At 64.6% G+C, this 57,060-nt stretch carries 49 protein-coding genes and 1 pseudogene (1 of these 50 running past the window's edge); 25 read left to right on the top strand and 25 right to left on the bottom strand.

The genetic code is table 11. The features are described 5' to 3' along the window. Positions 1-200: 200 nt before the first annotated feature. The 3 genes from LRK53_RS13355 to LRK53_RS13345 form a co-directional block, all read right to left on the bottom strand. Positions 201-1,748 (bottom strand): phospholipase D family protein, encoded by a 1,548-nt coding sequence (locus LRK53_RS13355; protein WP_051257462.1) that lies wholly within the window; start codon positions 1,746-1,748, stop codon positions 201-203. A 140-nt stretch (positions 1,749-1,888) separates the two neighbouring features. Then, positions 1,889-2,992: a Glu/Leu/Phe/Val dehydrogenase dimerization domain-containing protein gene (locus LRK53_RS13350; protein WP_027491204.1), complete on the bottom strand. Its 1,104-nt coding sequence runs from the start codon at positions 2,990-2,992 to the stop codon at positions 1,889-1,891. Positions 2,993-3,211: 219 nt separating this feature from the next. Next, positions 3,212-4,009 carry a M48 family metallopeptidase gene (locus tag LRK53_RS13345; protein WP_027491203.1) on the bottom strand — a complete coding sequence of 266 codons (798 nt, stop codon included), beginning with the start codon at positions 4,007-4,009 and terminating at the stop codon, positions 3,212-3,214. A gap of 107 nt (positions 4,010-4,116) precedes the next feature. Here LRK53_RS13345 and LRK53_RS13340 point away from each other — a divergent pair, with 107 nt between their 5' ends. The 3 genes from LRK53_RS13340 (at position 4,117) to LRK53_RS13330 (ending at position 9,469) form a co-directional block, all read left to right on the top strand. Continuing rightward, complete coding sequence (locus tag LRK53_RS13340) at positions 4,117-4,719, top strand: TetR/AcrR family transcriptional regulator (RefSeq protein WP_027491202.1); 603 nt, start codon at positions 4,117-4,119, stop codon at positions 4,717-4,719. A 10-nt stretch (positions 4,720-4,729) separates the two neighbouring features. Next, on the top strand, positions 4,730-5,632 hold the full coding sequence (locus LRK53_RS13335; RefSeq protein ID WP_027491201.1) for an alpha/beta fold hydrolase: 903 nt from the start codon (positions 4,730-4,732) through the stop codon (positions 5,630-5,632). A gap of 231 nt (positions 5,633-5,863) precedes the next feature. Continuing rightward, a complete protein-coding gene (locus LRK53_RS13330; protein WP_027491200.1) occupies positions 5,864-9,469 on the top strand; it encodes a methylmalonyl-CoA mutase family protein in 3,606 nt (1,201 codons plus the stop codon). Positions 9,470-9,551: 82 nt separating this feature from the next. On the opposite strand, the gene LRK53_RS13325 is transcribed toward LRK53_RS13330, so the two are convergent. Then, complete coding sequence (locus LRK53_RS13325; protein ID WP_081666507.1) at positions 9,552-12,080, bottom strand: DEAD/DEAH box helicase; 2,529 nt, start codon at positions 12,078-12,080, stop codon at positions 9,552-9,554. 213 nt (positions 12,081-12,293) lie between these two features. Here LRK53_RS13325 and LRK53_RS13320 point away from each other — a divergent pair. Beyond that, a pseudogene (locus tag LRK53_RS13320) lies at positions 12,294-13,680 on the top strand (IS4 family transposase). A 26-nt stretch (positions 13,681-13,706) separates the two neighbouring features. Here LRK53_RS13320 and LRK53_RS13315 read toward each other — a convergent pair. After that, positions 13,707-14,408, bottom strand: coding sequence for a transposase (locus LRK53_RS13315; protein WP_027491199.1), 702 nt, complete (start codon positions 14,406-14,408; stop codon positions 13,707-13,709). Positions 14,409-15,051: 643 nt separating this feature from the next. On the opposite strand from LRK53_RS13315, the gene LRK53_RS13310 reads away from it, so the two are divergent. Next, positions 15,052-16,053 (top strand): protein NO VEIN domain-containing protein, encoded by a 1,002-nt coding sequence (locus tag LRK53_RS13310; RefSeq protein WP_221174160.1) that lies wholly within the window; start codon positions 15,052-15,054, stop codon positions 16,051-16,053. A 209-nt stretch (positions 16,054-16,262) separates the two neighbouring features. On the opposite strand, the gene LRK53_RS13305 is transcribed toward LRK53_RS13310, so the two are convergent. From LRK53_RS13305 to LRK53_RS13290, 4 genes are all read right to left on the bottom strand, one after another. Next, positions 16,263-16,466, bottom strand: coding sequence for a DUF3606 domain-containing protein (locus tag LRK53_RS13305; RefSeq protein WP_027491197.1), 204 nt, complete (start codon positions 16,464-16,466; stop codon positions 16,263-16,265). 85 nt (positions 16,467-16,551) lie between these two features. Continuing rightward, a complete protein-coding gene (locus LRK53_RS13300) occupies positions 16,552-17,577 on the bottom strand; it encodes an IS630 family transposase (protein ID WP_027491196.1) in 1,026 nt (341 codons plus the stop codon). Between the two features lie 471 nt (positions 17,578-18,048). Continuing rightward, a complete protein-coding gene (locus tag LRK53_RS13295; RefSeq protein WP_081666506.1) occupies positions 18,049-18,330 on the bottom strand; it encodes a helix-turn-helix domain-containing protein in 282 nt (93 codons plus the stop codon). Positions 18,331-18,431: 101 nt separating this feature from the next. Continuing rightward, positions 18,432-18,701 (bottom strand): helix-turn-helix domain-containing protein, encoded by a 270-nt coding sequence (locus LRK53_RS13290; RefSeq protein WP_027491195.1) that lies wholly within the window; start codon positions 18,699-18,701, stop codon positions 18,432-18,434. A 226-nt stretch (positions 18,702-18,927) separates the two neighbouring features. Here LRK53_RS13290 and LRK53_RS13285 point away from each other — a divergent pair, with 226 nt between their 5' ends. Together LRK53_RS13285 and LRK53_RS13280 are read left to right on the top strand one after the other, a co-directional pair. Then, positions 18,928-21,699 carry a TonB-dependent receptor gene (locus LRK53_RS13285; protein WP_235642294.1) on the top strand — a complete coding sequence of 924 codons (2,772 nt, stop codon included), beginning with the start codon at positions 18,928-18,930 and terminating at the stop codon, positions 21,697-21,699. Positions 21,700-21,709: 10 nt separating this feature from the next. Next, positions 21,710-23,929, top strand: a complete 2,220-nt coding sequence (locus tag LRK53_RS13280; RefSeq protein WP_027491193.1) for an Atxe2 family lasso peptide isopeptidase — start codon at positions 21,710-21,712, stop codon at positions 23,927-23,929. Here LRK53_RS13280 and LRK53_RS13275 read toward each other — a convergent pair. From LRK53_RS13275 to LRK53_RS13260, 4 genes are all read right to left on the bottom strand, one after another. Further along, positions 23,914-25,662, bottom strand: a complete 1,749-nt coding sequence (locus tag LRK53_RS13275; RefSeq protein WP_027491192.1) for an asparagine synthase-related protein — start codon at positions 25,660-25,662, stop codon at positions 23,914-23,916. The two genes, LRK53_RS13280 and LRK53_RS13275, sit on opposite strands and share 16 nt — an antisense overlap. Further along, on the bottom strand, positions 25,662-26,348 hold the full coding sequence (locus LRK53_RS13270; RefSeq protein WP_027491191.1) for a lasso peptide biosynthesis B2 protein: 687 nt from the start codon (positions 26,346-26,348) through the stop codon (positions 25,662-25,664). The genes LRK53_RS13275 and LRK53_RS13270 overlap by 1 nt, the downstream gene beginning before the upstream one ends. Before the next feature lie 50 nt (positions 26,349-26,398). Then, complete coding sequence (locus LRK53_RS13265; protein ID WP_185754543.1) at positions 26,399-26,548, bottom strand: benenodin family lasso peptide; 150 nt, start codon at positions 26,546-26,548, stop codon at positions 26,399-26,401. Positions 26,549-27,013: 465 nt separating this feature from the next. Further along, complete coding sequence (locus LRK53_RS13260) at positions 27,014-28,027, bottom strand: zinc-dependent alcohol dehydrogenase family protein (RefSeq protein WP_235642293.1); 1,014 nt, start codon at positions 28,025-28,027, stop codon at positions 27,014-27,016. Between the two features lie 317 nt (positions 28,028-28,344). Here LRK53_RS13260 and LRK53_RS13255 point away from each other — a divergent pair, with 317 nt between their 5' ends. Then, positions 28,345-28,698: a hypothetical protein gene (locus tag LRK53_RS13255; protein WP_027491849.1), complete on the top strand. Its 354-nt coding sequence runs from the start codon at positions 28,345-28,347 to the stop codon at positions 28,696-28,698. Positions 28,699-28,801: 103 nt separating this feature from the next. Here LRK53_RS13255 and LRK53_RS13250 read toward each other — a convergent pair whose 3' ends face one another. Beyond that, on the bottom strand, positions 28,802-30,040 hold the full coding sequence (locus tag LRK53_RS13250) for an MFS transporter (protein WP_027491848.1): 1,239 nt from the start codon (positions 30,038-30,040) through the stop codon (positions 28,802-28,804). A gap of 182 nt (positions 30,041-30,222) precedes the next feature. Between LRK53_RS13250 and LRK53_RS13245 the strand changes: the two genes are divergently transcribed. Together LRK53_RS13245 and LRK53_RS13240 are read left to right on the top strand one after the other, a co-directional pair. Next, complete coding sequence (locus LRK53_RS13245; RefSeq protein ID WP_027491847.1) at positions 30,223-31,047, top strand: SGNH/GDSL hydrolase family protein; 825 nt, start codon at positions 30,223-30,225, stop codon at positions 31,045-31,047. 169 nt (positions 31,048-31,216) lie between these two features. Continuing rightward, complete coding sequence (locus LRK53_RS13240; protein WP_027491846.1) at positions 31,217-32,578, top strand: chloride channel protein; 1,362 nt, start codon at positions 31,217-31,219, stop codon at positions 32,576-32,578. 202 nt (positions 32,579-32,780) lie between these two features. Here LRK53_RS13240 and LRK53_RS19245 read toward each other — a convergent pair whose 3' ends face one another. After that, a complete protein-coding gene (locus LRK53_RS19245; protein WP_255324827.1) occupies positions 32,781-32,906 on the bottom strand; it encodes a hypothetical protein in 126 nt (41 codons plus the stop codon). A gap of 854 nt (positions 32,907-33,760) precedes the next feature. Here LRK53_RS19245 and LRK53_RS13235 point away from each other — a divergent pair. The 4 genes from LRK53_RS13235 (at position 33,761) to LRK53_RS13220 (ending at position 39,119) form a co-directional block, all read left to right on the top strand. Further along, positions 33,761-35,242, top strand: a complete 1,482-nt coding sequence (locus tag LRK53_RS13235; RefSeq protein ID WP_027491845.1) for an MFS transporter — start codon at positions 33,761-33,763, stop codon at positions 35,240-35,242. Positions 35,243-35,468: 226 nt separating this feature from the next. Then, positions 35,469-35,807, top strand: coding sequence for an arginase family protein (locus LRK53_RS13230; RefSeq protein ID WP_027491844.1), 339 nt, complete (start codon positions 35,469-35,471; stop codon positions 35,805-35,807). Further along, positions 35,804-36,919: an FUSC family protein gene (locus LRK53_RS13225; protein ID WP_235642292.1), complete on the top strand. Its 1,116-nt coding sequence runs from the start codon at positions 35,804-35,806 to the stop codon at positions 36,917-36,919. The genes LRK53_RS13230 and LRK53_RS13225 overlap by 4 nt, the downstream gene beginning before the upstream one ends. Positions 36,920-37,262: 343 nt before the next feature. After that, the gene (locus LRK53_RS13220; RefSeq protein ID WP_027491843.1) at positions 37,263-39,119 is read left to right on the top strand and encodes a hypothetical protein; all 1,857 of its coding nucleotides are present in this window, start codon (positions 37,263-37,265) and stop codon (positions 39,117-39,119) included. 242 nt (positions 39,120-39,361) lie between these two features. Here LRK53_RS13220 and LRK53_RS13215 read toward each other — a convergent pair whose 3' ends face one another. Continuing rightward, the gene (locus LRK53_RS13215; RefSeq protein WP_027491842.1) at positions 39,362-39,907 is read right to left on the bottom strand and encodes a peroxiredoxin; all 546 of its coding nucleotides are present in this window, start codon (positions 39,905-39,907) and stop codon (positions 39,362-39,364) included. A 157-nt stretch (positions 39,908-40,064) separates the two neighbouring features. On the opposite strand from LRK53_RS13215, the gene LRK53_RS13210 reads away from it, so the two are divergent. Continuing rightward, positions 40,065-40,484 carry a hypothetical protein gene (locus tag LRK53_RS13210; RefSeq protein WP_235642291.1) on the top strand — a complete coding sequence of 140 codons (420 nt, stop codon included), beginning with the start codon at positions 40,065-40,067 and terminating at the stop codon, positions 40,482-40,484. A gap of 57 nt (positions 40,485-40,541) precedes the next feature. Here LRK53_RS13210 and LRK53_RS13205 read toward each other — a convergent pair whose 3' ends face one another. After that, positions 40,542-40,916: a hypothetical protein gene (locus LRK53_RS13205; protein WP_027491840.1), complete on the bottom strand. Its 375-nt coding sequence runs from the start codon at positions 40,914-40,916 to the stop codon at positions 40,542-40,544. A gap of 240 nt (positions 40,917-41,156) precedes the next feature. Then, the gene (locus tag LRK53_RS13200; protein WP_235642290.1) at positions 41,157-41,315 is read right to left on the bottom strand and encodes a hypothetical protein; all 159 of its coding nucleotides are present in this window, start codon (positions 41,313-41,315) and stop codon (positions 41,157-41,159) included. A 173-nt stretch (positions 41,316-41,488) separates the two neighbouring features. Here LRK53_RS13200 and LRK53_RS13195 point away from each other — a divergent pair, with 173 nt between their 5' ends. After that, a complete protein-coding gene (locus LRK53_RS13195; protein ID WP_027491839.1) occupies positions 41,489-43,450 on the top strand; it encodes a M61 family metallopeptidase in 1,962 nt (653 codons plus the stop codon). Positions 43,451-43,493: 43 nt separating this feature from the next. Here the strand turns inward: LRK53_RS13195 and LRK53_RS13190 are convergent, their stop codons facing one another. Further along, complete coding sequence (locus LRK53_RS13190; RefSeq protein ID WP_185754582.1) at positions 43,494-44,393, bottom strand: class I SAM-dependent methyltransferase; 900 nt, start codon at positions 44,391-44,393, stop codon at positions 43,494-43,496. A gap of 109 nt (positions 44,394-44,502) precedes the next feature. Here LRK53_RS13190 and LRK53_RS13185 point away from each other — a divergent pair, with 109 nt between their 5' ends. Together LRK53_RS13185 and LRK53_RS13180 are read left to right on the top strand one after the other, a co-directional pair. Further along, positions 44,503-45,072, top strand: coding sequence for an NADPH-dependent FMN reductase (locus tag LRK53_RS13185; protein WP_027491837.1), 570 nt, complete (start codon positions 44,503-44,505; stop codon positions 45,070-45,072). A gap of 338 nt (positions 45,073-45,410) precedes the next feature. Further along, on the top strand, positions 45,411-45,716 hold the full coding sequence (locus LRK53_RS13180; RefSeq protein WP_235642288.1) for a hypothetical protein: 306 nt from the start codon (positions 45,411-45,413) through the stop codon (positions 45,714-45,716). A 39-nt stretch (positions 45,717-45,755) separates the two neighbouring features. Here the strand turns inward: LRK53_RS13180 and LRK53_RS13175 are convergent, their stop codons facing one another. Beyond that, positions 45,756-46,163 carry a winged helix-turn-helix transcriptional regulator gene (locus LRK53_RS13175; protein WP_027491835.1) on the bottom strand — a complete coding sequence of 136 codons (408 nt, stop codon included), beginning with the start codon at positions 46,161-46,163 and terminating at the stop codon, positions 45,756-45,758. A gap of 118 nt (positions 46,164-46,281) precedes the next feature. Between LRK53_RS13175 and LRK53_RS13170 the strand changes: the two genes are divergently transcribed. Continuing rightward, entirely contained in the window at positions 46,282-46,878 is a 597-nt protein-coding gene (locus tag LRK53_RS13170) for a protoglobin domain-containing protein (protein WP_027491834.1), read from the top strand. Then, entirely contained in the window at positions 46,878-47,453 is a 576-nt protein-coding gene (locus LRK53_RS13165; protein ID WP_027491833.1) for a thioredoxin domain-containing protein, read from the top strand. Before LRK53_RS13170 ends, LRK53_RS13165 begins: the two co-directional genes overlap by 1 nt. A gap of 127 nt (positions 47,454-47,580) precedes the next feature. Here the strand turns inward: LRK53_RS13165 and LRK53_RS13160 are convergent, their stop codons facing one another. Together LRK53_RS13160 and LRK53_RS13155 are read right to left on the bottom strand one after the other, a co-directional pair. Continuing rightward, positions 47,581-48,825: an MFS transporter gene (locus LRK53_RS13160; RefSeq protein WP_027491832.1), complete on the bottom strand. Its 1,245-nt coding sequence runs from the start codon at positions 48,823-48,825 to the stop codon at positions 47,581-47,583. 25 nt (positions 48,826-48,850) lie between these two features. Continuing rightward, positions 48,851-49,324 carry a DUF3224 domain-containing protein gene (locus tag LRK53_RS13155; protein WP_235642286.1) on the bottom strand — a complete coding sequence of 158 codons (474 nt, stop codon included), beginning with the start codon at positions 49,322-49,324 and terminating at the stop codon, positions 48,851-48,853. Between the two features lie 250 nt (positions 49,325-49,574). Here LRK53_RS13155 and LRK53_RS13150 point away from each other — a divergent pair, with 250 nt between their 5' ends. The 3 genes from LRK53_RS13150 (at position 49,575) to cycA (ending at position 53,430) form a co-directional block, all read left to right on the top strand. Beyond that, positions 49,575-50,729 (top strand): GGDEF domain-containing protein, encoded by a 1,155-nt coding sequence (locus LRK53_RS13150; RefSeq protein WP_027491831.1) that lies wholly within the window; start codon positions 49,575-49,577, stop codon positions 50,727-50,729. A 313-nt stretch (positions 50,730-51,042) separates the two neighbouring features. Further along, on the top strand, positions 51,043-51,609 hold the full coding sequence (locus LRK53_RS13145; RefSeq protein WP_185754581.1) for a hypothetical protein: 567 nt from the start codon (positions 51,043-51,045) through the stop codon (positions 51,607-51,609). Between the two features lie 423 nt (positions 51,610-52,032). Next, positions 52,033-53,430, top strand: coding sequence for a D-serine/D-alanine/glycine transporter (gene cycA / locus LRK53_RS13140; RefSeq protein ID WP_235642284.1), 1,398 nt, complete (start codon positions 52,033-52,035; stop codon positions 53,428-53,430). A gap of 162 nt (positions 53,431-53,592) precedes the next feature. Here the strand turns inward: cycA and LRK53_RS13135 are convergent, their stop codons facing one another. Then, positions 53,593-54,252, bottom strand: coding sequence for a glutathione S-transferase family protein (locus LRK53_RS13135; RefSeq protein ID WP_027491828.1), 660 nt, complete (start codon positions 54,250-54,252; stop codon positions 53,593-53,595). 161 nt (positions 54,253-54,413) lie between these two features. On the opposite strand from LRK53_RS13135, the gene LRK53_RS13130 reads away from it, so the two are divergent. Both LRK53_RS13130 and ubiM read left to right on the top strand, forming a co-directional pair. Then, entirely contained in the window at positions 54,414-54,653 is a 240-nt protein-coding gene (locus LRK53_RS13130) for a hypothetical protein (RefSeq protein WP_027491827.1), read from the top strand. A gap of 97 nt (positions 54,654-54,750) precedes the next feature. Beyond that, the gene (ubiM, locus tag LRK53_RS13125) at positions 54,751-55,974 is read left to right on the top strand and encodes a 5-demethoxyubiquinol-8 5-hydroxylase UbiM (protein ID WP_027491826.1); all 1,224 of its coding nucleotides are present in this window, start codon (positions 54,751-54,753) and stop codon (positions 55,972-55,974) included. 3 nt (positions 55,975-55,977) lie between these two features. Here ubiM and LRK53_RS13120 read toward each other — a convergent pair whose 3' ends face one another. Together LRK53_RS13120 and LRK53_RS13115 are read right to left on the bottom strand one after the other, a co-directional pair. Beyond that, a complete protein-coding gene (locus LRK53_RS13120; protein WP_027491825.1) occupies positions 55,978-56,979 on the bottom strand; it encodes an HlyD family secretion protein in 1,002 nt (333 codons plus the stop codon). A 12-nt stretch (positions 56,980-56,991) separates the two neighbouring features. Further along, on the bottom strand, positions 56,992-57,060 hold the 3' end of the coding sequence (locus tag LRK53_RS13115; protein ID WP_027491824.1) for a DUF1656 domain-containing protein. The gene runs 132 nt beyond the window's last position; only the last 69 of its 201 coding nucleotides appear in the window; its start codon lies off the right edge, out of view; its stop codon occupies positions 56,992-56,994.

The following is a 57,060-nucleotide window of genomic DNA, read 5'->3' as shown; positions in this document are numbered from 1 at the left end:
TGTGCATCTACGTCACGGGCTCGAAGCCAAAGGAGCGCATCGGCATCACCCGGTTCCCCCGATGATCAGTCGGGAATGCTCGACCCTGACAGGTCGGACATCAAGACCTAAGGAGCGCACCTTGTCCGCAAGGGACTTCCTTCGGTCGTGCGCGATGCTCTTCGTCACGTGACGGAAAGCATCGCGCACGGGGTGCGCTCCTACAGTTGCGACTCGATCGGCAGCCAGCTGATCGCGCGGGTGACCGTGCGCAGCCACCAGCCGGCGTCGGGCTCGTGTTCGAGCACCTCGGGCGGCTGCACGCTGCGGTCCAGCCACTGCGGCAAGCCGTCCGCGCCGCGGCGCAGCTGGTAGCTCAGCGCCGGTGCGGCCAACCGCAGATATTCCTGGCGCAGGTCGTGGGCCAGGGCGTCGTCGTCGAACAGCACGCCCATCTCGGTGTTGAGGTTGGCCGAGCGCGGGTCGAGGTTGAACGAGCCGACGAAGCCGCGCGCGCCGTCGATCACGAATGCCTTGGTGTGCAGGCTGGCGCCGCTGCTGCCGAACAGGCCGTGGGTGGCGACTGGGCCATGGCGGCGGATCTCGAACAGGCTCACGCCACCGTTCAGCAACTGCCGGCGATAGCGCTCGTAGCCGCTGTGCACGGCCGGCACGTCGTTCGCGGCCAGCGAGTTGGTGATCACGCCGACATGGGTGCCGTCGCGCGCCAGGCCGAGCAGGGTCGCCGCGCCTTGCCTGCCGGGAACGAAGTAGGGCGAAATCAGCAGCACTTCGCTGTGCACGTCATCCAGGTGGGCGACCAGCCGCGGCTGCAGCCAGCCGCGGCGATCGGCGGTTGTCGTCTTCAGCGGCGGGTCGGACGCCACCACGATGTTCGTGCTCCAGTGCGGCGACAGGTCGTGGTTGGCCAGGCGCTGCACCGAGGGCGAGGCGGCGACCCGGTCCAGGTAGACCTGCGCGGCGGCGTCGGTGCACTCGCTGGCGAGCGCCGCCACCAGAGCGTGCAGGCTTTCCGGCGTCTGCGGGTTCAGCGCCTCGATCGGCACGGCGGCGCTGGAGTTCCAGAAATCGTCGAAGATCGCGCTGGCGTCGGCCACCGCCGGGCCGAGCAGCAGCATGTCCAGATCACGGAAATTCACGCTGCGGTTGGCGTCGAAGTATTCGTCGCCGATGTTGCGTCCGCCGACCAGTGCGACCCGACCGTCGGCGATCCACGCCTTGTTGTGCATGCGATGGTTGACGCTGAAGAAGCGGTGCACCATCTCCAGCAATCGCCACACGCCGCTGCGGTTGCGGAACGGGTTGTACAGCCGCACCTCGATGTTCGGGTGTGCGTCCAGCGCCAGCAGCGCCGGGTCCAGTCCCTTGGTGTTGATGTCGTCGAGCAACAGGCGCACACGCACGCCGCGCTCGGCCGCGGCGTACACCTCGCGCGCCAGCAGATGGCCGACCAGATCGTCGTGCCATATGTAGTACTGCAGGTCGAGGCTGCGCCCGGCCAGGCGCGCGGACGCCGCGCGCGCAGCGAACGCGTCCAGTCCGTCGGACAGCAAGGTCGCCGCCGTCTCCCCCGGGTGTCTGGCAAGGTACGGGGTCAGCTCGCGGTCGATCGGGGTCTGTGTGGGCTGCGGCGGCAACGCGGTGCTGGGCACGCCGGTGGCGCGCGGGGTCAGGTGGTCGGCCAGCAGCAACCCGCTGATCACCAGCAGCACCAGCGCGAACAAGCCCCATCCCAGCCAGATCATCATCCTGCGCACCTCTGGCACCCCCTCCCGCAGCTGATTATTCGATTAATGCCCCGCACAAGCAAAGGCCCGCCGCACGGGTGGCGGCAGGCCTTCATGGAACCAGGCAGGCCGGAAGCCGGCAATGCCCGCAACGGTGTGGCTTACTGGCCGCGCATGCGGCCCTGGAAGCGGGTGCCGCCGTTGCCCATGTGCGACAGCTTCAGCTTGCCGATCGCGCTGATGCGCTCCTCGGCCAGGCGGTCGGCCGCCTTGTAGGTCGGGATGTTCTCGGTCTTGGATATCTCGAAGATGCGGCCCAGGTTGTAGTAGATGGTGCGCATCATGCGCATCGCGCGCTCGCGGTTGTAGCCGTCGATCTCCAGCGACACGTTCATCACGCCACCGGCGTTCACCGCGTAGTCCGGTGAGTACAGCACGCCGCGGCGGTTCAATTCGTCGCCGATCGCGTCGGTGGCCAGCTGGTTGTTGGCCGGGCCGCAGATGATCTTGGCCTTGATGCGGTCGATGGTCTGCTCGTTGAGCGTGCCGCCCAGCGCGCACGGCGAGTACACGTCGGCGTCGACGTCGTAGATCTCGTCCAGGCCCACCGCCTCGCAGCCCAGCTCGTCCACGCAGCGCTGCACCGCTTCCTTGTTGATGTCGGTGACGAACACCTTGGCGCCCTGTTCGCGCAGCAGCTTGATGAACTCGCCGCCGACGTGGCCGGCGCCCTGCACGGCGTAGCTGTACTTGCCCACGTCCTCGTTGCCGTGCTTGAACTGCAGCGCGGCCATCAGGCCCTGCAGCGAGCCGTAGGCGGTGAACGGCGACGGGTCGCCCGAGCCGCCGTGCACCTGGTGCACGCCGGTGACGTACTCGGTTTCGCGGAACACGTATTCCATGTCGTTGACGTCGATGCCGACGTCCTCGGCGGTGATGTAGCGGCCGTTCAACGAGTTGACGAAACGGCCGAATGCGCGGAACAGCGCCTCGGACTTGTCCTTGCTCGGGTCGCCGATGATCACCGCCTTGCCGCCGCCCAGGTTCAGGCCGGCCACGGCGTTCTTGAAGGTCATGCCGCGCGACAGGCGCAGCACGTCGTTCACCGCCTCCTGCTCGGTCTTGTACGGCCACATGCGCAGACCACCGAGCGCGGGGCCCAGCACCGTGTTGTGGATCGCGATGATGGCCTTCAGGCCGGCGTCCTTGTTGTGGCAGAAGACGACTTCTTCGTGACCCGTGTTGGCGATGGTTTCAAAGATCATTGGAACGATGACTCCATTGATTTGCGGTGCCGATGGCATCTACAGAGGGCGGCGGGGAGCGAATGGGACCCTGCCTGGGGGTGTGAAAACGCCTGAAACTCATCGCCCCGAGCGGAGTCGGGGCGATGAATCAAAGCGAGAAGTTTAGTACGTCATCCCCGCAGGCGGTGGTGCGACGCAGCAAGCCGCAGGCGCAGGAGTGCGGCGCAGGCTCGTCATCTACATCCGGCAGTTCGGCGCGTGGCCGCTGGCGCGCGCCTGCTGGTACACCGGCAGCAGTTGCTGCGCCTGCCGATCCAGCGCCTGCGCGCGGTTGCCGGAAGAAGGGTGGGTGGACAGGAACGCTGGCGGCTTGCCGCCGCCCTGTGCACCCATCTTGCCCCACAGCGCTGCCGCGGCGCGTGGATCGAAACCGGCCTGCGCCATGTAGCGCTGGCCCAGCGTATCCGCCTCGCTTTCCTGGGTGCGCGAGAACGGCAGCAGGATGCCCACCTCCGCGCCCACGCCGAGCAGGGCCGCGGCGTTGCCGGCGTCGCTGCCGCGCGAGCCGGCATAGATGGTGCCGGCGGCCACCGCCGCCTGCGCCGCCATGTTGTCGGACACGCGCTCGGCGCCATGGCGCGATACCACGTGCGACAACTCGTGGCCCAGCACCACCGCCAGCTGGTCCTGGTTGGTGGCGATCTTGAACATGCCGCGGTTCACGCCGATGCGGCCGCCGGGCAGGGCGAACGCGTTGGCCGTGTCGTCGCCGATGATCTGCACTTCCCACTGCTGGGTGTTCCATGGCGGCGGCAGCACTGCGATCAGCGCGTTGGACACGCAGGTGGCATAGGCGTGCTCGCGCGGGGCGTCGACGAACTTGCCCTGCTTGCGCATGTCATTGAACGCGCTCAGGCCCATCTGGCTCATCTGGCTGTCCGACACCATCATCAGCTGCGAGCGGCCGGTCGGCGAGGTGACGCAGGCGGCCAGCAGGGCGGTGGCCAGCGGGATGGTCAGGTTGCGGAATTTCATGGGGATCCTCCTTGGCGTGCAGTGGCAAAGCATACCCGCAAGGTTTGCCGAGGCCGCGTGAGCTTGCGTTTGATATGGAACGAACGATCGTGCTATTTTTCGTGACCATGAAGACGGCAACCCTTCCGGGCAAGCGTGCGGCCACCCGCGACACCATCCTCGACCACGCCTACGCGCTGGCCCGCCGCGACGGGCTGGAGGGCCTGTCGATCGGCGGCCTGGCAGGCGACGTGGGCATGTCCAAGAGTGGCGTGTTCGCCCATTTCGGCTCGCGCGAAGACCTGCAGCTGGCCGTACTCGATACCGGCCGCCAGCGTTTCGTGGCCCAGGTGCTGCTGCCGGCGCTGCAGCAGCCCAAGGGCCTGCCGCGGTTGCGCGCGATCGTGGCGAACTGGTTCGAATGGAGCCGCGAGCACCAGCGCGGCTGTGTGCTGCTGTCCGCCGTGAGCGAATACGACGGTCGCGACGGCGCGCTGCACGATGGCGTGGTGCGGCAGCAGGCCGGCTGGCGCGACGAGCTGCAGAAGGCGATCACGCAGGCGGTCGGGCTGGGCGAACTGCGCGCCGATACCGACGTCGCCCAGCTCGCTTTCGAGATCTATGCGCTGATGCTCGGCCTGCACCACGACGCCGGGCTGTTCGGCTTCGATGAAGCCGGCCAGCGCACCCGGGCGGCGTTCGAGCGCCTGTGGCGCAGCTGGCAAACCTGAGGCAACGCCCATGTCCACCGTCATCGATCGACTCAAGCTCGCCACCGTGCGCACCAGCTTCGTGCTGGGCGGCCGGCTCGCGCCGCAGCGCACGGTAAACCGTGCCGCGCGCCTGTTCGCCACCCCGTTCGTCAGCAGCCGCAGCCGTGCACGGGCCGCCCGGGGCGACGCGGAGATGCAGCGCGGCCAGCTGCAGGTCAACGGCGAAACCATCGCCACCTACGTCTGGGGCGATCCGTCGACCCAGCCCTACGCGCTGCTGGCGCATGGCTGGTCCAGTTTCGGCCTGCGCTTCCTGCCGTGGGTGGCGCGGCTGCGTGCGCTGGGTTTTGCGGTGGTCACCTTCGACCAGCCCGGCCACGGCCACAGCAGCGGCAAGCTGTGCACGCTGCCGGAATTCATCGCCACGATCCGCGCCGTCGGTATGCATTACGGCAACGCCGCGCTGGCGATCGGCCATTCGCTCGGCGGCGCGGCGCTCACCCTCGCACAGGATGAGGCCTGGCATGCCGAGCGGCTGATCCTGGTGGCGCCAGCCGCCGACATGAAGGCGGCGGCGCGGCGCTTCTTCCGCTTCGTGCACCTGGCAGGCTACCTGCGCCCGCCGTTCTATGCATGGCTGCACCGGCGCACCGGCGTGCACATCGACGAGCTGCGGGTGGATCGCCGGCTGCCGGCGCTGGGCCAGCCCGCGTTGATCGTGCACGATCTGGACGACGAGGACGTGCCGTGGGCCGAAGGTGAACGCTACGCCCGGTTCTGGCCCGGCGCGCGCCTGTATACCACGCAGGGCCTGGGCCATCGCCGCGTGCTGGACGCGCCCGAAGTGATCGACGCCGCGCTCGCCTTCATGCGCGGCGAGCCGGTGGGCGAGCGCGTGGTGGGCAGCCCGGACCTCGCGCTCTGCATGTGACATCCCTTCTCCTTTGGGAGAAGGTGCCCGGAGGGCGGATGAGGGTGCGCGCGGAGCGAAGTGCCGAATCCTGCGCGGTCTTCAACTTCGGTGCCCCCCGTACCCTCACCCCAGCCCCCTCACCGCAAAGGGACTCCCTACGGTCGCCAAAGGGAGAGGGGGCCAATTCCGCGTGACTGCCGTCGATCCACTAGAATTGACTGGTTCAAGCACACGATGTCCGGAGTTGCCATGAGTTCCCCCGCCAAGCATGTTCCCGCCAGCGCCCCGCAGACGGAAACCACCCCACTGCGTTTCGTCACCGCGGCCAGCCTGTTCGATGGCCACGACGCGGCGATCAACATCATGCGACGGATCATCCAGTCGCAGGGCGCGGAGGTGGTCCACCTCGGCCACAACCGCTCGGTCGAGGACGTGGTGCGCGCCGCTCTTCAGGAAGACGCTGACGCGATCGCCCTGTCGTCCTACCAGGGCGGCCACGTCGAGTACTTCAAGTACATGGTCGACATGCTGCGCGAGCGCGGCGCCGGCCACGTGCGCGTGTTCGGCGGCGGCGGCGGCACCATCACGCCGGAGGAGATCCACGAACTGGAAGCCTACGGCGTGGAACGCATCTACCACCCCAACGACGGCATGCACATGGGCCTCGTGCACATGATCGAGGACGTGATGCAACGCGCCAGGAATGCCGCCGCGCAGCGTGCCAGTTCCGAGACCAACGCACTGCCCAAGGTCGACATCGACGACGAGATCTCGGTCGGGCACATGCTCTCGGCCATCGAGGAAGGCAAGCTCCGCGACGGCGAGCTCGAACACCAGCGCAAGCAGTGGAAGCTGGCCGGCAGGCACACACCCGTGCTCGGCCTCACCGGCACCGGCGGCGCCGGCAAGTCGTCGGTGGTCGACGAACTGCTGCTGCGCTTCCTGCACGCGTTCCCGCACATGCGCATCGCCGTGCTCGCGGTCGATCCGACGCGTCGCCGTTCCGGCGGCGCGCTGCTGGGCGACCGCATCCGCATGAACGCGTTGCGCAGTCACCACGTCTACATGCGCTCGATGGCCACCCGCCGCCAGCACGCCGCCACCAGCGTGGTGCTGCATGACTGCATCGATTTCCTGAAGAGCCAGCCGTACGACCTCGTCATCGTCGAAACCGCCGGCATCGGCCAGAGCGATTCGGAGATCGCCGACCTGGTCGACTTCCCGGTCTACGTGATGACCAGCGACTACGGCGCGGCCAGCCAGCTGGAGAAGATCGATATGATCGACTTCGCCGACCTGGTGGTGCTGAACAAATTCGACAAGCGCGGCGCCGAAGACGCGCTGCGCGACGTGCGCAAGCAGTGGAAGCGCAACCACACCGCGTTCAAGGTGGCCGACCAGGACGTGCCGGTCTACCCGACCATCGCCAGCCAGTTCAACGACCCGGGCGTGACCTGGATGTTCAGCAACCTGTGCCGGCTGATGCGCGGGAAGTTGCACCTGCCCGCGGAGAAGTGGACGCCGCAGATCGACACTACCCTGAAAGAACCGCGCGCCACCGTACTCATCCCCGGCAGTCGCGTGCGCTACCTTGCCGAGATCGCCGAGCAGGGCCGCGCCATCAACAAGGGCATCGAGACCCAGGCCGAATACGCCAGCAAGGCGCAGCACTACTACGAGTCGCTGAAGGAACTGGATGACGACAAGCTGCCGCGCCCGCTGGAGCCGTACCGCAACGCCGACTTGCAGCCTGCTTCGCCTCCCTCTCCCTCTGGGAGAGGAACCGAGGGTGAAGATACGGTCGGAGCGAGCAGCTCCACGCAAGCCCTGAACCCTCACCCCCAACCCCTCTCACCGGCAAGGGGACTCCCTGACGGTCGCCGAGGGGAGAGGGGAGAAGGTGTGGACCGCAGCCTCCTGCTGCTGCGCCAGCGCTACAACGCCGCGCTGAAGGAAATCACCCACGAAGCCATCCGCCAGCTGCGCGAATGGCCCGCGCTGTTCGCCTCGGTCACCGCCGACGTCAACGAATACAAGGTGCGCGACAAGGTCATCCGCGTCGACAACTATCGCGAGTCGCTGAGCCACCAGAAGATCCCGAAGGTGGCGCCGCCGAAGTCGAAGGACTGGGGCGAACTGGTCACCTTCCTCGGCAAGGAAAACCTGCCCGGCCACTACCCGTACACCGGCGGCGTCTACCCGTACCGTCGCAGCGGCGAAGACCCCACCCGCATGTTCGCCGGCGAAGGCACGCCCGAGCGCACCAACCGCCGCTTCCATTACCTCAGCCAGGGCGGCGCCGCCACGCGCCTGTCCACCGCGTTCGACTCGGTCACCCTGTACGGCGAAGACCCCGCGCCGCGCCCGGACATCTACGGCAAGATCGGCAACTCCGGCGTCAACATCGCCACGCTGGACGACATGAAGAAGCTGTACTCCGGCTTCGACCTGAGCGCGCCAAGCACGTCCGTCTCCATGACCATCAACGGCCCCGCGCCGATGATCCTGGCGATGTTCATGAACACCGCGATCGACCAGAACGTGGAGAAGTACCTCAGGGAAGACCCCGCGCGCTGGGCCGCGGCGGAAACGAAGATCGCCGCGATGTACCCGAACGGCCGTCCGCAGTATTCCGGCGACTTGCCCAAGGGTAACGATAGCCTGGGGCTGGGCCTGCTCGGCGTCACCGGCGACCAGTTGGTGGATGCCGGGACCTACGCGCGGATCAAGGCCGAGACGCTATCCAGCGTGCGCGGCACCGTGCAGGCCGACATCCTGAAGGAGGACCAGGCGCAGAACACCTGCATCTTCTCCACCGAGTTCGCGCTGCGCATGATGGGCGACATCCAGCAGTACTTCGTCGACCACAAGGTGCGCAACTTCTACTCGGTGAGCATCAGCGGTTATCACATCGCCGAAGCCGGCGCCAACCCGATCAGCCAGCTCGCCTTCACCCTCAGCAACGGCTTCACCATCGTCGAGTACTACCTCGCGCGCGGCATGAAGGTGGACGACTTCGCGCCGAACCTGTCGTTCTTCTTCTCCAACGGCATGGACCCGGAATACACCGTCATCGGCCGCGTCGCCCGCCGCATCTGGGCCCGTGCGATGCGCGAGCGCTATGGCGCCAGCAGCCGCAGCCAGATGATGAAGTACCACATCCAGACCTCCGGCCGCTCGCTGCACGCGCAGGAAATCCAGTTCAATGACATCCGCACCACGCTGCAGGCGCTGTACGCGCTGTTCGACAACTGCAACAGCCTGCACACCAACGCCTACGACGAAGCCATTACCACGCCGACGGAAGAAAGCGTGCGCCGCGCGGTGGCGATCCAGATGATCATCAACAAGGAACTCGGCCTCAACTTCAACGAGAACCCGTGGCAGGGCAGCTATGTGGTCGACACCCTCACCGACCTGGTCGAGGAAGCGGTGTACAAGGAGTTCGAGGCGATCAGCGAGCGCGGCGGGGTGCTCGGCGCGATGGACACCATGTATCAGCGTGGCAAGATTCAGGAAGAATCGATGTATTACGAGCAGAAAAAGCATGATGGGTCGCTGCCGTTGATCGGCGTGAATACCTTCCTGCCGAAGGATCATGGCGGGGAGATTGCTACCGAGATCGAGTTGATCCGCTCGACACCCGAGGAGAAGGGGGCGCAGATTGGCAACGTGAAGACGTATGGTGATTCACGGAATGCGTTGGCGCCGGAGAGTTTGCGGACCTTGCAGAACACGGCCAGGGAGCGGAAGAATGTGTTTGAGCAGTTGATGGAGGCGGTGAAGTACAACTCGTTGGGGCAGATTAGCCATGCGTTGTATGAGGTGGGGGGGGAGTATCGGAGGAATATGTAGCTGTTCCGCGCGCGAGTGCTTCAGGTATTCCGGTGAACATAAATAAATGTCGAGGCGATTGAAAGATCGCCTCGACATTTTATTAAATGGCCACGGACGATGTGAACTCTTCGACGAAGTCTTCCATGATGAGTTTATGTTGAGTGAGAAGCTCGTGAACTTTCTCCTCTGTTAAGTCATTGCGGTCGAATTTGTATATGTCGTCATAAAAAGTGCGAACCGAGTGAATAAATTTATTCAAGTCACGTTTCCGCATTATGCGGACGTCTTTATTAAATCCAGCGCCTGGCCCAAGTTTTACTGTAGGTATGATTAGTACGTTCGTGGATTCACATCCGACATACTCGCGATCAAACCATGCGCATGCGTTATTGAGTTGACCACTCTCATCTTTGTTTATATGCGCACGAGTCAGTTCTACTTCGTTTTTGCACTCAACGAGCAAGTAGTTGCCAGCCTTGAGTGCCCAAAGATTGTCCGGCCCCTCCTTCCACTCCTTGTCGGGTCGCTCAGAAGCGAATCCTAATGCGGCCCCCAGCTCATGCCATGCCCTTTCGAATTGCTCTGCGCGGACCCCGAATTTTAGTGAGTTGGTTATATCGTCTACGGCGAGCCTTAAGTTCTCATTTGATTGAAAATTTTGAACCCACTTGACTATGCTGATAGATCTTTTTTGGGCAATCGCTGACAACTTCAAAATTGGGATGGACTCTGGCTTTAAAAGCAGTCGATTGAGTCGATGTGCTCCAGCCTGCTTAGCTTGTGCCCCCGCGTGACTTTCTAAATATTCGTATCGCGCAGCCTCCTGCAGGTACCATCCTCGCTCGGTAGAAGCCATGTCGGGATATTTGTCAAGAATTGCTTGGATGCGTGCAATGGCTTGCTGATATCTTCCAAGCGAGAAATCGACTTCGGCTAGTCTCTCAGCCGTGAATATGTCGAGCAGGCCCGATATTAGAGCTTGGGGAGAAAGAGAGTCCATTGTTTCTTTGTAGAACTCCTTCCAATCTTCGTTACGTTCTAAACATTGGCGTATTAACGCCATCAATGCGGAATGCGAGGTGCCTGCATTTTGAACATCGGCCTGTGCTTCCTCGGAAATTTCTAGCCCGAGGCGAACTTGGGCCTTTGTTTGATCGGATAGATGATCTTGAATTTCTCTTGAGCGTATGGACCTCACGAGATCCGAGCCAGTGATGAGCACCACACAGTAATCTTTCTCGCCGCGAACGGCTCTGCCTAAGCCCTGTTCGATCGTTCGCGCTATCCTAGCAGCAGAGATTTGACTCTCTGGGCGACATTCCTCTACATATCTTTCCCATAGCGTTTCACCATAAGGTTTGCCGTCGAGTATCAATATGCGGCACGCTTCATCTGGTAGATCAATTCCGTCGTACCGATTTGCAACTGTCAGCGTCGTCTGAATTATACCGTTTCGGAGGGCATCAACTAGTTGATCAATTGTATTTGTGCTTGCGACAACTGCACCAGATGCTTCCCAACCTTTTGAGCTATTAAAACTTGGTGTCAGTACAACTGTATTGTAGCGTCGCTTAGCGTCCGGCTTCCCAAAATTTGCCATGACGTATCCTTCGTCGAGGTCTGTGGAAATTATGGACGGGATCAAAAGCATTCGCTCACCTGACCAAGTTTCCTTTGGATCTCTCAAGGGTGCAGTAACGACGTTTCGATCCAAGCCTAGACCTTTTATCAGGAAGGCGTCATCGGTGACGGTGGCAGACATGAATATACGATGCTTGGCATTAGCATACGACCCAAACATTTCCAGCGGCGGGATATGTGGAATTATTATAATTTGTTCTGAAGAGACTACGCATTGGCAAAGCTTGATCTTATCTCGGAGTATCGGCCAAACAAATTTGAGTTCTTTTGTTTGGTTTGCACGCGCAAGGATTCGAGTGACTTCTTCCTCGCGATCGAGCCACGCCCAATATGGAACTGGCAAGATAGGGCTTGGCCCTCTATCGTTTGCTTGTCTGATTTCCTCGTAAGATCCGACCCCCTGCTTTCTGAGATCGTCTTCAAATAAATTTACAATATGTTGGTAAGCTTCATGTTTACGCGGTAAAGTTATTTGACATGCCGAGCGGATTGAATCAATGCAAGCGTGCGCGTCATCTATAACGATATAGTCTACTTCGGTCGAGCGTGCGCCCAAGTTGAACTTCGTGAGTCCATTGAAAAGTTTCTGAACAGTTACAACTAGTATTGCGCGACCGTCTAAAAATGAAGACGGTAGATTGCCGTCATCGTCCGCATCGGTGCACGTTATTCCAAATTGCTTTGCCTGAATGAGGGTCTGTCTGGCGAGAAAATTATTTGGACAAAGGTAGATTGCTCGGCCGCCGCTCTCATTTATCTTTGATTGGAGCATTAATAAGCCTACAAGAGTCTTTCCTTGACCCGTGTGGAGCTTGAGTATTACATCATTATTTCTTCTGAAATTGAGATGCCAATCCTGTAGAACTCGCTCCTGCGCGGCCCTAAGCGGCCCTTTGTCGCTTGCCCTATCTAGGCGTTCATAGATCTCTGTTGGTTCAACTGGCTTTCCTGCGGGGCCGGCGACGCGCTTTTTCTTGAAGTCGACCATTTACCACTCCTTAGTTTAAGTTCGGTTGTCAACAACAAGTGTCAGCCTACGCTCTACCAGCATGCGAAAGCAAAGAGCGAGAAAAGAAACCCGGGTCAGAGTGGAATGGCACTTACTTAAGCCGTAACTCACTGATCTGACAAGCAGGAAGGGCTGGCTCGAATGATAAGGTGGTGTCGCCAGACATCCACTCACCACCCGAGACCAGCCCTGATGCAGCGTAGCCGTCGTGTCGCTCTCCAGCAACAGCAGATCCGCCGCCAGCTTGGACAAGCGGACATCTTCACGTTCTTCAACATCCTCACCGGTCCGGAACTATTCGATCCTCTGGAAGTACTGTTGCCCGTGCATAGCGAGCGACGGTTTCCGCCCACGGAAACCCTGGCCATGTTCTTGCGCCAGGCGTTGAGCGACGATCGTTCGTGTCAGCGTGCAGTCAACGACACGGCCGTGGCCCGCATCGCGGGTCACCTCCCGCGATGGATGCAGTACACGCACCGGCGCTTATTGCCGTGCGCGCCAGCGCCTGCCCACGCCACTGATCGCATCGCTCACTCGCCATAGCGGACGCCACCTGACCGATCGCGTGCCACCGACGGGGCAATGGCGAGGCCGGGCCGTGCGCTTGGTCGACGGCACGACCGTGTCGATGCCCGATACCGTGGCCAATCAGGTACGTTACCCCCAGCCGCGTACCCAGCAACCGGGATTGGGCTTTCCGCTGTGCCGCATGGCGGCCCTGATCTGTCTGGGTAGCGGTGCCATCCTGGATGCGGCAAGCAGCGGTTACCACGGCAAAGGCAGCGACGAACAAACGCTGCTGCGGTCGATGCTCGACACCTTGAAGCGTGGCGAGGTATTGCTGGGCGATGCGTTCTACGCCACCTATTTCCTGCTGGCGGACTTGTACGAACGGGGCATCGATGCGGTCTTCGAGCAGCACGGCGCGCGTGCAAGGACAACGAATTTCGAGGGCGGCCTGATCGTGGGTACGCGCGATCACCTGCTCGCCCTGCCCAAGCCCAAACTCAAACCCGAATGGATGACTCAGGCGCAGTACGACCGCGCGCCCGCGACGGTGATCGTGCGCGAGTTGCGGGCCGGTGGAAAGACCTTGGTCACGACCCTGCTATGCCCCAAGGAGACACCCAAAGAAGCGCTGAAACTGCTCTATCGCCAGCGCTGGAACGTCGAGCTGGACTTGCGCCATATCAAAACCACCTTGGGCATGGAGACGCTCAGCTGTCGCACGCCGGACATGGCGATCAAGGAAATCTGGGTTTACCTGTTGGCCTACAACCTGATCCGCCTGCTCATGGCGCAAGCGGCATGGTCGATGGGCTGCCTGCCGCGACAACTCAGTTTCAAGCATACGCTGCAACTTTATGACGCTTGGCGGCACCACCCGTTCGATGACACCACGCTCGACCCGCGCCAGGTTCTGTTTGCGCTGATCGGCCAGCAACGTGTTGCCAACCGGCCCGGACGCGTTGAACCCAGGGTCATCAAGCGACGACCCAAACCCTTTTCCTTGATGACCCAACCTCGTGCCGTACTCCGCGAAGCCATCCGGTTGAATGGCCATCCAAAAAGGGCTTAAGTAAGTGCCATTCGGGTCAGGTTCATTTAATCCTGATTTTTTGGCGATTTGGGTGGTCTTCTGCGAGGCCTGAGGCTGACTGAGCGCTGGGTCAGTGCTTCGACTTGCTGCTGAAAGCGTTCGCTGCCCCATACGCGCTGTTGCTGGGTGTGTTGTCGCAGATCGTCGAGATGCTTTTCTTCCACGTGTTCGTGGACCAGGGCGCGGTAGACGGCTTGTCGTGCGGCAGGTGTGGTGGCCAGCAGCATGTATTGCGGGTGTGGCGTGATGAGTGGCGTGGGTTGTCCCATCGCGTTGTGGTGGTAGCTCGACCAGGGGTAGTCCGCGGGATCGTCGGTCATGCGGGCTCTGACGGGATTGAGCTCGATGTAGCGATAGCAGGTCAGCAGGTAGCGCACGGTGTCGACCAGCGCCGCCTTGAAGCGGCCCTCCCACAAGGTGCCGGTGCGCCGGTAGCGTGCATTGAAGCTGCCGACATAGCGGCGGCCAACCGCCTGCATCATGCGCGAGATCGCACCGTTGCCTGCCGGTGTCACCAGGAGATGGACGTGGTTGGTCATCAGTACGTAGGCATGGATGGCGCAATCGTGTTTGCGTGAGGCTTCCTGTAACTCCTGCAGATAGCGCAGGTAATCCGCATCCGCGGCGAAGCAGGCTTGGCGATCGTTGCCGCGTTGAACGACGTGCTGGGGGATACCTGGGAGGTCAAGGCGGGGCTGGCGTGCCACGGCACGTCTCCGTTGTGATTGGACCGCATGAGGATGCCTGGCCGGGGTTGTTGCCACTGTCGGTCAGCTTCCCGGCGCGCGCTGCCTCACATCTCATCGTGGGGTAGGAAAATGAACCCGACCCCCTTGCGTTGAGATTCGCGACTACCTGCAGCAACAGAAGGTGCTGGGCATGGATCGATTCCGCGCATGGGTCGAGGCAAGGACAGGACGTTTCGCCACAGTTCGGACACTCGGCAGACCACCGCGGCGGCCACATTGTCCCTGACACCTTTTTCCCCGGCTTGCCTACTTGGCGCGCAGGCAGCAACATGGCTGAGGTACGCGAATAGTTCAGCGGGGGGATGGCTTGGTGAACGCTTTGCCCAAGTTGCCGACGAAGCATCCTGGCAGAGTGGCCGAACCGCCGGCTGGGGGCTATGTCGTGCCGGGTTCGCTGCCGGGGAGAGGAGATCTTTCCGATTGGGTGGAGTTGATGGAGGCAGTGGAAGCGTTGTGCCCGGTGTGGCCGGAGAAGGACGTGGCGCTGAGTATGTCGAAATGTCTACTCTGACCACTGTTTTGGATGCTTGGCTTTTTGATTAGGTGCTACTCGGGGGGCGTTCGAATGGCTAATCCGTTGCTGGTGTTTCGCGTGGGCTACATGAAGACCTACGATGGGATCGACGAGATCGTTGGCGGCGGTGCCTACGTCGAGGAGAACGGCGAAGGTGGCGAGATGTGGAACTTTCGCTATGAAGCCGGGCGCTGCTATGGCTTCGTGATGACGAAAGACATCACCCGGAAGTACGCCAAGAAGAAGCGCTTCGCTGGTATCAATCTCAAGAGGATCGATCCCACACAGAAGTGGAGAGAGAACGAGTCGCTGCCGGGCGTCGACATCGTCTATATCGCGAAGCATCCCGATGGTGGTCAAGTGGTGATTGGCTGGTACCGGAATGCCACGGTCTTCCACAAAGCCTATCGAAAGCGCCGCGGGCGACCGAAGATGGGCGACTGGGCAGGTCTGGACTACCTTTGCGAAGTGGATGCCGACGATGCCCTCCTTGTGCAAGAGAGGGATCGCGATTTTCGTGTGCCGCACGGCAAGGGGTTTATAGGTCAGTCGAACGTGTGGTACCCGGATGAAGGCAATCCGGAGGCCCTGCGAATTGTAGATCGGCTCCGAAAGTACATAGGTGGATCAACAGGTACGCGTGTAAACCCCACCCAAGGTAAGCGTGGAGGCAAGTGGAGCAAACCGAACAAGGACCTAGTCACTCAGATCGAGCAGGCCGCTGTTGCTTTGGCAGAAAAGCACTACAAGCAGCAGGGCTACGCGGTGAAATCGGTCGAGCGGGATAACCGTGGGTGGGATATTGAAGTCAGGAAGGGCAAAGAGGTTCTGTATGTCGAGGTGAAGGGGCATATCGGCAATGTTATTCAGTTTGAGTTGACGCCGAATGAATACCTACGGCTCCAGGAGCACCATTCGAGGTATCGGGTGTGCGTACTTCGCAATGCGACTAGCAACGGCAACGAGCTAGAAATCTATGCCCCCAAGGTCGTGGATAAATACTGGGTGCTCCAGCGCCTGGATAAGCCGGGAGAAATCCGGTTCAATGAGCAAGTTGCAGCCAAGGCCTTCGAGGCGGTGCTTCCATAGTAAGAACAGAAAGGGGTTAGGTTCATTTAGCCTTGGTTTCGGGTGGTTTCGGGTGGTTTCGGTGGTCTGCCGTGTGGTCGGACGCGATCAGCCCCTCGTCGCCGATGCCTTGTTTGAGCCACGCTCCGCAGGCGCACGAGGCGCAGCGCAAGATCGAGGTTAGTCACATGATTCCGCTGAGGAAGTGAGCCTGATCTGTTCTTCGCCAGTTACCCAATATCGATCCACGGCATGTCGAGCTGATCGATGGCACAGGATTCGGATTGACGTGTGACCAGGTACAGCCCGACAAGGCCTACTGCAGTGCTGTCCATGATGCGCACTGCGTTGGCCAACTCTGCATCACTGCAGGTGAAGTTGCCGCACCAATAGGCCCGGGAGAGCGGGCTATCCATGTCGATATGCTTTTCCATGGCTGCCATGTTCCCGCAGCTTGGCCGTCGCGAATATCAGTGGCTGGATCGATGTTACTAAGCCGAAAGAAAGTATCCGAACATATCAGGCGGCATAGCGGACGGTGGGGTGTTGAAAGAAGCCGCGCACCAAGGCCGGTTGTTTCTGCAGGGCGCGCAGGAAAGCCATGGCATGACGCTTGAGGTGGTCCGGCCCGCTCAAGGCCAAACGACCAAGCTTGTGGCGTTTGAGGTGATTCCACACCAACTCGTCCGGATTCAGATCCGGGCTGTAAGGCGGTAACTGGAACAAGCGCAATTGCCCTTGAGTACCGGCGACGAACTGCTTCACGGCGCGTGAACGGTGCACCGGATGGCCATCGACGACAAGGAAGACGGGCGCATCGCGATGGACCATGAGCCGCTTGAGGAAGTCGATGAACTTGGCGGTCGTCAGGGTGCCTGGGCAACAGGCAAACCGCAGCTCACCCCGCGGGCTGACCGCCGAAATGAAATTCAGGGTGAAACGCGCGCCCGTCCGCTCCACGGTGGGCGTTTGCCCGAGCGGTGCCCACGTCGTGCCGCTGTGGTAGTCCGAGCGCACACTGGCCTCATCGGCAAAGAACACCTGCGCCTTGGCGCGCTTGGCTTCCTTGCGGATCGCTGGATATTCCTCATGCAGCCAGGCTTCAACGCGTGCCGGGTCGCGTTGGTAGGCACGCGCCAGCGGTCGTTGCGGCGACAGGCCCAGTTCGCGCAACAGGCGTCCGACCGATACCTCGGACAGACGAACCTTGAACCGCCGGGCGATCAGGTCACGCACCATCGCCCGTGTCCACAACGCAAATTCGAACTTCAGCTGTTGCGGGTTCTTCGTGGTCACCGTTGCATGAATCCAGCGCATGGCACGCTCGTCGAGTTTGCGCGGCCGTCCGCTGATGGGCTTGGCTCGCAGCGCCTCCAGCCCGCCCTCACGGAAGGCGGCCAGCCACTCATAAATACGTGGCCGCGACAGCCCAAGCGTCCGGATCACGGTTTCCGGCGACTCCCCGGATTCCACCGCCTCGACCGCCCGAAGGCGCATCGCCTCCAGCGTCTCGTGGGACAACTTTCGACCATCGGTAGCGCGCATTTCCCTCTCCTCATCGACATCCTATCCTTGGACAGCGACGAAGCGAAAATGTTCGCTTACTTATGTTCGCCTTAGTATGTAGGCGCTTGCAACCGGTGGGGTCGGACATTGCTGCGCTCGGCCAAAGTAGGTTGGTGTAGACAAGCTAGCCTCTTCAATAGCTCACCGCTTTCCATGTTCGGACATCTGCAGAAGCATCGGTGATGCCCACCCTCCAAGACTTGAGTAGCCGCTCAAGACCATCGACGGAAATGCTGGTAGCGCGACGTTCAAGCCGCGGTACGCGCGTCCGAGGGATCACGTTGGCTGGTTCAGTCGTAGGTCTTTGTAGACGGCTGATGTTCGCAGCGATGTGATGGTTCGTACTCGATAGAGGTGACGGCGACGACCGTGAAGGCATCTGTCTCCAAGACAGATCAGACTCACTTCTTGGTAGGTAAGCCAACGTGCCCTGTTCTTGAGCCGCTCCCGTTAGCGAGAGGCCCGGCCTGCTGAACTTGGTCCGCGACCAGCAATCGACTTCTCGAACCGTTTTACAAAGCCAACCAGGTCTTGATCGCAGGCTTGGCAATATTCGCGCAGTTGCAGCAGGTCCAGCCGTCGTCCACCGCGTTCGACGTCGCTGATATAGGACTGTGATCGATCCAACAACGAGGCCAGTTCGGCCTGCTTCAGACCAGCCTTGTTCCGGACTTCGATTAGCAGTTCGAGCAGCGTCTGGTACTCGGGTTTGTGGATCGACTTCGGGGGCATTGCGGCGTCATAACTGGAAGGCCACGCCCACCCTATATCCAGTTTTTCGGTATCTGAAAAACGGATGTTCATGAGCGGATATGTTGGTGATCCGCTCTCTTCTAAAGGGCGACTCGGTTAGGCCCGCCAGCGATCTTTTCCTCAAACCGTCTTACAAAGCCGACCAAGTCCTGGTCGCACGCCAAGCAGAAGTCGCGTAGTTGGAGCAGATCCATCCTTCGGGAACCGCGTTCGACGTCGCTGACATATGACTGCTTTCTCCCCAGCAGTGCGGCCAAATCGGCCTGGTTTGGGTGGGCTTTGATGCGCATCTCGCGTAGCAGCCCCTGCAGCACTTTGTACTCAGCTTTGTGGATCGATTTGGGAGGCATCACGGCGACTCAGATGGTAGGCCGTCCCCAACCTATATCCGGTTTTCAAATATCTGAAATTCAGATATGATCCCTCGCGTGGGGCGCCTATTTGCTGACGGAGCCAAGCCGGGCATGGCGTGCACGCCTTTACTTATCGGGGAACTACCAGGAGCAAGCGGGATGCCTGGCAGGACACATCTCTCACAGGTCGGCCAAGGGGACGACCACCAATCGGAGACATTTCATGTTGAAAGATAAGGGGACTGTAGTGGCCGACCCAACCAAGGGGATGAACTGGGTCTGTGCGTTGGAGCTTGCAGGACGCGGCGCGAAAGTCATGCCGCATGGCCGTAGCAGCCGCGAAGCGGTGCTGCAGACCACAGGCATGGTCCGAACACGGCAGATACCGTTACGCAGCTTCAGGATCATGTTGGTGCGAGGCACCCTCGCTGCCGTGTTGGCGCCACTGCTGCCGTTGTATACCGCTACTGCGCAGGTGGCGCCGACAGCGGATGCTGCACGCAACTTCGATCTGCCAGCTGGCAAACTTGCCACCGCTCTCGACGCGCTCCGCACACAAAGCGGCCTGCAGGTGGACTATCCATCTGCGCTGGTCGTGGGCAAGCAGGGCAGGGCGGTGCACGGCCGCATGAACTGGCGCGAGGCGCTGACCCAGCTGCTCGAAGAGTCGGGCCTGGAGTACGAAATGCTCGACAGCCGGACTGTGGCCATCCGACGTGCGGCCGGACAGGCGAGGGCGGCAGACTCCACGGTCACTACATCAAGCGCAACACATTCGGTACCCGCCGCCACGAACTTGGAAAGCGTACAGGTTACGGGAACGCGTATCCGCGGCGGCAGCACGCCATCGCCAGTCATCACCATCGGCAGCGAGCAGATCCAGCAGGAAGGTTTCACCGATCTGGGTCAGGTGATTCGTAGCGTGCCGCAGAACTTCAATGGCGGGCAGAACCCAGGTGTCATGGGCGTTGCCAGCGGCCTTGGCGACACCACTGGCGGCTCCGCCTTGAACCTGCGCGGACTGGGCGCCGACGCATCGTTGACGCTGCTCAACGGTCGCCGGCTGGCCTACGACGGGTATTCCCAGGCCGTGGATATCAGCGCCATCCCCGCAGAGGCGATCGATCGCCTGGAAATCGTCCCTGACGGTGCGTCGGCGATCTACGGCTCTGATGCGGTGGGTGGTGTGGCCAACGTGATCATGAAGTCCGACTTCGACGGAGTTACCGTGCGTGCGCGCTATGGCAATGCGACCGAAGGTGGGCTGGCGACGCGCGAGTACACCGCGACCGCCGGCACCACCTGGGCCGGCGGTGGATTGATCGCAACGTTCAAGGGTGCCGACGTCGATCCCATCTATGCGCGCCAGCGCAGTTACACCAAGTACCTGATCGACCCGTATACGATCTACCCGGGCAGCGAATCGCACAGCGGTCTTATGATCGTTCATCAGTCGTTGGGCGACGTAGCCGAATTGCGGCTTGACGCGCTCAGAACCAAGCGCGCTGTGACGCAGTATCTCGGGACGTCGACAGATTCCTACTACCGCTACAACCCGGAGACGTCGATCACGCTGGTGTCGCCAAGTATCGAGTTCTTTCTTCGGCATGACTGGTCCATCACGCTCGGCGGAACGTACGGTAAGGACAATACTGCCAATGAGGACCATTTCGTGTCGGTAGCGGAGAACAGTCTTTCACAGAGCTGCTACTGCAACGAAAGTCGTTCCTGGGAGGTCGGCGCCGAAGGCCCACTGTTCCCGATGGGCGGAGGGGAGACGCGTCTGGCTGTCGGAGCCGGGTCGCGAAAAAACAAGTTCCGGGTCGTGTCGAAGGTTTCCGGCAGCTCCTATGGTGGCGATCAACGTGCTGGGTTCGCATATACCGAACTTGATTTCCCGTTCGTTTCGCCATCCTCGGGCATCGCGGGTGTCCATCGTCTGGAATTCAGTGCAGCAATGCGCGGCGAGGATTACGACAGCTTTGGCCGAGTGACCACGCCGAAATTGGGGGTGATCTACGACCCCACCTCGGACTTCACACTCAAGGCCTCTTGGGGAAAGTCGTTCAAGGCTCCGACACTGCTGCAGCGCTACGGCAACAAGTATGCCTATCTGTTCAGTGCCTCTGCAGTGGGTGCCAGTGGTAGCCCAACCGACGCCACTGTATTGTTGTCTTCCGGCGGCAACACCACCGACCTGCGTGCGGAGCGGGCACGGACCTGGACGACTTCGCTGGCATTGCATCCGGAGTCACTGCCGGGTCTGGATGCCGAGCTAACCTGGTTCGACATCGACTACACCGACCGCGTGGTTCAGCCGGTCGCCTACCAGCAGGCGCTGAGCAATCCGGCCTATGTAGACTTTGTGGATCGGTCGCCAACGCGGGAGCAGATTCAGGAGCTTCTCGCCACCTATGGCAGCAACTTCTACAACTATGCCGGAGCGCCCTACGATGCCAGCAAGGTGGTGGCGATTGTTCGCGACCAGTATGTGAACGCTGCACGACAGCGGATCAAGGGGCTTGATCTGTCCGGGTCGTACCGCTTCGATTTCGGCGATGGTCGGCTGACAGTGCGCGGATCGACCAGTTGGCTTGACAGTACGCAGACGACCGGTGCCGGACAGCCCGAACAAAAGCTCGCGGGCACCGTCTTCAATCCGGCCCGGCTCAATGGCCGTGTCGGCGCAGTGTGGACATCGGGAGGCGTCAGCGCTTCGGGCTTCGTCAACTACACCGGCGGCGTGACCAACGGTTTTGCGCCGATGCCGGAGAAGACCGCGTCGTTCACCACGCTCGACACCACGATCAACTACAACACTGGCGAACGTACTGGTGCTTTTTCGGGCATGACGTTCGAGCTGGTGGTACAGAACCTGCTGAATCGCGCGCCTCCGCTTTATACCGCGGCGGTGGCGACCTACGTGCCGTATGACGCCACCAACTACTCGGCGATCGGACGCTTCGTCAGCGTTTCGATTTCCAAGCACTGGTAGGGGAGGCAACATGGAACTTTTCCATCATTCGGCCGCGTGGGCGGCCGTGACGGCACGCATGCGTCTGGATTTCTCGGCCAGGAAGCACAGTACATATTGGATTTTGGCGCTTGCACTTGTTGTACTTGGCATGGCTATCGTCGGGCAGTCGCACGCGGAGACGATTTCGCCGCGACGCCTACTGGAGGTGATCGACTTGGGCAACCCGGTGATCTCACCCGATGGGCGGTACGTGGCTTTCCGATCCGAGCGCGCATCGGTTGAGCGCAACACGTATGACACTACGTGGTATGTACAGAGCTTGGATGGGAAAGCCCCGCCGCTCCGGGTAGCGGATGGAGGCGTGCCGTTGTTCCAGTACGTCAATGGAACAGTGCTGCCATCGCCAGCCGTCTGGTCGCCGGATGGAAAGTGGATCTACTATCGCGCGATCTTCAATGGCCGTGTCTCTGTCTGGCGTGCGGCGACGGTTGGGTCCGGAGCTTACGCGGTGACGTCGGATCCGGCGGACGTGCGGGACTTTGCGTTGAGCAACGATGGTAAAACACTGATGTACAGTGTCGGCGCCACGCGGAAAGCGGTCATCGATGCGGAAGAGTCTGAGTACGATCACGGTATCCGCATCGATGACACCGTGGATATTGCCGCTGGACTGTTTCGGCAGAGCGTACTCAATGGGCAGCCGACCACGCGGCGATACCTAGAGGGGTGGGCCTCGACCGGGCCCCTGCTGGCAAAAGTGCCAGACTGCTGGAAGGCCGTCGACCTGACAACGATGGCAACCCGGGCCCTGCCCATATCGGAGCATCCGGTGCGCTGGTTGACGCCGGCCGATCTTTCGCCCGATTTGCCGGCGGCGCCGGTCAAGATCTGGGACGGCCTGCGGCCGCAGCGCTACCAGATAACCCAGAATCCTGGCGATGGACGCATAGCGGTGCTGTTGCCTGGACGCAAGGGCAAAGGGCCGTCTTTAAGTCAGCATGACGAGTTGGCCATGCTGCCGGAAAGGCATACGTCGCACCCGATCTACTGTACGGCCGAGATGTGTCGCCACAAAGACATCACAGATATTCAGTGGCGCCCCGGGAGTGACGAGGTCCTGTTCACCACCGACGACTATAACAAGGGACATACGCAGTCCCTTTACGGATGGAATGTCGTAACGAGCGTGGTGCGACCGATCGTGTTTTCCGATGGGCTTATCAGCGGGAGCCAGCGCTACTGGGACATCCCCTGTGCGCTGTCGTCCGATACATTGGTCTGTGTGGCTGCGGAAGCCGATCATCCGCCACGTCTTGAGGCGATCGATGTGAAGAGCGATTATCGGCGAATCCTGTTCGCGCCGAACAAGGGGTTGGACGCGGATATTGCGGCAACGGTGCCGGCGGAACTGATCCGTTGGAAGGATGCGCAGGGAAGGGAGTTCACCGGCCAACTCTTCGAAGCGCGAGGAGCGAGTGCCGATCATGCACCGCCGTTGTTCGTGACGTTCTATGACTGCTATGGCTTTCTACGCGGTGGGGTGGGTAATGAGTGGCCACTTGCCACCCTGGCCGAGAATGGTATCTCGGCGCTGTGCATCAACACGAATCCGGAGGCACACCCTGACGCCATTGACGGTTACGACCAGGGACGTGCAGCCGTCGAAGGTGTCGTGAAGCTCCTGTCCGCTGAAGGGCGCATCGATCGGACACGTGTTGGCATGGGCGGACTCAGCTATGGCAGCGAAGCGACGTTGTGGACGTTGGCGCATTCGGATGCGGTGAGCACCGCATCCATTAGTGGTGTTTCGGTGACACCGACCTATTACCTGTTCAACAGCTTGCGAGATGCTTTTCGTTCTACCTTTCGGAAAGTGTGGCAACTTGGCGCGCCGAGCGAAACGCCTGAACGATGGAAGGAGGCATCGCCCGCGTATCAACTCGACAGGATCAAGGCGCCGGTTCTATTCCAGCTGCCCGAGAAGGAATACCGGGTGACCCTGGACTATGCGATACCTCTGATGCGGAGGCATCAGGGGGATATGTACGTGTTCCCGCACGAGACTCATATCAAGTACCAGCCACGACACAAGCTGGCGGTGTACGAACGCAACGTTGACTGGTTCCGCTTCTGGTTGCAGGGATATGAAGATCCAAGTCCGGAAAAAGTAGGGCAATATCGCATCTGGCTTGAAATGAAGAAGGCCGCAGAACGTCGTTTTGATGCGGGATCTCACGATGGATCGTGACCTTGTTGACGTGTCCAGTTCTCGGCTGTACATAGGTCGAAGATGCGAAGAAACGACAAGTCCCTGGAGGCGAGGTCCTTGGCGAAGAAATTTGCCAAGGCAGGGCGGTCGAGCAGGCCATGTGTGCACAGCTGCCCCTCCTCGAGGAACTCGCGAATCTTCAGCTTGTTGCGCGTGTAGACACCAGCCATGTGGCCGGTGTACGAGCCCTTGCTGCGTCGATCGAGAATGGCTTGCGGCAGGCGATCGGCAAAGGCTTGGCGGGCGATGGCGCGATTCTGGCCGTCGGCGATCCACATCCAGGTCGGGACTTTGAGGCATGCCTCCATGACCGGTTGAGACAGTAATGGAAAATGCATGGAGCGTTCCGGGCTGCGTGGTCCGGCATCCCTGAATAGCTGGTTCCCGATCAGGTCATGAATTTTCTCGTGATCGCCGGGCAGTGCGCCCGGCGGTGCGTCCATCCAGGGATGATGTTCCGACGTTGTGGCCGCACAGGCTGGGTTGAGCAGCGTGTGATCTTCTTTCCAGGTCGCACGTGGCCGACGCAGCACTTTCTTGAGGGTCAATCGGCCAGCCTTGAAGACCGTGCATCGGTGGAGGGCCGCTAGATCTGCGATGGCAGTGATGCCTGCCATGACGCCACGTTCCCGGAACGCGTCGGCGGCGGGCGCTGCGGTCCTCAGGTAGCAGAAGACGGTATCGCCACCGGCACCCGAAAAGAAGTCTTCCACGCCATATCGGTTGCCTGCGGCTTCCCATGCTTCGTTGATGACGCGTTGTAGCATTCCGATCGCGGGCAAGACGGAAGAGCGGGGCACGGGAAATTCGAGGTGGACATTGTCGAACCCGACTTCCACCGAGAAGAGTTCCTGTCCCAATGCCTCCGTTACCAACCGGGCATATGGGCGCTCGTCGGTCCCGGCTACGGGCATGACAAGCGTGCAAAAGGTGGCGCGCAGCGAAGCATGGCGCAGGCACGTGGCAACGATGGATGAGTCCAGCCCACCCGACAGCTCGACCAAAAACCTATTGCCACCCGCGGCTAAAGCCTTGGCCGCACTGGATACGGCAACTCGGACATCTTCGGCGGCCACACGAGGATCCTCGTGCCGGACGCCCCTTTCCACGAAGCGCCAGGGCGACCATGCGGAGCGAACCGAAACATCCCTTCCCAGGTAAGTCAGCACGCCGCCTGGAAGCAATTCACTGACGCGCTGCAGTGCCGTACGCGTCGTCTTGAGGTAGGGAAAAGTGAGGCCGTGTGCGATGGCCTGCCAGTTTACCTCCCTGCGATAGAGTCCCAGGTCGACTGCAAGGCCGATGTCCGATGTAATGAAGCCTTCGCCATCGGCGAGCGAATAGACGCATGGCACAGCGCCAGAAGGGTCGCGTAGCAGAGTGATCGCCGGGATATTGTCGCGGTCGCAAAAAATGGCGAGATAGTTGCCCCAAGTGTCTTGCAGCAGGTGACTGGCGAGTTCGCGCGCCGAACCATCGATATCCAGAGGTTGTGAGATGGGCTGGCCGTCTTTGGTGAAAACCTGGCCAATAAGCAGACCGTGCCCGGGTATTGCAAGGGTAGGGGCATCTGTGGAAGCAAAGACCCTGACCGACGCTGATTCAAGCTTGCAGGTCATTCCCGCAGCGCGCAGGAGCGTGTCCAGCTGCGGCATGTAGTCAGCATTCCGGTTCAATCTTCCGCCGAGCAGGATGATGTAGCGGCAGTTCATCAGACCACCCTGATAGGAGTGTATGCATGAGCGTCGAAGAGTGTTTCATTCAAGACCATGTCGCCGGCTTGTACCCAGCAATGCGCCGCGAAAGGCTCCGGTGTCACGCCGAAAACGATATTCGCCGACAGCCCTCGCCGCGAAAGGAACCAGAGCAGGGACAAGGAATCCAGGAGGCAGATCGGCTCGATAGGTACATAGCAGCGTGCACGAGCGAATTGCCCGTTTACCTGGAGCAGGTTGTCTTCGGGAGTGGTGGGCGTAGCGACCTCGTGTGCACCTGTTTTTCTGTCGCGGTATGCGCTGGCTTCGTCGAGATTCGTTTTGAGTGCACGGGTCTTCAGTTGGCGACGGGTCGACCAGACGATCGCCATGACTTCGAAGACAATGGCCATATCGATTCGTTGACCCGCAGTCGTGGCGGGTTGCTCGATCGCGCTGGAAGTCGGGCGCCGGATGCTCGTTATTGCGGTATGAGCTTTCGGGCTCGGTGCCTCGACCAATATCCTTGCGGCCGCAAGATCCTCCACTAGCATGGGGGAGACATCTTCATGTGCCTGGAACTGTCGCATGGCCCTCTCGAGAGCGCCGGTCAGCTTGAAGTATCGATCTTGCGCGACGTCGAGAAAAACCAGCTGTCCGTCGACCTCACAGTACGAGAGATTTTCCCTGAGCTGATAGTGCATCGCCCGTTCCTCAGAATAGGGCGCACACCATGGTGTGCGCCCCGGAGTGGTTACTCCTCGGAAATGCCAGGGATCACGGTCTTGCCGAGCCCGCCGCCCGATTCGGTGGGGCCACCAGGCCCCTTGGTCTCGACACTGGCGACGCCGAGTTCGATGACATCGTCCTGCGCGTTGCTGCGGATGTTCTCGTTCGTGTCCATCTCAGTCTCCTGCGGTTGCGTCATGGCAGTCCCATGACGCAGGCAGCGTAGGAGGCGGATATTTTAATTATCAAGTAAATATTGCGTAATTATCAGATAATTATTAACTAATTATTAATTAATTATCAGATAATTATTCGGGGAGCTGTTGGCCGCTCCTGTCATGTCGGGCTCTGCTTCGACGTTTCTTCGGCTGATATGGGCTGGTGGAGATGTTCGCTGCGCTCGCCGAGGGATGCCTGGGAAGTCAAGGCGAGGCTGGCGTGCCAGGCACGTCTCCGTTGCGATCGGAGCGCATCAGGATGCGTGGCCGGCATCGCTGCCACTGTCGGTCAGCTTCCGGGCGCTCGTTGCCCCACATCCCGTCGTGGGGTAGGAAAATGAACCCGACCCCTTTGCGCCCCGTTCGCTGGAATGACGAGCGGAGACTTGATCAGAGCATCCTCAGGTGTGCGGCTCAGGGCATCAGAGCGCGTAATCCAGGCCGATTTTTCCGAAATGGCCTCCGGTTTGTTGCAACCGGAACGCATCGGCCATATCGCGCAGCGCGAAACTGCGGTCGATTACCGGATGGATGCCGGTAGCCTCAATGGCGCGCACCAATGCGATCTGGTGCTGGCGGTTCCCGACACCGATGCCGCTGACGCGCTGTTGGCGCAGCATCAGTTCGACCGTCGGCACCACATCGGCAACGCCCGTGAGAGCGCCGATCAGTGCGATATGCCCGCCGACACGCGTGGCACGCATCGACTGCGTCAGCGTGCCGGGGCCGCCCACTTCGATGACATGGTCGACGCCACGGCCACCGGTGATCTTCAGCACCTGCTTCGACCATTCGGGGTACTGGCGGTAGTTGATGCCGTAATCGGCACCCAGCGCAGCGGCGCGGGCAAGCTTTTCCTCTGAGGATGAGGTCACGATCACTGTCGCGCCTGCGGCCTTCGCCAGTTGCAGCGCAAAAATCGACACGCCGCCAGTGCCCAGCGCCAGCACGGTGTCGCCGACTTTCAGGCCGCCTTCGACCACCAGTGCGCGCCAGGCGGTCAGCCCGGCGGTGGTCAGCGTGGCCGCCTCCACATGGCTGTACCCGCGCGGCGCATGGGTGAAGGCCGTAGCTGGTCGCACCACCGCCTCGCGGGCATAACCGTCGATGCCGTCGCCGGGGGTTGCAGCGAAACCGGCCGCGACCGGGCCTCCGGCCAGCCATTGCGGATAGAAAGTAGAAACGACGTGATCGCCGACGGCGAACTCATGCACATCGGCACCGACTGCTTCGACCACGCCGGCACCATCGGACAAGGGGATACGACCGTCCTCTACCGGCATCCGCCCCAGCACCACGTCCAGGTCATGAAAATTGAGGGAACTGGCGTGCAGCCGCACGCGGATTTTACCGGCACCAGGTGCGCCGGGATCCGCGCTGTCGGTGTATTCGAGATGCTCCAACCCGAAAGGGCGACGAAGATGGATGGCTTTCATGTGCGGACGGACTTCTGGATCGACGGGAATGCGGAACAGGAAATATATGGCCGTTCTTGCGGATGTGGAAGTACGGGTGAAATCAAAGGGGACGTGGCTGAATGGCACTTGCTTGAGCCCGTTCGTTCCCGGATCAAGTCCGGGGCAGGCTCCGAGCGTAGGCCGAAGGCCGCACGCGGGGAGTGGCCGTGGATGGCCACGGTCCTGAGGAGCGAGGAAGTCGAAGGACACGCCGGCGATGGGGGCGGCCCTCACCTGGCGGCGCTTCGACTCCGCCCGCCTGCCTGCTGTAGGGTGCCTACCGCAAGATCGGCTGCGTGTCACCCACAGCAAACGCGAGAGAGCCGCTCAAGTTCTACTACGACGGCCAGTGGAAGCCGCAGTACCAGCGCTGGGTCGACATGCAGGCCGGGCTCTACGGCGGCAGCGGCGCGGAGATCGTCGCGTGGAACCAGGCGCGGACCTCGGACATGATCTTCACCCAGCCGGTGGTGCACGAGTTCCCGCGCATTCGCGTGCCGACCGTGCCGATTGTCGGCGACAAGGACCGCACCGCGCCCGGCGCCAATCGCGCGCCGCCGGAACTGGCCGCGACGCTCGGCCGCTACGACCTGCTCGGCAGGCAGGCGGCCAAGGCGATTCCCGGCGCCCGCCTGATCGCGTTCCCGTAACTGGGCCACGCAGCCCAGATGGAGGCGCCGGAGCGATTCCACGCTGCGTTGCTGTTGGCGCTGCGGGCGGGTGACTGAGTGCTTGCCCCCCGCCCCACCCGGCTCAAGCCGGCTTGCCTGGCTGGTCCGGCGCATCGGGATGCGGATCCATCGCGCCCGGTGTGGTGTGCACCAAAGGTACGAAGTTGTCGTCCGGGGTCACCTCGCGTTTGCGGCGCATGAAGCGGTACAGCGCATAGCCGGCCAGCAGGCCGTCGAGGATCGCGAACCAGGCGAACAGGAACGCCGGCTGCGTCAGGCTCATCAGTGTGCCCGCCAGCAGTGGCCCCACCGCTGAACCGATGCCGTTGACCAACAGCACCGTGCTCGACCCCGAGAGCAGATCGTCGCGGCGCAGGTAGTCGACCAGGTGCGCCACCGCGATCGGGTACAGCGCGAAGCTCATGCCGGCGAAGGCGAACACCAGCAGCATGGCGACCGTCTGTCCGGCCGTCGGCAATGCTAGGTTGACCAGCGCCACCAGTGCCGCGGTGGCGCTGATCAGCGCTAGCGCGAGCCGCCGGTCGATGCGGTCGGACAGGTGCCCCAGCGGCAATTGCAGCGCCACGCCGCCGGCGATGGCCACGCTCATGTAGGTGCCGACTGCGGCGGTGCCCAGGCCGCGGGCGGCCGCGTACAGCGGCAGCAGGCCCCAGAACGCACCCAGCGCCATGCCCGATATCAATGCGCTGACCAGCGCGGTAGGCACCAGCCGGAACATGTGGCCCACCTGGACCCGCGGCGCCGCGCGCAGGGACGGCTGCGGCTGCAGGGTCACGACCACCGGCAGGCTGGCGAGGCAGAACAGGATCGCCACCACGCAGAACAACACGAAGCCCTCGCCGCGGATGCGCAGGAACTGTTGTGCCGCTGCGCTGGCACCCAGGTTCAGCATCATGTAGACGGCGAATACCGTGCTGCGGTGCCTCGGCTCGGCGGCGGTGTTCAGCCAGCTCTCGATGATCGCGTACAGACCGACCAGCAGCAGCCCCTGCAGAACCCGCAGCACCAGCCAGGCCCCGTACGCCGGGGTCAGTGCCTGCAGCAGCGCGGTCACCGCCACCAGCGAGGTACAGAAGGCGAAGCTGCGGATATGGCCGAAGCGGTGCGTGAGCTTCGGCACCGTGTAGGTACCGACCAGGAAGCCGGTGTAGTAGGCCGAGGTCAGGATTCCGATCATCGCGACGGAGAAGCCCAGCGCCTCGCCCTGCAACGCGATATGCGTATGCAGCAGGCCGACTCCCATCAACAGGAACACGGTGCTCGACAACAACGGTGCGGTGGTGCGGATGCTGCTCAACATGCGAAGGGTCCGGGATGGCACGTGCCGCACGGCCAGTGGAGCAGGTGCGACCGCAGCAGGGTAACCGGACGGGAAAGAGTTTGTCGCCGTCCGGCGGCATATCGGCGCGTTACTGCACTGGTGCGGTGGCGTTGAGAACCGGGTCGGAGCACTCTGAGTCCAGCTTCTCTGGAGATTCCCGCATGGCCTTCTCGTCGCTTCCGCTCGCCGCTCTGGTGCTGCTCGCCAACGCTGCCGTCCCGCCGCAGACCAGCGGCCAGGCCGCCGCTTCCACCTCCGCGCCACCTGTCGCGATCAACCCGCTCTACACCATACCGCCGGCCTCGCTCACGGCCGAGCAGGTCGCGGCGATGCAGCAGCAATTGCTGGACTGGCCGCAGCTGGGCCGCTACCGCGACGACAATGCGCGGCTGCCGGCGCCAGTGCCCGGCGAGGAACGTGTGGTGTTTTTCGGCGACTCCATCACCGACGCGTGGGGGCGCGCCGAGGGCACGCGCTTTTTCCCCGGCAAGCCGTACGTCAACCGCGGCATCTCGGGGCAGACGACGGCGCAGATGCTGCTGCGTTTCCGGCAGGACGTGATCGCGCTCCGTCCCGCGGCGGTGGTGCTGCTCACCGGCACCAACGACCTTGCGGGCAACACCGGCTTCGCCAGCTTGCCGATGATCGAGGACAACCTGCGCTCCATGACGGAACTGGCGCAGGCCAATCACATCCGGGTCATCCTCGCCTCCGTGCTGCCGGTCAGCGACTATCCCTGGCATCGCGGACTGCAGCCCGCCGGCAAGGTTCGCGTGCTCAACGCATGGCTCCGGGCCTATGCGGCATCGAGTGGCGCCACCTACCTCGACTACTACGACGCGCTGGCGAACGCGCAGGGCGGCATGGATTCCGACCTTGCCAGCGACGGCGTGCACCCGACGCCCGCGGGCTACGCGATCATGGCGCCGCTTGCGCAGCAGGCCATCGAGCGCGCGCTGGCGAAGCGGCGATCGGGCGGGCACTAGCCTCGACGGGTCGGGCTCGCTTCCGGAACGGTACGTCGCGGGCTCGCGCCGGACGGCGCGGCGGCGGGCCTCGCCTTCCGCTTCGTACTTCGAAGCCGCCACCGAACCGATTGCTATACTCGTCAGGCTTTTCACCCCGCCCACCCCAGAGCCCAGCCCAGCCACGCCGATGCGACGTTTCTGTCTGACCGAACCGCTGGTGATGCTGGTGACCGTGCTGCAGTGGCTGGTACTGGCGATCTTCACCGGGGCGTTGGTCGGCGCGGGTTGCACGCTGTTCCTGCGCGCGCTGTTCGCCACCGAGGGCCACGCCTATGCGGCGCCGTGGTGGGTGCTGGCGCTGGCCCTGCCGCTGGGCGGCCTCGCCAACGGCCTGCTACTGCACTACGGCTACCGGCTGCGGCGCAGCACGTTCAGCGACAACGTGATCGTGGCGGTGAACGAGCAGCACGGCAAGCTGCCGTTCCGCACCATGTGGATCAAGCCGGTGTGCGCATTGATCACGTTGGCCTGCGGCGGCTCGGCGGGCAAGGAAGGGCCGTGTTCGCACATCGGCGCCAGCCTGGCGGCGGCGGTGGGGCGCATGCTGCATCTCAACCCGGAGATGCGCAAGCGCCTGCTGGCCTGCGGCGTCAGCGCGGGTTTCTCCAGCGTGTTCGGCACGCCGATCGCGGGCGCGATCTACGGCGTGGAGATGCTGGCGATCGGACGCATCCGCCACGACTTCCTGTTTCCCGCCATCGTGGGCGGCGTCACCTCGTTCGAGGTGTCGCGCTGGCTCGGCGTGCCGTACCCGCATTACGTGATCGACTTCAGCGGCCAGTTCACCGAGCTGCTGTTCCTGAAGACGGTGCTGATCGGCGTGCTGTGCGGCGGCGTGGCATGGCTGTTCGTGGAGCTGCTGGGGCAGGCGAGGAAGCTGTTCGGCGGGCTGAAGCAGCGCTGGGCGCTGTGGCCGCCGCTGGTGCCGATGCTGGGTGGTGTGGTGCTGGCGTTGCTGATCCTGCTGGTGCCGACGGATTACCTCGGCCTCAGCCTGCCACTGATGGAGCGCGCGCTGCACGGCGAGGCCATGCCCTGGCTCGGCTTCGTGTGGAAGGCGCTGCTGGTGGCGATCACGCTGGGCTCGGGCTTCTACGGCGGCATCGTCACGCCGCAGTTCGTGCTTGGCGCAGTGGCTGGCGGCGCCTTCGCCCACCTGTTCGGCCTGACGCCTGCGCTGGGCGCGGCGGTGGGGCTGACGGCGGTGGTGGCCGCGGCCTCCAACGCGCCGATCGCCGCGATCCTGATGGGCGTGGAGCTGTACGGCGCGGACGCCACGCTGTACGTGGCCGGCGCCTGCGTAGCGGCGTATCTCATCATCGGCCACCGCAGCGTCTACCCGGAGCAGCAGATCGCCTTCAGCAAGTCCTCATGGATCTTCGCCCGTGCCGACCTGCCGGTGGGGCAGGAAAAGGTGCGCTTGTCCTACGGCCTGTTGCGCTGGTGGCGCATGCGGCGGCGGTCGCGGAAGTCCGGCAGCGGCGAATGACCCCTCGGGGGTTCGTCGCCGGTCCCCCAGCCACGCCGTGCGTTGGCAGGCCGAATCGGGACGAGGAGGGCGAAAGGCACGGCGGCCGGTGCGATCCGGGACTCGCGTTCCTGCGTGAGCCTGCCGCGATGGCGCGGCAGGCCGTGGGATGCATCGGGCCGGAGCGGCAGGCGCTCCGGTCCGGGTGCTGCCTCGGTACGGTTTACCAGCTGCGTCTGGCGGTGCCTTCGAACACGTTGTTGGCCGGGTTGGTCTGGATCATGCAGATTGCGTTGCCGAGCGACTCGACGTAGATGGCGAATGGGCGAAGGCCCAGGGCGACCGCCAACGTGGGCTGCTCGAGGCGATGCGTCGAGGGAGCGGCCTCGCCGTGGCGGAGCAGGTGGAATCGAAGTAAGCCGGAAGCGGGTGCCGGTTCCGCTGGCCAAGGCCAATGCGTGGACGCGCGGGAAGTTCAACGACTGGGGCCTGGACAACGTGCACGACGAGGCCTTCGACGACTGATGCTGCATCGAGCCCCTCTCCCTGCGGGAGAGGGGCTGGGGTGAGGGTTCGGCCGCAGCGAGAAGTCCGGCCAGCCCCGCACCCTCATCCGGCGCTGCGCGCCACCTTCTCCCGGAGGGAGAAGGGCTGCTGCATCGAGCCCCTCTCCCTGTGGGAGAGGGGTTGGGGTGAGGGTCCGGCCGCAGCGAGAAGTCTGGCCAGCCCCGCACCCTCATCCGGCGCTGCACGCCACCTTCTCCCGGAGGGAGAAGGGCTGCTGCATCGAGCCCCTCTCCCCGCGGGAGAGGGGTTGGGGTGAGGGTTCGGCCGCAGCGAGAAGTCCGGCCAGCCCCGCACCCTCATCCGGCGCTGCGCGCCACCTTCTCCCGGAGGGAGAAGGGCTGCTGCATCGAGCCCCTCTCCCCGTGTCTATCTGGTCTGGCTGGCCTGTTCCTGCCCATCGCCATTGCGGTCCACCTGCTGTGGGACACATCGGGATGGCATGCGCTGGTGCCGCGGATGCTGGGGCCGTGATGAAGAGGGCGGCGGCGAGGCCGGGTTTCGCCGGGAAGTGCCGTGCAGGCGGCGCGCCTCCAGAAAGGGGATTGCAGCTTCACCGGTAAGGCGGCGCCCGGTGCATTCGGCCCCGGCCTGTACTACCGTCGGCTTCGTCCGCAGGCCGCTGCCCAAGGAGTTCACATGAACACCGTCGCCACGCCCGCACCAGGCCAGCCGTCCACCCACTTCCAGGGCAACGACCGCCTGCTGTTCGGCATCATCATGGGGGTGGTCTCGTTCTGGCTGTTCGCCCAGACCACGCTCAATATCGCACCCGACATGCAGCGCGACCTGGGCATCAATGCGGCCACCATGAACATCGCGGTGGCGCTGACCTCGCTGTTCTCGGGCATCTTCATCGTGGTCATGGGCGGGCTGGCCGACCGGGTCGGGCGGTTGCGGATCACCCGCATCGGTTTCTACCTGAGCATCGCCGGCTCGCTGCTGGTGGCGATCACGCCCACCGGTGCGATGGCCGCGCCGGTGCTGCTGGCGGGGCGCGCGCTGCAGGGGCTGTCGGCGGCCTGCGTGATGCCGGCCAGCCTGGCACTGGTGAAGGCGTACTGGGATGGCGCCGCGCGCCAGCGTGCGGTGTCGCTGTGGTCGATCGGCTCGTGGGGCGGCGGCGGGCTGTGCTCGCTGGTCGGTGGCTTGATGTCGCAGAACCTGGGCTGGCGTTCGATCTTCTGGCTGGCGATCGCAGTCAACGTGCTCGGCCTGTGGCTGATGCGCGGCACGCCGGAGAACAAGGCCGAGACCCACGGCGACTACAAGTTCGACCTGCCCGGGGTGCTGGCCTTCATGGTGGCGATGCTGGCGCTGCAGGTATTGGTGACACAGGGCAACACGCTGGGTTGGGCCAGCCCGTCGGTGCTCGGGTTGATCGCTGCGACGCTGGTATTCGGCGTGCTGTTCGTGCTGATCGAGCGGCGCTCGGCCAATGCGTTCTTCGATTTCCGGTTGTTCGGCAACCCGACCTACACCGGCGCCACGATTTCCAATTTCCTGATCAACGCCACCGCCGGCACGCTGATCGTCTCGCTGCAGCTGGTGCAGCTGGGCGGCGGCATGAATGCGCAGCAGGCGGGCATGCTGACGCTGGGCTATGCGATCGCGATCATCGCCTTCATCCGCGTGGGCGAGAAGCTGCTGCAGCGCTTCGGCCCGCGCAAGCCGATGATCTGGGGCTGCCTGATCACCGGCGTGGCGATCGCGTTGCTGATGCCCACGCAACTGCTGCTGGGGCAGTACAAGGTGCTGGCGATGATCGGCTACACACTGTTCGGCCTGGGCCTGGCGTTCTACGCCACGCCCTCCACCGACGCTGCGCTGTCCAACCTGCCGGCGGCGCAGGGCGGTTCGGGCTCGGGCATCTACAAGATGGCCTCGTCGCTGGGCGCCGCCTTCGGCGTGGCGATCTCCGCCGCCGTGTTCACCGCGCTGGCGGGCGACAGCGGCAGCGTGCGCTGGCTGGAAGGCGTGATCACTTTCGCCGGCCGCCAGGACAACCTGGCGGTGCGCGAAGCCGCCTTCGTGGCGCTGGGTTTCAACGTGCTGATGGTGGTGGCGGCGATCGTCTCGATCGTGCTCACCGTGCCCAGGGGCCGCAAGACGAACGACTGAACGCGGCGGAGTGGCTCAGGCGTGTTTCACCGGTTGGCACAGCCACGCCGCGGCCGCGTGTCGCCCTGCTGGCGCCGGCGATGAGGGAACCTTGCCGCACAGGCGTTTCGCGTGACGGTCGCCTTTGCCGTGGCCATTATCGGAATGGAGCATGGGGGCCGGAGGCTGTTCCTGGCGGAGCCGGTTGTGGAACGATGCATCCCGCCCGTTTCGCCACGAGGATTCGATGAAGACGATCCATTCACCGCTGCACGCTTTGCATGACGGCGGTATGGAACTGCACTGCGGCGAGCTGGTGCCGTGCTTCGAGATGCCGGCGCGGGTCGACCACATCCTGGCGGCGATCGCGCGCGCGGGCTGGGCGGTGGAAGCGCCGCGCGGGTACGACGATGCCGTGCTCGCCCGCGTACACGATGCGAACTACCTGGCGTTCCTGCGCGGGGCCTACGCGGAATGGCAGGCGGAAGGCCGCGGCGGCTTCATGTTGCCGGGAGCTTTCCCGGCGCGCGGCATGCGCCACGACCGCGTGCCCGCGGGCTTGCTCGCGGCGTTCGCCGGCCCATGACCCAGTCAGTCCAAGGCACGACACTGGGACGCTGGTTGCGCGTCGAATGGCAGCACCTGTCCACGTTCCATCCCTCGCGCCGGCGCTGGCAGATGCCGGTGGCGGCCGGGCTGGCCACCGGCTTGCCGGTGCTGGTGGGCGCGTACTTCGGTCGGCTCGATTACGGACTGGTCTCGTCGCTGGGCGGGCTGGCGTTCCTGTACCTGCCCGACACGCCGATGTACCACCGCATGGCCAGGCTGATGGTCTGTGCGTTCGCCCTCGCGGCGTGCTACGCGCTCGGCATCATGAGCCACGCCGTGGCGGTGGCGACGGTGCCGCTGCTGACGGTGATCGCGGTGCTGGTCACGATGGCCTGCCGCTACTACCGCGTGGGGCCGCCGGCCAGCCTGTTCTTCGTGATGGTCGCGGCGATCGGCGCGTATTCCCCGGTGCCGTTTCTGGAACTGCCGCTGAGGGTCGGGCTGGTGTTTCTCGGCGGGCTGCTGGCGACCGTCATCGCCTTCGGCTACAGCCTGGTCGTGCTGCGCCTGCAGGCACCGTCACCGGTGAAACCGCTGCCCAGGCCCACCTTCGACTACGTGGTGCTCGACTCGGTGCTGATCGGTGCGCTGGTCGGCCTCTCGCTGCTGCTCGCGGTGGCCTTGCAGATGGAGCGGCCGTACTGGGTGCCGGTGAGCTGCATGGCGGTGATCCAGGGCACGACGCTGCGCGCGGTGTGGAATCGCAACCTGCAGCGTGTTGCCGGCACCGCGCTCGGCATGCTGGTGGCGTGGGGCCTGCTGTCGCTGCCGCTGGGTCCCTGGGCGGTGGCGCCGATCCTGATGCTGTTGTCGTTCGCGGTGGAGTGGCTGGTCGTGCGCCATTACGGCCTGGCGACGGTGTTCATCACGCCGCTGACGATCCTGCTGGCCGAGGCCGCCACGCTCGACCCGCAGGCCTCGCACGCGGCGCTGATCCAGTCGCGCTTCCTGGATACCGTGCTGGGCTGCGCGGTCGGCCTGCTCGGCGGCGTGGTCATGCACCAGCCGCGGCTGCGTGCCGCGGTCGGCCAGTCGCTATGGGCGCTGGTGCCGCCGCGGATGAAAGGCGGACGCCGCGGCGGGCGTTGACGGAAGCCCGGGGCAGGCAGCGCCAGCGGCAGGGCTTGCGCCCTGGACAACGCCTCGGCGGCGCCCGCGGCGCCACGCCAACCCGTAGCCCCGGGGCGGAACGCCTGACGCAGGGCGGCAGCGATTCGCGGCCTTCGTCGCTCACGCCGTCAGGCGCGAGCAAGCGCCGGCATGCCGGCGCGGACCGGCCGGTTCCACCGGGGGATGGCGACTTCGCTCGGGCGCGCGTATCGTGGCTGGGCGCATATGTCAAGTATGCGTACTTGCGGTGGACGCCGTGCCGGCATGAGCGGCACCGGCGCCCCAGGGGGCGCGGTCCCAACGACGAACGGAGACCGACACGATGAAGACTCGACTGCTCATCGCAGTGGCGGCCGTGGCGTTTGCCACGAGCGCGCTGGCTGTGACGCCAACCACCCTCCAGCTGCACAAGGCGGGCACCACCACGCCAGTGACCACGCCCGCCGGCGGACAGGCGCTGACGAACCTGGAACTGGATCCGGCGATGACCGCTGGCGATGCCGATTCGGGTGGCGGCAGCGACCTCGGGCCGCAGCCGGTGGTGAACCGCAGCATCGCCCGCGGCCACGCCGGCAGCAACCGGATGGGAACGGCCCGCCGCGCGAAGGCGAACCCGCAGCTGCTGGGCGGTTTCGACGGCCTCGATTTCCATGACCAGCGTTACGCCAACGGCGGCAACCAGTTCTCGGTGGAGCCGCCCGACCAGGGCCTGTGCGCCGGCAACGGCTTCGTCATGGAAAGCGTCAACGACGTGCTGTCGATCTACGACAGGGCCGGCAACAAACTCGTCGGTCCGGTCGATCTCAACACGTTCTACGGCTATCCGGCGGCGATCAACCGCGCGACCAGGGCGTACGGACCGAGCATCACCGACCCGTCCTGCTATTACGACGCTGGCACGCAGCGCTGGTTCCAGGTCGTGCTCACGCTCGACCGCGTCGGCACCACCTCGCCGCTGGCGGGCACCAACCATCTGGACATCGCGGTCAGCCGGGGTGCCGACCCCACCGGCGCCTGGACCATCTACCGGCTGCCGGTGCAGAACAACGGCACCGAGGGTACGCCGGACCACGGCTGCGCGGGCGGCTTCTGCCTGGGCGATTACCCGCACATCGGCGCCGACGCCCATGCGATCTTCCTGACCACCAACGAGTTCTCGCTGTTCGGTCCCGGCTTCTACGGCGCGCAGATCTACGCCATTTCCAAGCAGGCGCTGGCCAGCGGTGCGGCCGCGCCGAACGTGGTGTTGTTCAATGGCGGCGACCCGAGCGTTCCGGCGCCGGCGTTCACGGTCTGGCCGGCCATTTCCTCCGGCGGGCAGTATGTCGACACGCGCGGCGGCACCGAGTACCTGCTGAGCTCGGACGCGGTGTTCTACGATTCGGGCATTTCCAACACGCTCTGGCTGTGGTCGGTGTCGAACACGCAGGCCATCGACAGCGCACCGGCGGCGCTGGCGCTGAACGTGTCGCCGCTGACCGTGCAGACCTACGCCGTGCCGAGCAGCCTGGCGCAACAGAAGCCGGGCGATACGCCGCTGCGTGACTGCTTTGCGCTAAAAGGTTGCGCGCCGAACTACCTGGGTTACCCCAACATCGTCTATCCCGCACCGCGCCCGATGGCGGTGAACGACTCGCGCATGCAGCAGGTGAGCTACGCCAACGGCAAGCTCTGGGGCACGCTGGACACTGACGTGCTGCTGGCCGATGGCAGCCACGGCTCGGGCATCAACTACTTCGTCATCAATCCGGCCTCCGCTGGTCTCTCCGCCAACGGCACGCTGGCCTTGCCCGACGCGAACCTGACCTACGGTGCGGCGGCCGTCACGCAGAGCGGGCGCGGCGTCATCGCGTTCACCGTGGTCGGCCCGAACGACCATCCAAGCGCCGGCTATGCCGGGCTGGACGCAAAGCTCGGCGCCGGCGAGGTGCATGTCGCCGCCGCGGGCGCGGGCCCGTGGGACGGCTTCACCGGGATCCCCTACCTGGCCGGCAACCGCCCGCGCTGGGGCGATTACGGCGCGGCGGCGGCGGATGGCAACACGATCTGGACCGCCTCAGAATACATCGCGCAGACCTGCACCCTGAGCGAGTACCTGACCGCCCCGCTGTTCCAGTGCGGCGGCACGCGCGGAGCGCTGGGCAACTGGGCCACCCGCATCTCGGCGATCACGCCGTGAACCTGCGACGCCCCCGGCAGAGCGTTGCATGACCCCTGGCCGGTGCGGGCCACGGATGGCTAGTCGCGCATCGGACACACCAGGCATTTGATCTGACGTAGCCAGCTCCCGCGATGGACATGCGCTGAGCTGGCGCGTTGAAGAGGGCAGGGCCGCCGTTTTTCATCCACCCGTCGGACAGACGAAAGCAGCCGGCTCGCCTTGGGGCGAGCCGGTCGAACCGCTGCCGCCTCCGCAGCGCGCTAGTTGCCGAGCGCCTGCGCGGCGTCCAGCGTCTCGCGCACATGCTGCTTGGGGTTCAGGTTCGAATAGACATGTACGATCTGTCCGGACGGGGCGATCACATAGGAGGTGCGGTCCGACCAGCCTGGCCGCATCGGCAGCAGCGCGTCGTAGCTCCTGGCGATCTTCGCGCCCTCGTCCGCGGCAACCGCGAACTTGCCGCCGCAATGCTCGGTCTCCTGCGAGAACGCCGCCAGCTTCGAGGTGTTGCCGGCGGTGACGCCGATCACCGTGGCATGCTGCGCCTTGAACTGCTCGATGGCCTCGGAGAACAGGTGCGCTTCCAGGTTGCAGCCCGGGGTGTGCGCGGCGGGGAAGAAGTAGAGCACCAGCGGGCCCTTCTTCAGCGCATCGGCAAGCTTGAACGTGAACGGCTGGCCGGCGAGATAGGCCGGCGCAGAAAAGCCGGGCGCCCTGGCGCCTTCCTTCAGGGCGCCCAGCGCCGGCGCGGCGAGGGCGGCGCTCCCCACCAGGGCGAGCGCGGCGAATTTCGACAGGGCATTCATGACGGCCTCTTGGGGCTGGTGGGTCAGCCAGCTTATACGCCGGAAGCGGTGGACAAAGCTCTGTCGCCGCCAGCGGGGAGGGATGATGGACATGGCTGTCATCTCCGCGCCGTCGTCAGGCGGCGGTTCTGCTATGTTGGCGCGGGAACACGCCAGCATGTCCATTCGCAGACCCGGCGGAGATCAGCACATGGGCCACGACAAATCACGCTCGAGCGTTTCGGTCGGCCAGGTCGACTGGGATGACCCGAACCTGGATGCGCTGCTGCAGAAAATCGACGGCTGGAAGCTCGACAACCGCAGCGATCATCCGCTGCAGGACGTGCAGATCCAGATCAGTTCCGGATGGACGGCCAATTCCGTGGTCAGCAAGCCGGCGCAGATGGTCTCGATGGATGAGCAGGCCATGGTGCTGGTGACCCGGTTTCCGTTGCCGCTGGGCGACCGCGTGCGTGTGGACACCCAGCATGCCGGCGGCACGCGCAGCGTGTGGGGCTGCATCGTCGAGGGGCGCGAGGGCCACCGCGTCGAGGATCGCGAGCATGGCCTGTTCCTGAGCAGGCTGCGCATCGGCTGACGCCGCTGCGGTGAGGTGGTGCAGGGATTGGCCCGTGCTGCGCACACGGGCCGGTGGTCAGCACTCGTGCAGCCAGTAGACGTTCATGCCGTTGCTGCGGTCCTCCTCGCGCCTTCCCGCCCGGCCTTCGACCACCACGCCCCACACACTGCGCATGCCGTCGGCGACGAAGGTATCCACCCGCACGAATTCGCCGGTGGGGATCTGCAGGCTGGCTTCCAGCACCATGACCTTCTCGCGTTTCCAGACCAGGGTGGCAGCGCGGACGGATCCGGCGCTCCAGCCGACCTGGATCTGCACGTCCTCGCGCACGAAGTTTTCGCGGTTGTCCAGGTCCCAGCCTTCGATCTTGCTCAGCAGCTTCTGCAATTCGGGGTCGTTCCAATCGACGCGGTTGCCTAGGCGGGTGGGGAAACCCCTGTTGGCCGTCATTTCGGCCATCCTCTGGGGTGGGCGCTGATGGTGTGGCGAGATGGGCCGCACATGCTCATGTGCCTACCCTGGGTATCGGGCGGGCGCGGCCGAACCGACCGGCGCCTTCTATTCTCGGCAGGTGATTTCGTTGTGCAAGAGAGCATTCGGACGTGTCGCGACATCGATGGATCCTGAGGGCCTGAGTGGCAATCGGCATGGCGCCGGTTTTCTTAAGAGGCGCGAAGCCAGACCGGGGTTTCAGGTTTCGACCAGATTGCCGTTCCCGGTATCGGCGATGACGCGGTTGCGCCCGACCCGCCTGGCGCGGTAAAGCGCGGCGTTCGCCTCCTTGCAGAGCCGTTGCAGCCCATAGCCGGAAGTATCGGTGGAAGCCAAGCCGATACCAGCGGTGGTCAATATACCATGCCCGCCTTTTCGGTCGGTGCCGATCCGATGGTCATCCGGATGCGATTGGCGAATTCAGCCCTGGTTGCGGGAACACTTGAAATCGCCACGTTCCGTCCCGGCCTCGCTGCGGCGCCGGGATGCTAGGTTGTGGAAATCCTTTGGTCTGCCTGCCGGAGTCGCTCATGTCCATTGTTTCTCTCGCCGGGTTGCCGGCCGGTGCGCACCGCAGGGCGACGGGTGGGGCGCTGGCGGTATGGTTCGCGCTCGCGGCGGGTATCGCCTGGGCGCAGGCGGCGCCGGGTGTCAGCGTGCCGCCGCCGCAGGACGTGCCGTACCCCGGCACGATCGCCATCCACGTCGATGCCGGCGACACCTCGCAGGGCATCTTCCGCGTGCACGAGACGATCCCGGTACAGCCGGGCGCCTTGACCCTGCTGTATCCGCAATGGATTCCCGGCGACCACTCGCCGACCGGCCCGATCGCCATGCTTGCCGGTCTCGCGCTCAGCGCCGGCGGCAAGCCGCTGGCGTGGACGCGCGACGAGTACGACGTGTACGCGTTCCATCTCGACGTGCCCGCCGGCGTTTCCAGCGTCGACGCGGATTTCCAGTACCTGTCCGGCCGCACGGGCAGCGATGGCTCGATCGAGATGACCGACCGCATGCTGGCGCTGGAATGGAACAAGATGGCGCTGTACCCGGCCGGCCACTACACGCGCGGCATCACCTTCGCGCCCAGTGTGACGCTGCCGCAAGGCTGGCAGTTCGGCAGCGCGCTGGAAGCGGCCTCGCACGCGGGCGACACCATCCGCTTCAAGCCGGTGACGTTCAACACACTGGTCGATTCGCCGATCTACGCCGGCTGCTACTTCAAGCGCTTCGACCTCAATCCCGGCGGCACCGCGCCGGTGCACATGGATGTCGTCGCCGATGCGCCGAAGTATCTCGAGGTCACGCCGCCGCAGCTGCAGGTGCACCGTGCGCTGGTGACGCAGGCGACGAAGCTGTTCGGTTCGCACCATTACGACCACTACGATTTCCTGTTCTCGCTGTCGGACGAGCTGGACGGCAACGGCCTGGAGCATCACCGGTCCAGCGAGAACGGCCTGGGCGCCGACTACTTCACCGCCTGGAGCGACGCCGCCCCCGGCCGCGACCTGCTGGCGCACGAGTACACGCATTCGTGGAACGGCAAGTTCCGCCGCCCGGCCGACCTGTGGACGCCGAACTTCAAGGTGCCGATGGGCGGTTCGCTGCTGTGGGTGTACGAGGGGCAGACGCAGTACTGGGGCTTCGTGCTGACCGCGCGCGCCGGCCTGTGGACGCCCGAGCAGTTCCGCGATGCGCTGGCGATGGTGGCGGCCAACTACGAGCGCAACCGCCCTGGCTTCGGCTGGCGTACGCTGGAGGACACCACCAACGACCCGACCGCCGCGCGCCGCTCCGGCCTGCCGTACCGCAGCTGGCAGATGAGCGAGGAGTACTACAGCGGCGGGCAGATGCTGTGGCTGGCGGTGGACGCGAAGCTGCGCGCGCTGAGCCACGACCGCAAGTCGCTGGACGATTTCGCACGCGCGTTTTTCGGCGTCGACGACGGCAATTTCGTCACCAAGACCTATACCTTCGACGACGTGGTGTCGACCTTGAACGGCGTGGCGCCGTACGACTGGGCCGGCTTCCTGCGCGCGCGTGCAGACGCACGCACGCCACCGCTGCGGGACGGCATCGAGGGCAGCGGCTGGAAGCTGGTCTATACCGACCAGCCAAGTGCCTACGAGAAGCAGTACGACAGCCGGCCGCAATCGCCCCGCCACCTGTTCAACTTCGCCTGGTCGATCGGCCTGACCGTGGGCAAGAATGACCAGATCAACGACGTGCGCTGGAACGGCCCGGCGTTCAAGGCCGGTGTCAGCACCGGCGCGACCCTGGTGGCGGTAAACGGTACGGCCTATACGCGCGACGTGCTGAAAGACGCGATCGCCGCGGCCAAGGGCAGCAAGGCGCCGATCCAGCTGCTGCTGAAATACCAGGGCGAATACACGACCGTGCCGGTGGATTATCACGACGGCCCGCAATACCCGCACCTGGTGCGCATCGAGGGCACGCCAGACTACCTGGGCGAGATCATCGCGGCGCGCAAGTAGGCGATGGCGGGAAGGGGCTGGCCCAGTGCCTCCCGGCGCCGGCTCAGCGTCGCACCGCCAGCACGCCATCCAGCGCCAGCTGCGCCTTGAAGCCGGCTTTCTCCAGCCGCCTGGCCACCTCGCGCGGCACGTCGCGGCCGCTGGTGAGTTTGTTCGGGCTGCCGGTGTAGTGGAACAGCCAGCCGCCCTTGCGCAGCACGCGCGCCAGCTGGTCGTAGAACGCCTGCGCGTAGAGTTCGCCGGCGATGCCGAAGCGCGGTGGGTCGTGCAGCAGCGCGTCCACCGAGGCGTCGGCGATCTGCGCGATCGCCTGCGACACGTCGGCGTGAGTGAGCTGCAGGCGGCCGCCGCTGGCCGGAGCGTCAGGGTCCGGCGACCACGGATTGAGCGTGCGCAACCACAACACGTCGGCGTTCTTCTCGAACGAGAGGATGCGCGCCACGCCGGCCTCCAGGCAGCAGGCCGCGAAGTAGCCCAGGCCGCCGCAGGTATCCAGCACCACCTTGCCGCGCGGCTCGACCAGCGCCACCTTGCGGCGCGCGTCCGCGACCGGCGATTCCTTCGCGGTGGGCAGCATCTTGATGCCGTCGATCTCGAAGGTGGGCGCACCCCACTCGGTGGGCACCAGCTTGATCAGCGAGCCGGCGTAGCGCGCCACCGGCGCGAAGTCGTCGCCGTCCCAGTAGTGGATCGTGCGGTCCTTCAGTTTGTGCGGATACGGGTAGCGCTGACCCTGCCACCGCCAGGTGTCCGTCTGCACCGACGCGCTGCCATTCGAGCGGCCCAGATCCAGTGAGCCGGCCCATTCGCCCGCACCGGCATCGCGTGCAGCCAGCAGCGCCTGGGCGATCGGGCGTGTGAGCAGGGGACCGGAGTAATGCGGCACGGCGGATTGTCCCGAACAACGATGGCAACGCGCCGCGGTGCGGCGAAGGAGCGGCATCGTAACCCGGCCGCCTCCCGACGTGACGGCGGCGAGCCGATCGGGTTGCCATCCGCGTCACCGTTTCCGCATTACTCTTGCCACTACTGTCGCCGCTCCGAGGTGGAACATGGCCACATTGGTGGGTTTTTCCGGCAGCCTGCGCAAGGGCTCGTTCAATGCCGCGTTGCTGCGCGCCGCCGTCGCGGCGGTGCCGGCCGGCAGCCGGCTGCAGATCATGTCGATCGCCGCGTTCCCGCTGTACAACGGCGACGACGAGGCCGCGCACGGCCTTCCGGCCGAGGTGACGGCGCTGAAGGAGGCGATCGCCGCGGCCGACGGCCTGCTGATCGCCACGCCTGAATACAACAACAGCATCCCCGGCGTGACCAAGAACGCGCTGGACTGGCTGACCCGGCCGCCAGCCGACATCCCGCGCGTATTCGCCGGCAAGCCGGTGGCGCTGATCGGCGCCTCGCCCGGCGGCTTCGGCACCATCCTGTCGCAGAACGCCTGGCTGCCGGTGCTGCGCACGCTCGGCGCGGAACTGTGGACCGGCGGCCGCCTGATGGTGTCGCACGCGAGCAGCGTGTTCGATGCCGATGGCGCCATCGCCGACGCGCGCACCAGCGACCAGCTGCGCAAGTTCATGGCAGGCTTCGTCGCGTTCGCGCAGGGTGGCTCGACGGGAAAGCCGTGAAAGCCGCGGTTGATGGAACGCAGCAGGTGGTGACTTGTCCGGTGCAAGCGACACGACCGGTGTGAGTCCGCCGCCGCGGATCACCGGTCGCAGCCGTTCGCATTTCACCCGCCTGGTGCGTGTGTTCGAGCGGGAGTTGGGTGTGGCCTGCGAGTTCGCCCCGGTCCACGACCGGGCGTCGCTGGATGCGCGTGACTATGCGGGGAACTCCGCACTCAAGCGGCCGGGCTCATGAAGGATGGGGCAACGGTATTCGGCGCCGAGAACATCTGCAGTGTGCTGGCGGAATCCGCGCCGGCGCAGCGGTGCGTCGTCTGGCCCGAGGATGTACATGTGGCTTGGATCGTACCGCGCAGGCATGCCGTGCGGCGGACGCCGTGGCCTGCCGCAGCTACGGCAAGCTCGTCGCCATCCTCGCCGCTACCATGCATGACGTGGCAGCGGCCGAGGACGCCTTGTCCGAAGCCTTTGCCACGGCCCTGGCGGACTGGCCGCGCACCGGCTGCCCCGTGAATCCGGCATTGCTGGCCAGGACGCATGCCTGCCGCGACGCGCGGCACGCCTTCGACATCGCGATCGGCCTTGCCGGCGATCCCGCCGTGCGCCGTTTCCTGCAAGGTCGCCAGGCCGCGTTGCCGCGCTGAGGCTGACGCGCTGCGAAGCGATGGCTCAGCGCGGGGCAGTCAGGCGTGTCCCCACCGCGTTCTTTCCGCAGCTTCGCCAGCGTCGCCGATCGCGCCATGTTCGACCGCCTGCTGCAGCCGCTGCACCTCTTCGAGGATGCCCATGAAGCGGCGGCCGAACGGCGTCAGGCGGTACTCCACCTCGACCGGCGGTTTCTCGCCATGCACGGTGCGGTGCATGATGCCGAAGCGGGTCATCTTGCGCAGGCGCTCGTTCAGCACCTTGGCCGAGAGCCCGGTGCAGGCACGCAGCAGCGCGCTGGGGCGGTGGTTGCCTTCCGCGCAGAGCTGCAGCAGCCGGACCGACCATTTGCAGCCGACGATGCTCTCGACCATCGAGGCGACGGGAACGGCAGTGGCGTCCGCCGGGTCCGGCCGCCTGCTGCTCGCGGGTTCGTGTTCGCCCATGTCGTAACCACCTTACCGAAAAGTGCCTTCCTGACGCGCGCCGGTGCCGTCGCTAGAGTCCATGGCCACGGAGCGCAGGCCCGCGCCTCGAACCTGGCGAAACGAGAGGAATCAGGCCATGAAAGAGAACCACGCCATTCCCGGATACACCTTCGGCACCAGTGCGATCGCGCGTTCTCCAGTGACGCCCGGCGACTTCGAACTGATGAAGAAGAGCATCCTGTTCGACGACGAGGACGTCAAGTATCTGCGCCTTTCGCGCGGTATCGTGGCGGATCAGGTCGAGGCGATCCTCGACGTCTGGTACGGCTTCATCGGCGCGCAGCCACACCTGCTGGCGTCCCTCACCGGCAGGACCGACGGCAAGCCGCTGGGCGATTACCTCGGCGCCGTGCGCAAGCGCTTCGGCCGCTGGATCCTCGACACTGCCGATGCCGAATACGACCAGGCGTGGCTCGACTACCAGCACGAGATCGGCCTGCGCCACCACCGCGCGAAGAAGAACCGCACCGACGGCGCCGCCTCCACCACGATCGTGCCGTTTCGCGACCTGTTTGCGCTGGTCTATCCGGTGACCTATACGCTCAAACCGTTCCTTGCCGGCAAGGGTCACACCGCCGACGAGGTGGAGAAGATGTACGCTGCGTGGCTGAAGTCGTGCCTGTTGCAGATGACGTTGTGGACCTACCCATACGTCAAGGACGGAGATTTCTGATGAAGCCCGAAGCGGCACCCGAGTGGCGCACCAGCGCCTGGCTGAATACTGCCGAGCCACTCAGCCTCGGCCACTTCTGCGGGCGGGTGGTGCTGCTGCACGCCTTCCAGATGCTTTGTCCCGGCTGCGTGGCGCACGGCATCCCCCAGGCACAGCGCGTGGCGAAGCTGTTCGAGGGTGCGCCGCTGGCGGTGGTCGGCCTGCATACGGTGTTCGAGCATCATGCGGCGATGGGTCCGGAGTCGCTGCGCGCGTTTCTGTACGAATACCGCGTGACGTTTCCCGTCGGCATCGACATGCCCGGCCCGGACGGCGACCCGATCCCGCGCACCATGCGCGCGTACGCCATGCAGGGCACGCCGACCGCGATCCTGATCGACGCACAAGGGCGGCTGCGTCGCCAGGTGTTCGGCGTGTACGACGACCTGCTGCTCGGCGCGGAGATCGGCACGCTGCTGGCCGAGGCGGCGCAGCAGCGCCTCGATGCCACGCCCGCGGCGCCAACGGCGGAACGTTGCGCCGAGGGTCGCTGCGAGGTGGATGCCGCAGCGGTGGAGCGGCACCCGCTTTCGTAGCGGTGCGCAAGCGGCATGTGTCGAATCGACGGGACTGCCTGGATGACGAACAGGCACCGGCGAAACCGGCATCGGCGCGGTGGACGCACCGCCTGTCGAGCGCGTCGCGCGATGCGCAGTGCGCTGTTCAGCCCGGCGCAGGCCGCTTCCTGCGCACCCGCCGTGCCACCGGCACCAGCGCGAGCAACGCCACGATCGCGAAGCCGGCGCCGGCGAGGAAGGTGGCGTGCGAGCCGAACGCGTCCCACAACTCGCCGGCCACCACGCTGGCCGCCAGCAGCGCCAGCCCGCTCACCAGGTTGAACATGCCGTACGCGGTGCCGCGCAGGTCGGCCGGTGCGGTGTCGGCGACCATGGCGGCCAGCAGGCCCTGGGTCATGCCCATGTGCAAACCCCACAGCACCACACCCAGCGCCAGCCCGGCCAGCCCGCCGACGAGGGCCAGCGCCAGGTCCGCCAGCACCAGGACCAGCACGCCCAGTCCGAGCAGCGTGCCGCGGTCGAAGCGGTCGGCCAGTACGCCGACCGGGTAGGACGACAGCGCATACACCACGTTCATCACCACCAGCACCAGCGGGATCAGCACCAGCCCCAGCCCCAGTTCCTGCGCGCGCAGCACCAGGAAGGCCTCGCTGAAACGGGCCAGGGTGAACACCGCGGCGATCGCCACCACGCCCCAGTACAACGGCGGCAGGCGCGCCAACTCGGCGCGCGACAGCGGCGAGCGCGCCCGCTTCTTTTCCCCGCTGTCCGGCACGTCGTGCACGCCGAACACCACCAGCGCGAATGCGGCGAAGGCCGGCAGCACCGCGAACCAGAACACCAGCCGGATATTGTCGGCAGCCAGCCACATCAGCACGATCGCCAGTGCCGGGCCGAGGAACGCGCCGGTGGTATCGAGCGACTGGCGCAGGCCGAACGAGGCGCCGCGCAGTGCGGGCGGCGCCAGGTCGGCGATCAGCGCATCGCGCGGCGCGCCGCGGATGCCCTTGCCGATACGGTCCACGAAGCGTGCGGTGACCACCCAGCCGAGCGTGCTCGCCAGCGGAAAGATCGGCTTGGTGAACGCGGCGAGGCCGTAGCCGATCGCCACCAGCAGCTTGCGTCGGCCCAGCCAGTCCGACAGCGCGCCGGAGAATACCTTGGTGATCGCCGCGGTGGATTCGGCGATGCCCTCGATGAAGCCGACGGCGAGCGCCGAGGCGCCGAGCACGCTGACCAGGTACACCGGCAACAGCGCGTGGATCATCTCCGAGGAGGTGTCCATCAGCATCGAGACCATGCCCAGCGCCCAGATGCCGGCCGGGATCCGGCGCAGCACGGAAGGCGTTTTCGGCGTGGCGCTGCTGGGTACTTCCGTGTGCTGGTTCATCGCGGTGCTTCCCGGGGTTGCATGGTCAGGCCGCTCGGCGGCCGGGCAGGGTATAGCCGAGATCGTAACCGTGCTTGCCGTTGGCGACGGTGATCGTCATCGCGCCGCCGAGGCCGGCCAGCTCGCCCGTACCGGAGCCGGGCACCACCGCCACCGTCCACTCCTGCGGCATGCCGTCGACCATCAAGGCGCGGTGCAGCAGCACGAAGCTGCCGCTGCGACCATGCAGCTTGCCGCTGATTTTTTCCAGCGCCACGCAGGCACCCGAGGTGGTGCCGTCGCCCGCTGCCAGCATCTCGCCCTGGCTGGTGGCGTCAAGGTTGCCATGGAACTGTTTGTCCAGCGACAGCTGCGCGAGGCCGGAGACCCGGGCCTGCGGGTTGTCCGGGTTTTGCGGGGGATGCTGACGTCGAAATGGCCGGTGGCATGCTTGGCGGTGGGCTCCGGGAGGGCGGCGCAGGCGCGTCAGTGGCGTCCGCAGCGAGGATGAACGCTGCAAGTATAGGCAAGCGTGGAACCGCGGCTTTCGTGGAAAACTCCTGCGCGGTTTCAGGGCGCTGGCGGGGTGTCCACCCGCAGAGTACGCGCTTCGGGGGCGGGTGCATTGAGGCTGGCGCGGCGTGGTATCGGCCGGAAATGCCGGCGTCCTGCCGTGCTACCTTGCGGGGCGTGTCGGCCCGAAAGCCCCGCGTGCGCATGATGGAAGCGGCACGCCGACCCCGGCTTTCGGTCTGCATACGGGAATGGGCATGCACTTCGACCTTTTTACGCTCGGCGTCATCGGCGCGGCCATCGGCATCGCCATCTCGATAAGTTTCACCCTGCTCGGGCTGGTGCTGCGCGGCCTGCCGGCGCTGCGCATCTGGGCCACCGCGTTCTGGGTGATAACCGTCGCCGTGCTCCTGCAGGGCCTGAACGAAAACGGCAGCCTGCTCTCAACGGTCGTGGGTGGCGGCCTGATCGCACTGGCCAATGCGCTGATGCTGATGGGCATCGCCATCCACCTGCGCTACCCGCTGCGCTGGCGCTGGCCGCTGGCGGTGACGGGCCTGTTCGTCGTCTGCCAGATCCATGTCTACCTGTCGCCACCGACGCAGACGATCTCGGCACTGATGTTCGGCGGCTACAGCGTGGTCTGGGACGCATGGATGGTCTGGGTGCTGCTGTGGCGCTCGCCGCGGGACATGCGCAACACCTGCAGCTTCACCGCACTGATCTTCACCATCGACGCGCTGTTCTACCTGTTGCGTTCGGTGGTGGTGCTGTTTCCGCAGCTGTTCGCACACTCGCCGCTCGACCAACTGCTCACCACATGGAACTACCTGTTCGGCATCCTGTCCTCGTTCCTGCTGAGCACCGGGTTCACCCTGATGCTGGCCGAGCGGCTGACCCTGGACCTGCGCCGGCTGGCGCGCACCGATGGGCTCACCGGCCTGCTCAATCGCAACGCGCTGATCGAGGCGGGCACGCGCCTGGTGCAGGCCTGCCGCGCACGCGGACAGGCCTGCAGCGTGCTGATGTTCGACCTGGACCACTTCAAGTCGATCAACGACAACTGGGGCCACGCGGCGGGCGATGCGGTGCTCAGCCATTTCGTCGGGGTGATCCGTGGCGCGGGACTGGCCCGCGAGGCGCTGTTCGCGCGTTACGGCGGCGAGGAGTTCATGCTGGTGCTGCCCGCCATCAAGCCAGCGGCCGCCGACGCACTCGCCGAGCGCATGCGCGCCGCCGTGGCGGCGGAACCGGCATTGTTCGATGGCCGCAGCATCGACATCACCACCAGCGTGGGCGTGGCCACGGCCATCGACGCGGACTTCAAGCAATTGGTCAATGTCGCCGATGTCGCGCTGTACCGGGCCAAGCACCAGGGCCGCAATCAGGTGGCGTGGAATCCGGCGGCGTAAAGAGAGCCAGGGGCGGCGGATCGGCCTTCCGTCCCGGGAATGCAAACCCGCCTCCTTGTCTCCCCGATACGCCTGCACCCGATCCGGCCGCCACGGCATTTTCGCACCCGGTTACACCCGCACTTTTGCCTGTGTAACTCATACACCCTCAAAAGTGTCGGATAACACCGCTACCTGTACCCGTATCGATAGCGGTGCTGCCGCGCAAGAGCCTGATCTGCCGCAGGAATTGTCGGCTTGTGCGGTCAGGGGCGGAGCCGCATACTTGGTGCAACACCCCACTTTTGGGGTCTACTAAGCGTTAGGACTCACGATGAATGATCCCGCAAACTACAAGCAGGTCCTTTCGCACTTCAAGGCCTCACCCAAAGAAGTTCGCTCATATCTCCCGTCGTTTGAAAAGCTCGTCAAGGGCTACGATTGGGATGTATCAATTTCTTATGTTTTTTCGCGCGTCGAGTCTGTTAAACACAAAACAATCTACTGCGGGATCGTAAAGCTTCATTGGACCGAGTCTGAGTTAACCCATCGCGCTGTCGACAGAGACCATATGAGTCGCGGTCGCTTCCGAGATCTTTTCAAGATTGTCTACGGGAAACCCATTGATGACCAGCTTCTCCTAAAGCTGAGCAACGCAGAGGCGACAAGGGACAAGATTGCACATGGAAAAAACTGGACGGAAGCACAAGCCAGAAAATCGCTCATCGACATCATAGATTTTGCCACCGGGCTCAATGACTTCGTCTACGACATTGCTAAAATTCGCCCTTTTGGAGGCGATTTGCGTGGGTTCAAGGGGCGCAAAGAGCCGCTTTCTAAGCAAACCACTCATTGGGTTCTCAAGGGCATGGGTATTCCCAAGGCCGGAGACCCGCAATGAGTCCTAACAAATCATTCGAGGCGGACGGCTTCGCCGCCGCTCAATTCCAGCGTTAGACCGCAGAAGGATGCAAATGTCCAAGACGAAGAGCATCGAGATTCGCTGCGAGCATTGTCACCAGTGGTTTCCGTCTCCTATCTTCTTTGGCGACAGCGAGTCGTTCGACACCTCAATACTTTTTGCGAACCGAGCGCAGTGTCCTCACTGTCATGAGATGACAGGTTGTAACAAGGAGAACTTTCGGGTGCACTTCGATGATGGTGGGTTCCTCGGCGTGGATGTCAATTAGTTGGGGTCTTCGCGGATCAGTGTGGGTCCAACCGGGCATTTGGGGGTAGCGGCGGGGCGCCGCATGGCGCGGCGCATAGATGCGGCGTGCGCTTTTCGGTATGTTGGCGCCTTCCCAACGTCAAGGCGCGCCGCATGACCGCATCGCTGGAACACCCCGATCATCTGAGGCGCAGCCTTTCCAACCGGCATCTGCAGCTGATAGCCATCGGCGGCGCGATCGGTACCGGCCTGTTCATGGGCTCGGGCAAGACGATCAGCCTGGCCGGGCCGTCGATCCTCTTGGTCTACCTGGTCATCGGCGTGATGCTGTTCTTCGTGATGCGGGCGATGGGCGAGCTGCTGTTGTCCAACCTCGAGTACAAATCCTTCATCGACTTTTCCACCGACCTGCTCGGACCGTGGGCTGGTTTCTTCTGCGGCTGGACCTACTGGTTCTGCTGGGTGATCACCGCGATCGCCGACGTGATCGCGATCGCCGCCTATGCGCAGTTCTGGTTTCCGGGGCTGGCGCCGTGGATTCCCGCGGTGCTGTGCGTGCTGCTGCTGCTCAGCCTGAACCTGGTCACGGTGAAGCTGTTCGGCGAGCTGGAGTTCTGGTTCGCGCTGATCAAGATCGTGGCGATCGTCGCGTTGATCGTTACCGGCTTCGCGCTGGTTGCCTGGGGCTTCACCTCGCCGAGCGGGCACAAGGCTTCGCTGGCCAACCTGTGGAGTGACGGCGGGTTCTTCCCGAAGGGCATCAGCGGATTCTTCGCCGGCTTCCAGATCGCGGTGTTCGCCTTCGTCGGCATCGAGCTGGTCGGCACCACCGCCGCCGAGACGGCGGACCCGAAGCGCAACCTGCCGAAGGCGATCAACTCGATCCCGGTGCGCATCATCATCTTCTACGTGCTGGCGCTGGTCGCGATCATGATGGTGACGCCGTGGCGCCTGGTGGAAGCGGGCAAGAGCCCGTTCGTGGAGCTGTTCGTGCTGGCCGGCATCCCGGCCGCGGCCAGCCTGATCAACTTCGTGGTGCTGACCTCGGCCACCTCGTCGGCCAACAGCGGCATCTTCTCCACCAGCCGCATGCTGTACGGCCTGGCCGAGGAGCGGCACGCGCCGAAGATGTTCGCGCGGCTGTCGCGGGCGGCGGTGCCGTCGCTGGGCCTGCTGTTTTCCTGCTTCTGCCTGCTGCTGGGCGCGGCGATGATCTACCTGATCCCCGACCTGGTCACCGCGTTCACCCTGATCACCACGCTGTCGGCGGTACTGTTCATGTTCGTCTGGTCGCTGATCCTGTTCGCCTACCTGGCCTACCGGCGCAAGCGCCCGCAGCTGCATGAAGCCTCCACCTACAAGATGCCCGGCGGCGTGTTCATGTGCTGGGCCTGCCTGGCGTTCTTCGTGTTCGTGCTGGTGCTGTTGAGCCTGCAGCCGGATACCCGCGAGGCGCTGATTGCCAGCCCGGTGTGGTTCGTGCTGCTGGGCATCGGCTACCTGTGGAAGGAGCGCCGGTTGCGCCGCGCCGAGGCCCTGCCGGCCGAGTGACGCACCGTAACCGCGGCAGGTGGCGCGGTCCGCGCCGGTTTCGTAGGGCGGGCACGGCCCGCCGCGCTTTTCAACGGTGCGCACCATCAAGAGCGGCGGGCGGTGCCCGCTCTACGAAGCGGGGGCATGGCGAGCTCGATGTTGCGGCCGATGGCGCCCACCTCAGTCGCGGTCGGGTGCGCCGAGCGGGAAGTACGGGCGGTACGGTCGCGCCTCGTCCACCGCGCGGGCGAACGAGGGGCGCGCCAGCAGGCGTTGCCGGTAGGCGGTGACGTTGATGCAGCTTGCCGGGATGCGATGGGTCCAGTCGGCGTAGAACAGCGCAGGCGCGGCGGAGCAGTCGGCGAGGCTGAAGTCGCCGCCGGTGGCCCAATGGCGGCCGGCTAGTTTCCTCTCCAGCCAGGCGTAGGCGGTATCGAGCAGGGCACGTGCCTCCTTCACGCCGTAGGGGTCGCGGTCGGCCGCGGGGCGCAGGCTGTCGAACACGATCTTCTGCAGCGGCGTGTGCACGTAGTGGTCGAAGAAGCGGTCCATCGCGCGTGCTTCGAGCGCGGTGTCGGCGTCGACGGGAATCAGCGGTGCGGTACCGGGGTAATGCCGATCGAGGTACTCGATGATGATGCCCGACTCGACCGCCGTGCGTTCGCCGTCGCGCAGCAGGGGAAAGCGGCGGATCGGCCACAGCGCGGTGAACTCGGCGTCGGTGACGGCATCGTCCGGCGTGAGCACGCGCCATTCGAACGCAATGCCGTTCTCGTACAGCGCGATCAGCACCTTCTGGCAGTAGGAGGAGAACCGGTGGGCGTAGAGCTGCAAGGGCATGGCGGCGCCTTTTTGTGGAGATTGTCCATGCGATGAATGGTCGCCAGCCGGATCGCCATGGCCCGCTGCGCACTTGATCTGGATCAAGGTGGCAGCCAGAGAGCGTGCCGAATATGGGCGTCGACGGCACCGATGCGGTGCCCCTGAAACGAGGAAATCCGATGGAGTTCCATATTGCCTTGACCGAGGCCTCCCCTGATCCGGCCGTGGTGCAGGATGCCCTGTTCAACGTCGATCCCACCGCGGTGGCCGACCTGGACATGAGCGGCCTGGTGATGCGCGTATCCGCCTCGGCGACGGCGGCGGACCTGATCGAGGTGTTGCGTCAGGTCGGCTGGTCGGTGGCGCCGAAGCAGGTGGTGCAGTTGCCGTCGATCTGCTGCGGCGGTTGCGGCGGCTGACGCGACGGCGGCCGGCGATGCTGTCCTGATCGGCGTCGGCGCGGGCCGGCGTCGCGCCTCGTCGCTTGCCGACGATCAACCCCAGGAGCGTTCTGCCATGTCGTTCGATATCGTGGTCATCGGGGCCGGCCCTGCCGGGCTGTGTTTCGCCCGCTCGCTGGCCGGCAGCGGCCTGCGCATCGCGCTGGTGGAGCGGCAGGAAGAGGCGGCGCTGATGGCGCCAGCCGACGACGGCCGCGAGATCGCGATCACCCACCACTCGCGACGGCTGCTGCGCGAACTGGGTCTGTGGGCGCGCCTGCGCGAGGATGAGATCGGCACGCTGCGTGACGCCATGGTGCTCGACGGCGACGACCGCGACGGCCTGATGTTCCGCCACGGCGAGGCCGGCAAGGAACAGCTGGGCTGGCTGCTGTCGAACCACGCGATCCGCCGCGCCGCATACGAAGGGGTGGCAGGCCTGAGCGAGGTCGAGCGCATCACCGGCGCGCGGGTCGACGCCGTGCGCACCGGTACCGACGGCGCCGAGGTCGAGCTGGACAACGGCGACATGCTGCACGCGCAGCTGGTGGTAGCGGCGGACAGCCGTTTCTCCGAGACGCGCCGCGCGATGGGCATTGGCGCGGAGATGCGTGACTTCGGCAAGACCATGCTGGTGCTGCGCATGCGCCACCAGGTGCCGCACGAGCAGGTGGCGTGGGAGTGGTTCGGTCACGGCCAGACCCTGGCCCTGCTGCCGTTGCACGATGCGTATACCTCGTCGGTGGTGCTGACCCTGGCCCCGCCGGCAATGCGCGAGCTGCTGGCGCTGGACGATGCGGCGCTGGAAGCGGCCATGGCCGAACGTTTCGGGCACCGGCTGGGCAGCATGACCGTGGCCGGCCCGCGCTGCGCCTATCCGCTGGTGGGTGTGTACGCGAAGCGTTTCGTGGCCGAGCGCTTCGCGTTGATCGGCGACGCGGCGGTGGGCATGCATCCGGTCACTGCGCACGGCTTCAATTTCGGCCTGCTCGGGCAGGATCTGCTGGCGCGCGAGCTGTGCGCCGCGCAGGCCGCCGGCCAGTCCATCGCCGCACCGGCGCTGCTGGCGCGCTACGAACGCCGGCTGCGGCTGGCTACGCGGCCACTGTACCTGGCCACCAACGCACTGGCCGGCCTGTATACCGACGACCGCCGCCCGGCGCGTGCGCTGCGCAAGCTGGCGCTGGGCGCCGGCGCACGGCTGCGACCGTTCCGGCGGCTGGTGATGTCGGGCCTCACTGCCGAGCAGGGCGGCGTACCCGCGCCGCTGCGGCTGTTGCGCCGGCCACGGCCGGCCTGACGATCAGCTCTGCGGGTTTCCCTGCACGACTAGGGTGGCGCTCATGCCGGCGGCGAGCACGGCCCCGCTCGGGATCGAGGACGCGTCGATGCGCACGCGCACCGGCACCCGTTGGGCCAGCCGGATCCAGTTGAATGTGGGCTCGACCTGGGCCAGCAGGCTGTCGCTGGTGGGGCTGGCGCCGTCGGCGATGCCCACCGCGACGCTGTCGACGTGGCCGCGCAGGTGCATGCCGCCGGCCATCAGGCGGATGTCGACCGGATCGCCGACGTGCACCTGCGGCAGCTTGGTTTCCTCGAAGTAGCCATAGATCCAGATGTCGTCGCGCTGGACCAGGGCCATGCGCGGCTTGCCCGTGTCGGCGAAGTCGCCGGCGCGCAGGTCGAGGTTGGTGATGGTGCCGTCGCTGGGTGCGCGCACTTCGGTGCGGGCCAGATCGAGCTGCGCACGCTCCAGCGCGATGCGCGCCTGGCGCACTGCGACCAGGGCGCGCCGCTGGCTGGCACTGGCGGCGCTGCGCCCGGCCTGCGCCTGGCGCCAGTTGGCGCGGGCTGCTTCGGCCGCGGCGGAGGCATCGTCGCGCGCCTCGCGCGAAATCACGTCGCCCAGCCGGTCGCGACGTTGTGCCTGCAGGCGGCGCATGGCGGCCTCGGCCTCGCTGGCCTGCGCGCCAGCGGCGGCGGCCGAGGTGTTCGCGCCGGCGGCCGCCGCGGCGGCTTCGGCGGCGGCGAGGTCGGCCTCGGCCTGGTCGGCGATCAGCTGGTAGCGGTCGCGGTCCACCACGAACAGCAGGTCGCCTTTCTTCACCGGCTGGTTGTCCTTCACCGCGACGCGGGTGATCAGGCCGGAGACATCCGGCGCGATGCGCACCACTTCGGCGCGGACACGCGCGTCGCGGGTCCACGGTGACAACATGTAGTGTTGCCAGGCGGCGTACGCGGTCGCCGCCGCCAGCAGCACCATCGCGGCGGTGAAGCCGGCACGGATCAGGGTTGTACTTCTCATGACAGGGATACCTCAGGAAAACATGGCTAGCGTCGCCACGCTGCAGACGCCGGCAAACAGCGCGATGCGCAGCAGCGACGG

This window comes from Rhodanobacter thiooxydans (assembly GCF_021545845.1).
Taxonomy (GTDB): Bacteria; Pseudomonadota; Gammaproteobacteria; order Xanthomonadales; family Rhodanobacteraceae; genus Rhodanobacter.
The sequence above is the reverse complement of the archived record's forward strand: the minus strand, read 5'-3'. Positions and strand labels throughout refer to the sequence as shown.

Coding starts and splice junctions, on each gene's coding strand:
- LRK53_RS13355 (WP_051257462.1), bottom strand. CDS start 1,748: ATGATGATCTGGCTGGGATGGGGCTTGTTCGCGCTGGTGCTGCTGGTG.
- LRK53_RS13350 (WP_027491204.1), bottom strand. CDS start 2,992: ATGATCTTTGAAACCATCGCCAACACGGGTCACGAAGAAGTCGTCTTC.
- LRK53_RS13345 (WP_027491203.1), bottom strand. CDS start 4,009: ATGAAATTCCGCAACCTGACCATCCCGCTGGCCACCGCCCTGCTGGCC.
- LRK53_RS13340 (WP_027491202.1), top strand. CDS start 4,117: ATGAAGACGGCAACCCTTCCGGGCAAGCGTGCGGCCACCCGCGACACC.
- LRK53_RS13335 (WP_027491201.1), top strand. CDS start 4,730: ATGTCCACCGTCATCGATCGACTCAAGCTCGCCACCGTGCGCACCAGC.
- LRK53_RS13330 (WP_027491200.1), top strand. CDS start 5,864: ATGAGTTCCCCCGCCAAGCATGTTCCCGCCAGCGCCCCGCAGACGGAA.
- LRK53_RS13325 (WP_081666507.1), bottom strand. CDS start 12,080: ATGGTCGACTTCAAGAAAAAGCGCGTCGCCGGCCCCGCAGGAAAGCCA.
- LRK53_RS13310 (WP_221174160.1), top strand. CDS start 15,052: ATGAAGACCTACGATGGGATCGACGAGATCGTTGGCGGCGGTGCCTAC.
- LRK53_RS13305 (WP_027491197.1), bottom strand. CDS start 16,466: ATGGAAAAGCATATCGACATGGATAGCCCGCTCTCCCGGGCCTATTGG.
- LRK53_RS13300 (WP_027491196.1), bottom strand. CDS start 17,577: ATGCGCGCTACCGATGGTCGAAAGTTGTCCCACGAGACGCTGGAGGCG.
- LRK53_RS13295 (WP_081666506.1), bottom strand. CDS start 18,330: ATGCCCCCGAAGTCGATCCACAAACCCGAGTACCAGACGCTGCTCGAA.
- LRK53_RS13290 (WP_027491195.1), bottom strand. CDS start 18,701: ATGCCTCCCAAATCGATCCACAAAGCTGAGTACAAAGTGCTGCAGGGG.
- LRK53_RS13285 (WP_235642294.1), top strand. CDS start 18,928: ATGTTGAAAGATAAGGGGACTGTAGTGGCCGACCCAACCAAGGGGATG.
- LRK53_RS13280 (WP_027491193.1), top strand. CDS start 21,710: ATGGAACTTTTCCATCATTCGGCCGCGTGGGCGGCCGTGACGGCACGC.
- LRK53_RS13275 (WP_027491192.1), bottom strand. CDS start 25,662: ATGAACTGCCGCTACATCATCCTGCTCGGCGGAAGATTGAACCGGAAT.
- LRK53_RS13270 (WP_027491191.1), bottom strand. CDS start 26,348: ATGCACTATCAGCTCAGGGAAAATCTCTCGTACTGTGAGGTCGACGGA.
- LRK53_RS13265 (WP_185754543.1), bottom strand. CDS start 26,548: ATGGACACGAACGAGAACATCCGCAGCAACGCGCAGGACGATGTCATC.
- LRK53_RS13260 (WP_235642293.1), bottom strand. CDS start 28,027: ATGAAAGCCATCCATCTTCGTCGCCCTTTCGGGTTGGAGCATCTCGAA.
- LRK53_RS13250 (WP_027491848.1), bottom strand. CDS start 30,040: ATGTTGAGCAGCATCCGCACCACCGCACCGTTGTTGTCGAGCACCGTG.
- LRK53_RS13245 (WP_027491847.1), top strand. CDS start 30,223: ATGGCCTTCTCGTCGCTTCCGCTCGCCGCTCTGGTGCTGCTCGCCAAC.
- LRK53_RS13240 (WP_027491846.1), top strand. CDS start 31,217: ATGCGACGTTTCTGTCTGACCGAACCGCTGGTGATGCTGGTGACCGTG.
- LRK53_RS13235 (WP_027491845.1), top strand. CDS start 33,761: ATGAACACCGTCGCCACGCCCGCACCAGGCCAGCCGTCCACCCACTTC.
- LRK53_RS13230 (WP_027491844.1), top strand. CDS start 35,469: ATGAAGACGATCCATTCACCGCTGCACGCTTTGCATGACGGCGGTATG.
- LRK53_RS13225 (WP_235642292.1), top strand. CDS start 35,804: ATGACCCAGTCAGTCCAAGGCACGACACTGGGACGCTGGTTGCGCGTC.
- LRK53_RS13220 (WP_027491843.1), top strand. CDS start 37,263: ATGAAGACTCGACTGCTCATCGCAGTGGCGGCCGTGGCGTTTGCCACG.
- LRK53_RS13215 (WP_027491842.1), bottom strand. CDS start 39,907: ATGAATGCCCTGTCGAAATTCGCCGCGCTCGCCCTGGTGGGGAGCGCC.
- LRK53_RS13210 (WP_235642291.1), top strand. CDS start 40,065: ATGTCCATTCGCAGACCCGGCGGAGATCAGCACATGGGCCACGACAAA.
- LRK53_RS13205 (WP_027491840.1), bottom strand. CDS start 40,916: ATGACGGCCAACAGGGGTTTCCCCACCCGCCTAGGCAACCGCGTCGAT.
- LRK53_RS13195 (WP_027491839.1), top strand. CDS start 41,489: ATGTCCATTGTTTCTCTCGCCGGGTTGCCGGCCGGTGCGCACCGCAGG.
- LRK53_RS13190 (WP_185754582.1), bottom strand. CDS start 44,393: ATGCCGCTCCTTCGCCGCACCGCGGCGCGTTGCCATCGTTGTTCGGGA.
- LRK53_RS13185 (WP_027491837.1), top strand. CDS start 44,503: ATGGCCACATTGGTGGGTTTTTCCGGCAGCCTGCGCAAGGGCTCGTTC.
- LRK53_RS13175 (WP_027491835.1), bottom strand. CDS start 46,163: ATGGGCGAACACGAACCCGCGAGCAGCAGGCGGCCGGACCCGGCGGAC.
- LRK53_RS13170 (WP_027491834.1), top strand. CDS start 46,282: ATGAAAGAGAACCACGCCATTCCCGGATACACCTTCGGCACCAGTGCG.
- LRK53_RS13165 (WP_027491833.1), top strand. CDS start 46,878: ATGAAGCCCGAAGCGGCACCCGAGTGGCGCACCAGCGCCTGGCTGAAT.
- LRK53_RS13160 (WP_027491832.1), bottom strand. CDS start 48,825: ATGAACCAGCACACGGAAGTACCCAGCAGCGCCACGCCGAAAACGCCT.
- LRK53_RS13150 (WP_027491831.1), top strand. CDS start 49,575: ATGCACTTCGACCTTTTTACGCTCGGCGTCATCGGCGCGGCCATCGGC.
- LRK53_RS13145 (WP_185754581.1), top strand. CDS start 51,043: ATGAATGATCCCGCAAACTACAAGCAGGTCCTTTCGCACTTCAAGGCC.
- cycA (WP_235642284.1), top strand. CDS start 52,033: ATGACCGCATCGCTGGAACACCCCGATCATCTGAGGCGCAGCCTTTCC.
- LRK53_RS13135 (WP_027491828.1), bottom strand. CDS start 54,252: ATGCCCTTGCAGCTCTACGCCCACCGGTTCTCCTCCTACTGCCAGAAG.
- LRK53_RS13130 (WP_027491827.1), top strand. CDS start 54,414: ATGGAGTTCCATATTGCCTTGACCGAGGCCTCCCCTGATCCGGCCGTG.
- ubiM (WP_027491826.1), top strand. CDS start 54,751: ATGTCGTTCGATATCGTGGTCATCGGGGCCGGCCCTGCCGGGCTGTGT.
- LRK53_RS13120 (WP_027491825.1), bottom strand. CDS start 56,979: ATGAGAAGTACAACCCTGATCCGTGCCGGCTTCACCGCCGCGATGGTG.